The organism is Streptomyces sp. NPDC057099 (assembly GCF_042671245.1).
Taxonomy (GTDB): Bacteria; Actinomycetota; Actinomycetes; order Streptomycetales; family Streptomycetaceae; genus Streptomyces; species Streptomyces purpurascens.
The window spans coordinates 1-41,222 of the sequence record NZ_JBHUTX010000062.1 but is presented as its reverse complement, the minus strand read 5'-3'; the positions used below and the strand labels follow the sequence as shown (position 1 = coordinate 41,222).

Below are 41,222 nucleotides of genomic sequence, written 5' to 3'. Positions count from 1 at the left end.
GTCCGGCAAGACCGCCCCTGACATGCCAGCAGCCAAGTACACTCCCGACGATGCCTCTGACCAGGCCAGATAGCGAAACGCTGCTGGAGTACTAGCCCGCCAGCAGCACTTTCAGCGTCGACTCCAGGTGGTGGTCGATGGCGGCACAGGCGGCCTGGGCGTCGCCGGCCTCCAGGGCGTCGAGGATCGCCTCGTGTTCGCCCAGCACCGCTTCCTGGCGTCCCTGCTGGTTGAAGAGGGCGACGACTCCGGTGCGGACCTGGCGGCTGCGCAGGCCCTCGTAGTGCCGGTCGAGGAGGGCGTTGCCGACGGCGGACACCAGGGCCGCGTGGAAGCAGTGGTCCACGGCGATGAACTCCCGGGCCTGGTCGGCACCGGTGAGCTCGCGCTGCCGCTCCAGCAGGGACCGCAGCTCCGCCACCGGCGCTACCCCGCCGGAGACCAGCTCCTGCGCGGCGTACCGCTCGACGATGCCCCGCAGCTCCATCAGCTCGCGGATCTCCCGTCCCGTGAGCGGGGACACGCGAGCGCCCCGCTTGGGCACCAGCTCGACGAGATCCTCGGCGGCGAGCTGCAGCAGCGCTTCCCTGATGGGCGTGCGGGAGACGCCGATACGGTCCGCCAGCTCCTGCTCCGACAGGAAGGCGCCCTGCATCCCGGGATCCGTCAGCACCGTGTCCTTGAGATACGCGTACGCCTTCTCCCGACCGGACGTCACGGCAGCCCCCAGCTCTCGCATACACCTTGTATACGGACGCTACCATGCGGCTTCCGGAGGGGCACCGTTCCGTTTTCGGGCCGTCAGTGGGGCCGGGCCAGTAAGCCCGGGAGCGAGGGAGAGACGCATGTCCGAGGAGACTGGTGGGGTCGTCATCTACTGGCGTCCCCTGTGTACGTACTGCATGAAGCTGCTGACGCAACTCCGCTTCACTCGGCTCCGATACACCAAGGTCAACATCTGGCGGAACCCGGACGCGGCGGCGTTCGTGCGGTCGGTTGCCGAGGGGAACGAGACGGTGCCCACGGTGACCGTGGCCGGGCGGGCCATGGTGAATCCCTCGAAGCGGGAGCTTCTGGAGGCGGTCGAGGCCTACGCGCCGCATCTGTTGCGCGAGAACGGCTGATCGCTTCGGCGGTGGGCGAGTTGCGGTCAACTCGCCTCCACAATCACCCGTTAGAGGGACCGTTGACCTTGACCGGGGTGCTCAACGGCCCTGCCGGCGGCGGAGAGGGCCACTATGAGTGCAAGCAGCAACGAGCACCAGGAGGTACCGCAATGACTGTGGCTCCAACTCGCTCTGTAGTGTCCATCGCTCGCCCGAGGAACTGGGCGGCCCTGCTCATCGTCATCGTGATCGTCTATGCGCCGGCGGCGCAGATCCAGGACATCCTGACCGGCCTGACCGCACTGTCAGCGGTACTCGTCTCGGGCACGGCGGTGCGGGCCGTGTCGGCGCCCCGGCGGCAGATGACCGTCTGAGAGCGGGCCGGGCTGGAATCCCCGCCAGAGGACAGGGCCGGACCACACAGTGGTCCGGCCCTTTCGCCTGGTTGTCCCCGGTGCTCAGCCCGAGAAGGGGACCGCGTCGGTGGGGGACGTGTGCCAGCTGGTGACGATCGGCTTGTCCACGACGTAGGAATCGACCTTCAGGGACTCCGGGTTCGGGTCGTCGTTGGCGACGGAGACGATGAGGCTGTCGAGTTCCTTGCCGGTGTCGCCGTTGGTGGTCTTCGGGTTGACGCCGGCGTAGGCGGTGACGCCTTCGCGCAGGGTGATCGGCTGGCCCGCCGACTGCTCCGCCGGCTCGGCCTCCGTGCCGTCCGAGCCGAAGGCCACGACCGGCAGTTCGGCGGGAAGGACGCAGGTGATGCCGGACTTGGCCGTGGCCTTGATCAGGAAGTAGCCGCCGGCCTGGTCCTCGGAGCTCACGCTCCAGGAGATGTCGTTGGTGCCGCAGCTCTGGCCGTAGCCCTTCTTGTCGCCGGACGAGTCGCCGTCTGCCGTAGCGGACTTGTCCGACGACGAGCCGCCGCCGGTGGACTTCGACGTGCCCGAATCGCCGCTGCCGCTGTCGCTGCCGCCGGACGCCGTCGGGCTTGCCTGGCTGGAGGATGCCGCCGGGGAATCCGACGCCGACGACTCGTCACCGCCCCCACACGCAGTCATCAGCAGGCCCGAGCCGATCACGGCGGTGACGGCGAGGGCGGTGCGCAGACGACGGTTCATCGCGGAAATCCTCCAAGGAACGACAAGTGCGGGACACCAGGCGATCGGTAGCGATTGGTATCGCGCGTTTACGATCTTCAAGACGAGCGCTTCCGGGATCCGGTTCACGCCGTCTCACGTCCCGGACGTCGCCGTCACGTGCCTGTGACAGAGCCTCGGACGGGGCGGCGTTCGGACTCCGGCTCGCTCAGTTCGGCGGTGAACTGGGCGCCGGCCAGCAGGGCCAGGTTGGACAGCCACAGCCAGACGAGGAAGACCACGACGCCGGCGAGGGAGCCGTAGAGCCTGCTGTAGGTGCTCAGCGCGGAGGCGTAGAGGGCGAAGCCCGCGGAGACGGTGAGCCACAGGGCGGCGGCCAGGGCTCCGCCGGGGAGGCTGTGGCCGCGGGTGCGGGCCGCCCTGGGGCCGGTGTGGAAGACGATGACGACCAGCAGGGCCACCACGCACAGCAGGAGGGGCCAGCGCAGCAGGCTCCAGGTCCACGCGGCCATCGTGCCGAGCCCGAGGTAACGGCCGACGTTCTCGGCCGCGGGGCCGCTCAGCAGCAGGACGAGGGAACCGACGACGAGCAGACCGAGCAGGGCGAGCGCGGTGAGCAGGATGCGGTGGGCCTTGCGCCAGGGCGAGCGGCTGTCGGCCTCCCGGTGCATACGGTGCAGGGCCCGGCGGAAGACGGCGAGGTAGCTGGAGGCGGACCACAGCGCGCTCACGATGCCGCCGCACAGCAGGGTCCAGACGGCCGAACCGTCGTGCAGCGTCCGGGACAGCACGTCGTGCAGGGGGGCACCCGACTGGCCGGGCGCGTAGGCGGTGACGTGCGCGATGAAGGCCTCGGCCGTGCCCGGGCTGATCCGGCCGAACGCGATGGCCGTGACGAGCAGGGCGGGCAGCACGGCCAGGATGGCGTAGTAGGTGAGGGCGGCGGCGAAGTCCGACACGTCGTCGCGCCACATCGACACCGGGGTGCGGCGCAGGGCGGCGGCCCAGGGCCGTACGGGCGATACGCCCGGCCGGGAGGCGGTGTCGGCGGCGGGGCCGTGGGCTGCCGGGGAGTGCGGTTCAGCGGACATGGGGGGCCTGACGTGCGGACGTGCTGAGGCGGACGTGGGTACCGACACTGTAGGCGGCCGGTGCGACCGGGTGATGTCGTGCCTCGGGGTCGGCTGCTCTCACGCGGTCGGCGGGGCACCGCCGCTACGGTGCCCCGCCGTGCCCGCGTGGGCCGTCAGCTGCCCGGCATCAGGACGGTGTCGATGATGTAGACGTTGGCGTTGGCGGTCTTCACGTTGCCGCAGACGACCTTCGCGGAGTCGTTCACGGTGTACGACTCCCCCGAGCCCGACGTCGTCAGCTTCGACTTCTCCAGCGTGTCGAAGGAGCCGTTCTCCAGGTCCTTCGGGGTCAGCTTCTCGCCGACCACGTGGTAGGTGAGGATCTTCGTCAGCTGGGCCTTGTCGTTGAGGACCTTGTCCAGAGTCGCCTTGGGGATCTTCGCGAAGGCGTCGTTCGTGGGCGCGAACACCGTGATGTTCTCGGCGTTGTTGAGGGTGTCGACCAGTCCGGCCTTCTTGACGGCCGTCACGAGGGTGGACAGCGCCGGGTTGTTGGACGCGGCGGTGGCCACCGGGTCCTTGGCCATGCCGTCGAAGGAGCCGGCGCCGTCCTCGGGCACCGTCGAGCAGGCCGGGCCGAAAGGCTCGTCCATGGAGGTGCCGCCGGAGCCGTCCATGCCGGCGGCGGACGCCGAGGGCGACGCCTTGCCCGCGGAGTCCGATGCGGCGGAGGAACCGCTGCCGCTGGAGCAGGCGCTCAGGGCCAGGGGGAGCACGGCTGCGGCTGCCACGGTCACGGCGATGCGGCGGAATCGGGTGTTCATGGTGTTTCTCCTGGTGGTGAGGTGGGGCGGGGCGGGGCGGAGGCAGGGCCGGGGCTGGTCAGTGGGTGTGGGCGCCCTCGGTGGCCTGACAGGGAATGCGGGATGCCTCGCCGGGCGGCCGGACGTGTCACGTGGGGAATCCGGCCCTGGAAGCGGGGCGGATTGGTCGGGCCGCTCGTTCGGATGAAGTCGTCTCTCCGACCCATCCGCAGGCGGTTCCGCTACGGATTCCACGGCCACCCCGGCATCCGGACGGCGTCCGCGCACGGAAGTACTTGGTAGCGGCCCGGTCCAATCCGCTCGCGCGGCGGCTCCGGATTACGCGCGAGACCCATGTCCGTGTCCAGGTCCGACCAGGAGGAGAGGCGATGTCACAGGTGCCGGGAAACGCCGCACGGGAGCGGCGCCGCACGGCCGTGATCGGCAGTGGGGTGGCGGGCCTGACCGCCGCGTACGTACTGGCCCGCGCGCATCACGTCACGCTGTTCGAGGCCGACGACCGGCTCGGCGGGCACGCCCACACCCACGAGCTGACCTCGTCCGGCGGCGCGACGTACCGCGTCGACTCCGGCTTCATCGTGCACAACCGCCGCACCTACCCGAACCTCCTGCGCCTCTTCGACGAACTCGGCGTCGCCACGCAGGAGTCGGAGATGAGCATGTCGGTGCGGTGCGAGGGCTGCGGTCTGGAGTACGCCGGTGCCCGTGGCCCCGCCGGGCTGTTCGCCCGGCCCCGCAACGCCCTGCGCGGGGCCTATCTGCGGATGCTCACCGAGGTGCCCGCCTTCCACCGGGCCGCACGGCGGCACCTCGCGCGAGGGGCGGAGCAGGACCTCACCCTCGGGGAGTTCCTGGACCACGAGGGCTTCTCGCCGTACTTCCGCACGCACTTCACGACCCCTCTCGTGTCGGCGGTGTGGTCCTGCGACGCCGGCGTCGCCCAGCGCTATCCGGCCGCCTATCTGTTCCGTTTCCTGGAGCACCACGGGCTGCTCTCGGTGAGCGGGTCGCCGACGTGGCGCACGGTCACCGGCGGCTCCCGCTCGTACGTCGAGCGGGTGGCGGCCCGGCTGGACGAGGTGTGCCTCGCGGCTCCGGTCCGGGCCCTGCGGCGGCATCCCGACGGCGTGAGCCTCACCGCGGCCGACGGCACCACACGGTCGTACGACTCGGTGGTCCTCGCGACCCACCCCGACCAGGCGCTGCGGCTGCTGGCCGATGCCACGCCGGAGGAGAAGGAGGTGCTCGGGGCCTTCCGGTACTCCCGCAACAGCACGCTGCTGCACACCGACACCCGGCTGCTGCCGCGTGCGCGCGGGGCGCGGGCGTCGTGGAACTACCTGATGCCGTCGTGCGCGGCGGGCGCCGACCGGGTGCGGGTCAGCTACGACATGAACCGGCTGCAGCGGCTCGACGCCCCCGAGACGTTCGTCGTCACCCTCGGCGGCGAGGACCGTGTCGATCCCGACCGGGTGCGCGCCCGCATGGTCTACGAACACCCGGTCTACACCCCGGAGTCGGTGGCCGCACAGCAGCGGCTGCCCGAACTGGCCGGCCCCGTCACGGCGTTCGCGGGCGCCTACCACGGCTGGGGCTTCCACGAGGACGGCTGCCGGTCCGGGGCGGCGGCCGCGGCGGCACTGGGGGTGCGATGGTGACGACGCCCATAGCCACGCCCGCGCCCGCCCTCTATCCCTGCGCGATCGCCCACGTGCGCACCGCGCCCCTGCGGTACGCGCTGCGCCACCGCACCTACATGTGGCTCGTCGACCCCGACCGGCTCCCCCGGCTGCCGCGCGCACTGCGCCCGTTGGCGCGTTTCGAGCCGCGCGACCACTTCTCCGGCGAGCACCCCTCCATCCGGGCGGGGCTGGACGCCTTCCTGGCCGGCCACGGGGTGGAGCTGGACGGCGGCGCGGTCGTGATGCTCACGCACGCGCGGGTGTTCGGATATGTCTTCAACCCGCTCACCGTCTACTGGTGCCACGGCCCCGACGGGGCCGTGCGCTGTGTGGTCGCCGAGGTCCACAACACCTACGGCGAACGCCACTGCTATCTGCTGCGCCCGGACGCCTCGGGGACGGCGGAGGTGGGCAAGGAGTTCTACGTCTCGCCGTTCTTCCCCGTCGACGGCCGCTACCGCATGCGCCTGCCCGCCCCCGGGGAGCGGCTCGACCTCACCGTGCACCTGGAGCGGGAGGGCGGCAGGCCGTTCACCGCGACCGTGCGCGGGGCGCGTCACGACGTCCGCGCGGGCACGCTGCTGCGGCTGGCCCTGCGCCGGCCCTGGTCCACGCTCGCCGTGTCCGCGGCCATCCGACTGCACGGCATCCGTCTGTATCTGCGCGGGCTGCCCGTCCGCCCCCGACCAGAACATCGGACCCCGAACAACAAGGAGAACTCCGCATGACGACAGCCGAGCTCCGCCCCGGCGGCACGGGGCGGACCGCGACCGCCGCGCCCCGCGTGGCCGTGGACGCGGCCCGCTGGCCCGACGTGGCCCGGCCGCCGAAGGCCTCCCGGGCCCGGACCGCGATCACGGCAGCCGTCGTACGCCATGCCCTGCGGGACCTGCCGCTGCACGTCCGGTTCCCCGACGGCACCTCGCTCGGGAAGGGCGGCCCCGTCCTGGACCTCCACGACCCGCGGGCCTTCCACGCCCGGGTGGGCAGCCAGGGCCTGGTCGGCTTCGGCGAGTCGTACATGGCCGGGGAGTGGGACGCGCCCGACCTGGTCGCCGCCCTCACCGTGCTCGCGGCGGACCTGGGCGAGCTGATCCCCGCACCGCTGCAGCGGCTGCGCGGACTGTGGGCGCCGCGTCGGCCGGACGCCCAGCGCAACACCGCCAGCGGCTCGCGCACCAACATCAGCCGCCACTACGACCTGTCCAACGACCTGTTCGCGCTGTTCCTCGACGACACCCTCAGCTACTCCTCGGCCCTCTTCCGCGGCTTCCCCGCCGACTGGGACCTGCTCGCCGCCGCCCAGCACCGCAAGATCGACCGGCTGCTGGATCTCGCCGAGGTACGGGAGGGCACCCGGGTGCTGGAGATCGGCACCGGGTGGGGAGAGCTGGCCATCCGCGCCGCCGCGCGCGGCGCGCACGTCACCTCGCTCACCCTCTCCCGGGAACAGGCCGCCCTGGCCCGCGAGCGCGTCGCGGCGGCCGGTCTCGCCGAGCGGGTCTCGGTGGAACTGTGCGACTACCGCGAGGCCCGCGGCACCTACGACGCCGTCCTGAGCGTGGAGATGGTCGAGGCGGTGGGCGCGGAGTTCTGGCCCGTCTACTTCCGCGTCCTGGACGAACGGCTGGCCCCGGGCGGACGCGCCGCCCTCCAGGCCATCACCATGCCCCACGACCGGATGCTCGCCAGCCGGGACACCTTCACCTGGATCTCCAAGTACGTCTTCCCCGGCGGCGTGATCCCCTCCGTCGAGGCCGTCGCCGGGACCGTCCGCGACCACACCCGGCTGCGCGTCACCCGCCGCGACGCCTACGGCGCCCACTACGCCGAGACCCTGCGCCTGTGGCGCGAGCGCTTCGCCGGGCGCGCGGACGAGGTCGCCGCGCTCGGCTTCGACGAGACGTTCCGACGCCTGTGGACGTTCTACCTCGCCTACTCCGAGGCCGGATTCCGCTCCGGCTACCTGGACGTGCAGCAGTACCTGCTCACCAAGGAGGCCACGGCCCGATGACTCCGACTCCCCCTTCCGCCCTCACCCGGCCCGGCGCCGCGCACCGGCTCGTCTCCGCCGTGGAGACCGCGCTCGGCGGTCCCCTCCCGGTGCGGGTCCGCGCCTGGGACGGCAGCGAGACCGGACCGGACGGCGGCCCGGTGGTCGTCGTACGGTCCCGGCACGCCCTGCGCCGCCTGCTCTGGCAGCCCGGCGAACTGGGCCTGGCCCAGGCCTACGTCACCGGAGAGCTCGACATCGAGGGCGACCTCGGCGACGGGCTGCGCGGCCTGTGGGCCGCCGCGCGGGAGCGCGGACGGCACACGCCCCGGCTGAGCGCCGCCGACCGCGCGCGGGCGGTCGGCACGGCCCTGAGCCTCGGTGCCGTCGGCCCGCCGCCCGTCCCACCGGCCTCCCAGGCGCGGCTGCGCGGCGGCCTGCACAGCAGGGCCCGCGACCGGGCCGCCATCAGCCACCACTACGACCTGTCCAACGCCTTCTACCGGCTGCTCCTCGACGAGACGATGGCCTACTCGTGCGGCTACTGGGCGAGCGAGGCCCCCGGCTTCACCCCGGCCGACGCCCAGCGCGCCAAGCTGGAGCTGATCTGCCGCAAGCTCGGCCTGCTGCCCGGCGCCCGGCTGCTCGACGTCGGCTGCGGCTGGGGCTCGCTCACCCTGTACGCCGCCGAGCGGCACAAGGCGCGTGTCACCGCGGTGACCCTGGCCCGGGAGCAGGCGGCGTACGTCCGTGCGCGGGTGTGCGAGCGGGGTCTCGAGGACCGGGTGGAGGTGGTGTGCCAGGACTACCGGGACATCACGGGCGGCGGCTACGACGCGGTCGCCACCGTGGAGATGGGCGAGCACGTCGGGGACGCCGAGTACCCGGCCTTCGCCGCCGCCCTGCACCGGCTGGTGCGGCCGCTGGGCCGGGTGCTGGTGCAGCAGATGTCGCGCGGGCGGAACGCGCCCGGGGGCGGTGCCTTCATCGAGGCGTACATCGCGCCCGACATGCACATGCGGCCGGTGGGCGAGACGGTCGGGCTGCTGGAAGGGGCCGGGCTCGAGGTGCGGTCCGTGGAGTCGCTGCGCGAGCACTACGTGCGGACGATCGGCGCCTGGCACCGGACCCTGGAGGAACGCTGGGGCGATGTCGTGGGACTCGTCGGCGAGGAGACCGCCCGGGTGTGGCGGCTGTACCTGGTCGGCGGGGCGCTGGCCTTCGAGGAGCGGCGTATGGGTGTGGACCAGATTCTGAGTGTGCGGCCGACGGACGAGGGGTGTGCCGGGCTGCCCTCGACGCCCGAGGACTGGTACACCGGGCTGGACCGGCCGTGAACGGGTTCGCCTGGGGCGCCTTCGCGGTCGGACTCGCCTGGTCCGCCGGGGCCGCTCTCGCCGTGATGCTGGTGACCTTCGCCGTCGCCGTGCGCAAGGGCCTGCACCGGATCGTCGACGTGGCCTGGGGCCTGGGATTCACCGCCGTCGCCGTCGTGACCTTCGCGGCGTCGGCGGGCACCGGCGACCCCGGGCGGCGGATCCTGGTCACCGTGCTGACGGCGGTGTGGGGGCTGCGCCTGGCCCGGCACATCGCCCGGCGCGGGCGCGGACACGGCGAGGACCCGCGCTACGAGGAGATGCTGGCCAAGGCGCCCGGCAACCGGAACCTGTACGCGCTGCGGATCGTGTATCTGCTCCAGGGCGCCCTGGTGTGGCTGGTGTCGCTGCCGGTGCAGGCCGCGCAGTACATCACCGGGCCGATGACGGCGTGGGCCGCCGCGGGCGCCTGTCTGTGGGCGGTCGGCATGTTCTTCGAGGCGGTCGGGGACGCCCAGCTCGCCCGGTTCAAGGCCGATCCGGGGAACAAGGGCCGGATCATGGACCGGGGGCTGTGGAGCTGGACCCGCCATCCCAACTACTTCGGGGACTTCTGCGTGTGGTGGGGCCTGTTCCTCATCGCCTGCGACGCGCCCGCAGCGGCGGCGGCCGTGCTCGTGTCGCCGGTGGTGATGAGCCTGCTGCTGACCAAGGGCAGCGGGAAGCGGCTGCTGGAGCGGCACATGGCCGAGCGTCCGGGGTATGCCGCGTACGCGGCCCGGACCAGCGGCTTCTTCCCGCTGCCTCCCAAGTGAGCCTCAGGCGGGGAAGGCCATCGCGGCCACCGGGGCCGAGGTCGGCCGCTCGGACCCGCCCGCCGGCTCGACGGTGATGCCCATGCCCGACGCCCCGTCCACGGCACCCCGCATCAGGACGGCCTGGTCGGTGCGCCCGGGGTCCATGAGTCCGGCGGACCGCATGGTGCCGTCGTCGTCGAACCACAGCTGGTAGACCTTGCCCCGCGGCGGATCCGTCATCCCGGAGACGACGAACACGGCCCGGTCCTGGCCCTCGGAGACGACGACGGTGCCGGTGGCCCCGTCGGCCAGTTTCGCGGTGCGGGTCCTGGCGTCCGGTGCCGCGAGCACGGTGGCGATCCGGTCCGTGGCCTGTTCGGCCTGCCGGGCCTGGTCGAGGGCGTCCTCGGCGCGCTGGTGCTGCCACACCGCCGTACCGCCGAGCGCGGTGGCCGCCGCGAGGCATGCCGCCAGGGCCCAGCGCGAGAGCGGGCGCCCCCAGGAGGCCGTACGGCCCGCGCGGGGCTTGGGCGGCTCCCCGGGCGGGTCCTGGCGGACGGTGGTGATCCGGCGCAGCACCTGCTCGCGCAGCACCGGGCGGGGCGTGAGCGAGACGGCGAGTCCCAGGCGGGCGGCGGCGGCCGTCAGTTCGGCGGTCTCCTCGGCGCACGGCTCGCAGGCCGCGAGGTGCCGTCCGAAGGCCTCCCGCTCCTCGTCGGACAGGGCGTGCAGGGCGTAGGCGCCGGTCAGGGTGTGCAGGTCGGCGGCGGTCACGCGGTCACCCCCAGGCAGTCGCGGAGCCGGATGAGTCCGTCGCGCAGACGGGTCTTGACGGTGCCCAGGGGAAGCGTCAGGGCTTCCGCCACCTGCCGGTAGGTCAGCCCCCGGTAGTACGCGAGGGTGACGGCCTGGCGCTGGATCTCGGTCAGCGTGCGCAGACAGCGCCGCACCTGCTCCCGCTCCAGCCGTGCCTCGACCTGCTCGGTCACCTCGTCGTACTCGGGCGTGTGCTCCAGCAGGGCGGCCTTGTGGTCCCGGGCCGCGGCGGCCTCCACCGAGCGCACCCGGTCGACCGCCCGGCGGTGCGCCAGGGTGAGGATCCAGTTGATCGCCGTACCGCGGTCGGAGCGGTAGCGGGGGGCGGTGCGCCACACCTCCACCAGGACCTCCTGGGCCACCTCCTCCGACTGCGCCTGGTCGCGCAGCACGGCGCGCACGACACCGAGGACCGGGCTCGCCACGAGGTCGTACACCGAGGCGAACGCGTCCTCGTCGCCCAGGGCGACGAGGCCCACCAGTTCTTGCAGGTCCGGCTCGGCGGACGGGTTTCGGCCGATGTGCACGGCTTCTTTCACGGGGGTCCTCCGTGGTCGGGACGTCTCCGGTGGTAATCCGGTCCCCGGAGGGCGGCGGATTGGTCCCGCTCCCCGGAAAAAACGCAGGTGGGACCGGACGGCCTGGGCAGGGGCCCGGGTTTCGGGGACCATGGCGTGGCCGGCGGCCGGCCAATCCGTTCGCCGACCGGCTACGGATGACCAGTGAACGGTTCTCCCCGGCGGGGGACACACGAGGGGTGAGGAGCACGGATGACGGTTCACGAACGGGAGACCGTCCCCGGGGCGGCCCGCATGCCGGCCGCGCTGGTGCCGCGGCTCGCCCCCGGCACGCCGCGGGCCGCGGTGCTGTTCCTGCACGGCGGCAGGTCCGAGGGCCGGTCCCCGTCGCGGCCCTGGCATCTGGCGGCCCTGCGGATGAGGCCCTTCGTGCGGGCCGTCGCCGCCGCGCTGCCTGACGACGACGGGGTCTTCCTGGGAGAGGTGCGCTACCGCGTGCGCGGCTGGAACGGCGACGAGGGCGATGCCCTGCGGGACGTCCGGCGGGCGCTCGACGAGCTCGTCCGCCGGGCCGGTGACGTCCCGGTGGTTCTCGTGGGTCACTCGATGGGGGGTCGCGCGGCCCTGCGTGCCGCGGGCGCCCCGCAGGTCCGGGCGGTGCTGGCGCTGGCGCCCTGGTGCCCGGACGGCGAGCCGGTGAGCCAGCTGCGGGACAAGGACGTCGTCGTGATCCACGGGGACCGGGACCGTGTGACCGACCCGGGCGCGTCGGTGTCGTACGTGCGGCGGGCCCGCGCGGCCGGGGCGCGGGCGGACGTCCGTCTCGTCCCGGGCGGTGACCACGCGATGCTCCGGGGCGACACGAACTGGCACCGCCTCGCGGCCTCGACCGCCGTGGGCCTGCTCCCGTCCTGACCGATCGCTTCACCCCGAAGGGTGAACGGGCCCCGGGCCGGGCCCGCGCGGCGGCGACACTGCCAGGGTGCTGAGCGATCTTCCCGACATCCCCGACGAGTTCATCGGCCGCCGGGCCGAACTGGACCATCTCGCCGACACGTTGGAACGCCGTCGCCTGGTCACCCTCACCGGGGTGGGCGGGGTGGGGAAGAGCAGGCTGGCCCTGCACGCCGCGCACGCGGTCCGCGCCGACCGGGGCCGCGAGGTGATCTGGGCGGAGCTGTGGCCGCTGCGGGACGACCGTCTGCTCACCGCGACGGTCGCGGGCGCCGCGGGCTTCGCCGACCACACGGCGGCCCTGCCGCTGGACGTGCTGTGCGTCTGGCTCGCGGGCCAGGACGCCGTCCTGGTGCTCGACTCCTGCGAACACCTGCTGAGTTCCTGCCGGCACCTGGCCGCGCGGCTGCTGACGGCCTGCCCTTCGCTGACCGTGCCGGCGACCAGCCGGGCAGCGCTGGAGGTGCCCGGCGAACTCCTCGTCACCGTGGGGCCGTTGCCGGCCGCGACCGACGGACCCGGCCGACCTCGTGACGGCCGGCCGGCTGTGCGCGTGGCTGGAGGGCATTCCGCTGGCGCTGGAACTGGTCGCGGGCCATCTGGGACAGCGCACGATCACCCTCGCCGAGGTCGAGCGGTGCTGCGGGACCCCGAGTCCGTCCTGCGGGACCTCCTGGACGGCTCGGGCCGGAGCCGGTGAGGCACCCGGAGGCCGGCGGGCCCCGTCACTCCCCCCGCTGCTCGTGCCGTCCGAAGCCGTGGATCAGGGCCACCGCCAGCGCGCTGATCAGCAGCAGCACGCTCATGTACAGGACCACCGGCCAGGGTTCTCCCCCGGCCGCCTCCAGCAGCGCGGCCGCGACGAGGGGCGCGGTGCCGCCCGCCAGCGCCGCCGCCACCTCGCGGCTGAGGGCGACCCCGCTGAACCGGGTCCTGGTCGTGAACAGGTCCGCCAGGAAGCCCGCCTGGGCGCCGAGCTGAGCCCCCAGCAGCAGCCCGCTCAGGCCGAACGCGAACCACACGTACCCGGCCTCCCCGGTGTCCAGCAGCCAGAAGAAGGGGAACGCGAACGCCGCCGCGGCCACCATGGCCCAGCCGAGCACGACCCGGCGGCCGACCACGTCGCCCAGCGCCCCGGCCACCGGCGTCATCGCCGCACTGCACGCGAAGTAGATCAGCGCCCCGACGAGGGTGACCGTGCGGGAGACGTCGAGCCGCTCGGTGAGATAGGCGAGCGCGAACACCACCGGGATGTACGCGGCGACGTTCGGCCCGATACTGCTGATCACCCCGAGGAAGAGGGTCCGCGGAGCGCCGCGGGCCAGCTCCACCGCAGGCGCACGCGCGACTCCCCGCTCCCGCTTGACCTGCTCGAACATCGGGCTCTCGGCCACGCTGACGCGGATGTAGAAGCCGGTCGCCGTGACCAGGATGGTGACCAGGAAGGGGATGCGCCATCCCCAGTCGAGGAAGTCGTCCGGGGGCAGGGCCGCCACGGCGGCGACGGCCCCGGCCGAGAGCAGCGCGCCGACCGCCGCACCCGCCGGGGGGATGGCGGCGTACCGTCCGCGGCGCTCCGGCGTGGCGAACTCGGCCAGGGTGAGGGAGGCGCCCGCGTACTCGGCGCCCGCGCCGAACCCCTGGATCATCCGCAGCACCACGAGCAGCGCGGGAGCCCACGCCCCGGCGGTCTCGTACGTCGGCAGCGCGCCCATCAGGGCGCTGGCCAGGCCGACCGTGACCAGCGTGATCACCAGCATCCGTCTGCGGCCCAGCCGGTCCCCGTAGTGCCCGATGACCAGCGCGCCGAGCGGCCGGACGGCGAACCCGACCGCGAACGTGGCGAAGGACGCCAGGGTCGCCGCGACCGGGTCGCCGGGCGGGAAGAACAGCCGGTTCAGGACGAGCGCGCTCATGGTGCTGAACAGGATGAAGCCGTACCACTCCAGCGCGGTGCCGATGGTCGTCGCCAGCACCACGCGCGTCAGCATGGACGGTCCTCCACCGGCCATACGCCGCATATACCGCATCCGGCCACTCTGGTCGAGAGTCTGCGCCCGCCCGCCGAACCTCGCCGGTACCGGGGGCGCACACCCGTCGGACGGACGCAGCGCCCGCTCCGGCCGTCAGGACACGCTCGCCGACGGGAGCGGGTCGAGGGTGACGTGCGGGGACAGCGCCCGGAGGAAGTCGGGGGCGTCGAAGATCCGGCCGGCGGAGGCGACGCCGAGCGTGCGGGTCCGGCCCGTGAGGACGCGGTGCACCGCCTCCACCACGAGCGGTGCGGTGACGGCGTAGATGTCCCGGCCGCGTGCCACGGCACGCCGTTCGGTGTCACCGCGCCGTACGACCACGTCGACCAGGAAGGTCTGCTCGGAACGGCCGTTCCGGTCGGCCGCGGTGGGCGCCGGGGTGTCCGGGGCCGCGAGGTCGCCCGCCGCCTCGGTCGTCATATGGGTGCGCACCTCGGGCACGGAGAGGTGACTGGGGACGGTGACGACGTCGGCCATCGTGAACTCCCCGACGACCTCCCGGGTGCCCATCGGCTCCGGGAAGGGCCACGTGAGGAGGGTCGTCTCGTCGTCGTGGTACTCCAGCCGTCCCTCCGTGTAGCGGACGCGCCTGCCCGCCCGGCGCTCCCGGGAGACCGTGCCCGCGACACGCGTCCCGGGGGTGGGGTGCCAACCGCTCAGCCCGTAGGCGATGTTCACCTCGTCCGCGCTCGTCCAGTCCCCCATCGCCGCGGTGGCCAGCAGGTCGCCGAGGCCGCCGTAGAACGCCATCGCGGGCACGATCACCGCTCCCGCCGCGCGGGCACGGTCCGCGAAGTGCGTGAAGGTGTCGAGGTTGGCCTCGATCTCGGCCGCCACGTCGACGTACGGGATCCCGGCGCGCAGCGCCGCCTCGATCACGGGAGCGGCGGTCACGGCGAAGGGACCGGCGCAGTTGATGACGGCGTCCGCGCCGTCCAGGGCGCGGTCGAGCGAGCCGGGGTCGTCGACCGAGGCCGGACGGACCTCGAGGACACCCGGGGCGCCGGGAAGGGACGCCGCCAGTGCCCGGAGCTTCCCGGCGTCGCGGCCGGAGAGGACCGGGACGAATCCGCGTGCCCGCAGCTCGGCCACCACGAAGCGCCCGGTGTGCCCGTACGCGCCGAACACCGTCACCGTCTGCCCCGGTCGCATTGCCGACCCCATGACATCTCCCCCTGCTCGAAACGGTCCGCCGGGTCCGCTTGACCCGTCGCGACCATCCTGGCGAGGGCGGACGCACCGCCGTGAGTGTCCGGAACGACGTGGCCCGTACAGTTTCGGACATGACCACCGTCGCGCTCGCCGTCACCGATGGCATGCTGCACTTCGAACTGTCCCTGGCGTACGAGGTGTTCGGCCCGCCCCCGGCGGGTGTGACCGTCCCCTGGTACGACGTCGAGGTCTGCGGGTCGGAGGCCGTGCGCGTCGGCCGGTTCCGGCTGGAGCCCGACCAGGGGCTCGACCGGCTCCGGCATGCCGACACCGTGATCGTGCCCGGCTGGGCGGACGTCGACGTGGACCCGCCCGCCGAGCTCGTCGACGCGGTACGCGCGGCCCACGAGGCGGGTGCGCGGGTGGCCTCCCTGTGCACGGGCGCGTTCGTGCTGGCGGCGGCCGGGCTGCTGGACGGCAGGCGCGCGACCACGCACTGGGCCCACACCGAGGCCCTGGCCGGACTCCATCCGCTCGTCGAGGTCGATCCGGACGTGCTCTACGTGGACAACGGCAGCGTGCTCACCTCAGCGGGCAAGGCCGCCGCGATGGATCTGTGTCTGCACCTCGTCCGGCTCGACCACGGCTCGGCCGTCGCCAACGCGGTGGCCCGCCGCCTGGTCGTGCCGCCGCACCGGGCCGGCGGCCAGGCCCAGTTCGTCGCCGCCCCGGTACCCACCCGGGACGACCACCCGCTGGCCGCGCTGCTCCCCTGGGCGATCGAGCGCCTCGACCAGCCGCTCACGGTGGAGGACCTGGCCCGCCGGGCGGGGATGAGCTCACGCCACCTGGGCCGCCACTTCCGGACGGTCACCGGCACCACGCCCCTGCGATGGCTCCTGACCCAACGGATCCGCCGCGCCCAGGAGTTGCTGGAGACCACCGACGACACGGTCGACACCATCGCGACGGCCACCGGCATGGGCACCGCCACGACGCTGCGCCGGCACTTCAACCGGACGGTCGGCGTGCCGCCGGACTCCTACCGCCGCACGTTCCGCACGCGCCACGCGGCACCCGAGCGCTAACCACCCCGTCACAGGCAACGCACAGGCCCTCTTCCGCCTCTAGCACAGCGTCACCCCCCAATCGAGAGGACCGCGCTGTGCGTTCACGTACTCACATACGTCCACGTCTGATTCCGGCCGGGTCGCTGGTCCTGGCCCTCGCCGCGGCCGGCTCCGTGCTGGCCGGGCCGGCCGGCTCCGCCTCCGCCGTCGAGACGGCCGGGCGGGCCGATCTGCGCGCCGATGTGAACCGCGACGGGCGGGTCGATGTCACCGGTGGCAGCGACAAGACCGGCGAGGACACCTGGTCGGTCGGGCGCGGGGCCGTCTACCTGCCCAACATCGACGACGACACCAAGCGGTGTCCCGTCTCCGGGCCGGGCGGCAGACCCCTGTCCGACGCCAAGCTGGCCGCGTGCAACGACGGCACCGACACGAAGGTCAACGGCACCGCGGACGCCGCCGACCTCGCCCGGGTCCGTTCCGTGCCGATGCCCGGCCTGGCCTCGAACGCCAAGGGCAGTCTGAAGGTCACCACGGGCGGCAAGCACGCCCACCTCTTCCTCAAGCGGGACGGCAAGTGGGTCCTGGTGACGTCCACGACCCGGCTGACCGCCGCCGAGCTGCGTTCCGGCGTGGAGTTCGGCATCGAGGCCACCGACATCGTCCGGGACACGGCGAAGTGGGACGGCCGCGCGGTGGTCCGGCTGACGGTCAAGTCCGGGCAGAAGTCCACCTCCGACGCCGTGACCCTGCGCGTCGCACCGCTGCTGACCCACCATCACCTGCAGAACACCCAGCAGGTGATGGTGACCGAGGTCCAGGGCGAGGGCGAGTACAGCCGTCTCCAGCAGAAGTTCGTCGCCGAACTCGGCAAGGAGGTCAAGAAGGCCGGGGTCACCACGCCGCTGGTCAAGTTCACGAAGTACGCCGACCCCTGGGCCCAGGACTTCGTCGAACCGGCCTACGTCAACATGAGCGGTCCTGGCGGGCAGCCGCAGGTGATGCGCGTGATGCTGCGCTCCGCCCAGCCGGACCGGGACGCGGGCCGCGAGCTGTTCGAGAAGGTCCGCGGCCGGGACATCGGCGTCGTGCAGGTGAAGGACCCGGCGGAGCCCGACGACTGGTCGCTCAACTCCTTCGGCAACCTGGAGACCATCCCGCCCTACGCGCAGGGCGGGCGCTCCTTCCCGGCCGGGCGCATCATCATGGGCGAGCGCAAGGACAGCGGGGCACGTCCGTCGAAGGTGATGCGGACGATGCTCAAGTCGCAGGGCATGCAGGACCCGCTGCTGCTGGACACCTCCTGGCTGGGCGTCGGGCACGTCGACGAGTTCGTGCAGTTCCTGCCCGCCGACACCCCGCGCGGCTGGCGCATCGGCGTCGCCGACCCGCAGGCGGGGCTGCGGCTGCTGCGTGACGCCAAGCGCGACGGCCACGGCGCGACGAAGATGTTCTCCGTCCCGGGCCGCAGCGACAGCCCCGCGCCCAAGGAGACCATCGACCAGGCGCTCGCCTCCCGGCACCTGGTGTCCGACAACGAGATGGCGGCCCGGCGCATCGCGGCCAACCTGGAGATCCTCAAGCGGGAGACGGGTGTCACCGACGAGGAGATCGTGCGGGTGCCCGCGCTGTACACCCGTGAGTCGGAGGCCTTCGCCGCCGACGGCCAGGACGTTCCCGTGCCGCGTCTGACGCGCATGGGCGCCGCGCCCGACCTGGTGGACAGCCTCCGGGACCGCGGCCAGCAGAAGTGGCTCGCCGAGAACCCGGCGGCCCCGCGTGCGGCGGCCGCCCCGGCGACGGTGCAGACCAGCGCGTACGTGCCCGGCGCGGTCAACGGCGTGCTCCTGGGCCGCGACCGCTACCTCGCCCCGCGCCAGTGGGGGCCCGTCATCGCGGGCAAGGACATCTTCACGGAGGCCGTCAACGCCGTCTACACGAAGGTCGGCATGAAGGTGTCGTACATCGACGACTGGTACACGTACCACCTCGGCATGGGCGAGGTGCACTGCGGCACCAACACGCTGCGCGACGCGTCGGGCGCGTGGTGGCGGCAGCCGGTGCGGTAGCGGGCCGGTCCTCGACGCGGACGCGTCGGTTGTCGGGGGGGGCAGTGACAGGGCCCCCCACTTCTCCGCCGGGCAGGTCAGGGCGGTGTGACACTGGCCGTATGGCATCCGAGCAGAGCAGCGGCGGGGTCGGGGTGGGGACGGAGCTGGGGCAGTTCCTGCGGGCCCGGCGTACCCAGACCCTCCCCGAGCAGGTCGGTCTCACCGTCGGCCCCGGTCTGCGTCGCACGCCCGGCCTGCGCCGTGAGGAGCTGGCGACGCTCGCCGGGGTGAGCATCGACTACTACGTCCGCCTGGAACGCGGCAAGGAGACCCGCCCCAGCCCCGCCGTGCTCGACGCCCTCGCCCGCGCGCTGCGACTCGACGACGCCGAGCACCGGCATCTGCGCGACCTCGCCGCCCGGGCCGCACGGTACGCCCCCGAGCCTCCGCCGCCGCCGAGCCGGACCGTGCGCCCGCATCTGAGGCTGATCCTGGAGACGCTCCGCCCGAGCCCCGCGTACGTGATCAGCCGGAGCATGGACCTGCTCGCCTGGAACCCCGGCGGACTCGCCCTGTACGCGGGCATCGCCGACTGGCCCGCGGGGCAGCGCAATCTCGCCCGCTATCTCTTCCTCCACCCCGCCGCGCGCGGCCTCTTCCCCGACTGGGACGAGCAGGTACGCGGCTGCGTGGCCCGGCTCCGCAGCCTGGCCGGCACCGCCCCGGACGCGCCCGACCTCACCCAGCTGGTGGGCGAACTCGTCCTCAAGAGCCCGGACTTCGCGAAGCTGTGGGAGCGCTACGACGTCATCGGGCGCAAGAAGCTCCAGAAGACCTTCCACCACCCCGAGGTCGGCGTCCTCACCCTCGCCGGCCAGAGCATGCAACTCGAAGGCACCCCCGGCCAGCGCCTCGGCATCTACACCGCCGACCCCGACACGCCCGACCACGACGCCATGCTGCTCCTGGACCTGACCGCTCCCGGAACGGCCGGGGCTACGGAGACGAAGGCCGGGCGGCAACGGCGTACGCGACCCTGACGGGCGGCTCGCCGACCGTACGGGACAGCGCGGCTCGGCCGTCAGCCGTACCGTGCCCGCTCGCGGTCGCGGCGCCCGGGACGGAATCGCCCGTGTGCCTTGCGGCGGACGGACGGAGCCGGGCCCTGGACCGGCATCCCGGAGCGGCCGTAGTGGACGCCGGCCATGCGGTCGCCGTGCTGGGAGTTCAGCAGGCGGATGAGGAGGACCCCGATCACGATCATCCCCAGGATCGCGGCCACGGTCACGAACGTCTGCACCGTCCTCACCTTCCCGTCGGGATGCGTCGACGTGCGGCCAGGCCGCGGGCCGCGTGCCCGCCTTCGGAGTCCCAGACCGCCTCCACGGCCCGGTCGGCGTCGCGCAGGACCCGCAGCCGCGCCGCCTCCTCCAGCAGCCGGCTGGCGGTCAGCACGCCGCGTGGGTCGCTCGCGGCGGCCATCAGCCAGGCGGCCGACTCGGGCGTGGTCCGCGGCGGGACGACCAGGAGGTTCCAGCGGCCCACGTGGTAGGAGAGCAACAGCAGTTCGTGCGGGTCCTGCTCGGCCAGGAACCAGCCCACGTTCACCACGTGCCCGGCGACGGGCACCTTGCGTGGAACGACCGGCCACTGGGTGGGGTTCACGGTGACCCGGGTGATCCGCCCCCACAGCGGATCGAGTACGGCGGTCAGGGCCGGGAGTTCCGCCCCGAGATCGCGGGAACGGGGCCACCAGGCGCCGTCCAGCAGAGCCGGGGCGGAGCCGACGGGTGCCAGCGACAGACGCGGAGGGGCCGGGGAGAACCGGTCTTCGGCTTCGGTCGTCGGCGGGTGGGAAATGGTCGCAGTCATGACGCGAACCTGCCCCGGGCCGGTCGCGACCGGCCCGCGTATTGAATCGCCGAAAACGACACGGGCCTGGAAGCCGGTGTTCGAAATATCCTCGGTATTTCCAGCGTACTCCGCGCACAGGCCCGGCGGACCGTACGGAGGGCCCGGTCTACGCGCTGCCGGTGTCGAGGAGGATCCGTTCGGCCCGCGTCACGCTGCCGACGCGGACGGCTTCGGCCATGGCCGCGCGCGCGGCGTCGGGCGGCGTGTGCGAGGGGACCACGAGGAGGGAGAAGAGATCCTGCTCGCCCCGGGTGATCAGGACGGTGTCGTCACCTGCCGCGAAGGAGTCGATGTGGACGACCCGGTCGTCGATGGTCATCCGCGTCGGCAGCCCTTCCCAGGCTCCGGCGTCCAGGCCGACACGGGTGACGGGCCCGAGGTAATCGGTCAGCGCGGTGATCAGACCGGGCAGCTCGGCGGCGATGTCGCGGGAGCGCGGCCACCACGCCCCGTCGAGCACGCCCTGCCGGTCGTGCGTCGTCTCCAGCCGTACGACGGCCGTCCCGGGGCGCACGGCCCGGTGGACGGCGTCCGGCAGCAGCCTGGTCACACGCGGGGCGGAAGAAGAGTCGGCCATCGCACTCGCCTGCTTCCCTGTCGTCACTCCTGATCGCTCGCGGCTGCCGCCATCAGCGGTTCCGCCGCCGCCTCGGTCGTATCCGGCGGCACCACGAGCAGGTCCCAGCGACCCCGGCCCGGGGCGAGCAGGACGGCGGTGTGCGGTGCGGACGCGGCGAGGGCCCTGTGCAGTCGTACGACCTGGTTGAAGACGAGCGTGCGGCCGGGCACCGCGGACCACACCGCCCCGTTGACGGTGACGCTGGTGATCTGGCCCCACGCGCGCGGCAACCCCGCGAGCAGCGAGGGGAGTTCCGCGAGCAGATCGTACGAACGAGGCCACCATGCTCCGTCGATGGGCCGGGGCATGCCGCTGCGGGGTGCCAGGCGCATCCGGAGGACGGGCTGGGAGGGAATCTGGGGCTGCAGTGCGGTGGTCATGATGAACTCCTGCCAACTGCCGTAAGAGAGCGAAGGGTCGAGGTCAGGCGCGCCGGGCCGCGACCCGCTCGGCCGTGCCGGGCGCTGGTGGGGTCGGCGTGGTGGAGGTCGGCGAGGAGGTCGGCGGCGTCCGGTCGTCGCGGAACAGCCGGCCGACGTGTGCGTGCGGCAGCCCGCGCAACCGGCCGCGCACACGGGTGCCGTAGCGGTGCGGGGACGTCGCCCTGGAAGCTCATCGTGGGCGTGGCCGGAATGGACGGCATGCGTGGCTCCTCGGCCTGGATGCGGATGGCGCGGCCGGAGTCACGGGCTGCCCCAGTGAGAACGGGCGACGTGCTCTGGGAGGAAAGGTGCTCGGGTGGACTCGCCGGAGACGAGGCGACGGTCCTGGGCCGGTGGATTCCGGCATACGGAAGTGCTCGTGGTCTCCACCGTACTCCGGCCGTGTAACAACACGGGACGGTTCAGGTCCCGAGGACCAGGACGCGGAACGGGCCCGGCCGCATGGTGCCCGGGGTGTCGCCGTCGAGGCAGCGCCACCCCCAGGAGCGCAGGGCCTCGACGATCCTGTCGTCGGAGCGGTTCACCAGGGTGACGCCGACGGTGGCGCCGTGGTCGGTGAGCAGTCGTCTCTGGAGGCGCCGGGCGAGGTTCCAGGCGCGGTCCTGGTTCTGCCGGCGCACCCAGGGCTGGACGAGGATGACGGAGACCATGAAGAGGCGCCCGGAGCCCGCGAGGCGGAGCAGGCTTCCCGGGAGGTATCCGTCGAAGCCCTCCCACCAGGGCCCGTCGCCGCGTACGGGGAAGCCGTAGGCGCAGCCGGTCAGGGCGGTGGTCTCGGCGATCAGCAGCGAGAACCCCGGACGTTTCGCGTCGGCCGCCAGCCGGCGCAGGAAGGCGCCGCGGGCCTCGTTCCACGCCCACGGGCCGCCGCCGGAGGTGTCCGCGTACAGATCGCCCAGCTCCCCCAGCCGGTCCTCGACCTGACGCCGGGTCAGCTCGCGGACGCGGGCGCCCTCACGGGGCGAGGAGCCGCGCTCCGGCCTCGGCGGACGGGGCCTCCGCGGGCCGCGCCGGTCCGGGACGGCCCGCCGCCCGGGAATCTCTGCGGTCGTCGGCGCGACCGGAACGTGCACCGTCATGAGGCAAGCCCTGCTCCGGGCACGGGAGGACCCGACCCGGGGTCGTCGGTCGCCGAGGGCGGCACCGGTGTCGGGGCCGGTGCGCGAAGCGCTCTCGGTACCTCCACGGTACTCCCGGCCGGGCACCCGTCCGCCGGGTCCGCGGCCGGGAGGCCCGGGGTGCGCGGCTACCTGGAGGCGGCGGTGACGAGGCCGTCCAGCCAGGCCTGGTGCCCGTTGAGCATCGGGTCGGGCCGCTCGGCCGCCAGGGCCGCGGCGGGCCGGCCGATCTGCGTCTCCTGGGTCAGGATCCGCACCCGGCCGCCGGGCAGGTCCTCGACCAGCCAGGCGTGCAGCACGTCGAGCCGCTCCTCCGGCGTGCCGTCCTGCTTCGCCGTCCAGGACAGGCGGCCGGGGACGCCGCGAACGTGCCGAAGCTGAGGTCGAGGCCGTCCTCCTTCAGCCCGGGGCCGCCCCCGTTCAGGAAGGAGATGTCCGCGACGTTGGCGTAGTAGCCCTCCCAGAGACGAAGTGTCGGCTCACCAGAAGGAGACCCCGCACCATGACCACGCAGAACGCGTCCGACTGGACGCAGAAGCACCCGTCAGGGGAGCTTCTTGAGCAGTTCGGCGGCGAGCGGGGCGGAGGAGGCCGGGTTCTGGCCGGTGACGACGTTGCGGTCGACCCGGACGTGCGGCGCCCACGGCTCCCCGGTCTCGACCGTCAGGCCCGCCTCGGTCAGCCGGTCCTCGAGCAGCCACTTCGCCTTGTCGGCGCTGCCGGCGAGCCGCTCCTCGGTGTTGGTGAAGGCGGTGATCCGGTAGCCGGCGTAGGCGTTGCCGCCGTCCTCCTTCACCGCGGCCAGCAGCGCGGCCGGGCCGTGGCAGACCACGCCGACCGGCAGCCCGGACTCCACCGCCCGGGCGAGGAGGGCGCCGGAGTCGGTGTCGACGGCCAGGTCCTCCATCGGGCCGTGGCCGCCGGGGACGTACACCGCGTCGAAGTCGTCGAGGCGTACGTCGGTCAGCGTCAGCGGGGCGCGGAACTCCGGGGCGCCCTCCACCACGGCCTTGATCTTCGCGGCGTTGTCCGCGCCGCCGGCGGCCTCGGGGGCCAGGCTGCCCGGGTCGACCGGCGGGACGACGCCGCCCGGGGTGGCCACGGTGATCTCGTGACCGGCGGCCTTGAACGCCTCGTAGGGGGCGACCGCCTCTTCGGCCCAGAAGCCGGTGGGGTGCTTGCTGCCGTCGGCCAGCGTCCAGTGGTCGGCGCCGGTCATCAGGAAAAGGATCTTCGCCATGGGGTGCTCCTACGGTTCTGAGGGGTGGTGGGTCCGCATGGTCCGGCTGCGTCGTCACCACGACGCTAGGCCCGGCTCCCATCGGAGTACCAATAGGGGAGTCGATATCGCCCATCGACACTCCGATGGACCTCGGCGGCTACGCTGACGTCATGGACAACCGGACGTCCGAGGCCGCCGGTACCGGCAGGCGGCTACCCGCCCACACCGACCTGAACCTGCTGCGCACCTTCCTCGCCGTCTACCGCGCCGGTACGTTCACCGCCGCCGCGCCCGCGCTCGGGCTGTCCCAGCCGACCGTGACGGCGCAGATCCGCGCCCTGGAGCAGCAGACCGGTCGCGAGCTGTTCACCCGGCTGCCGCGCGGTGTCGAACCCACGCCCGTCGCCCACGAACTGGCCGCGCGGATCGAGGGCCCGCTCGACACCCTCGCCACCCTGGAGGGCGGCCGGGAGGGCGGCCCGACCCTGCCCGTGCATCTCGCCGGGCCGTCGGAACTGCTGTGCGTACGCGTCCTGCCCGCCCTGGTCCCCCTCGTCGCCGACGGCGTCCGGCTGCGCGTCACCCAGGGGCTGCCCGAACCCCTGCTGGAGGAGATGCGGTCGGGCCGCCACGACCTCGTCATCACGACCCGGCGTCCTCGCGGCCGGGCCCTGGAGTCCGTCCCGCTCGCCGACGAGGAGTATCTGCTCGTGGCCTCCCCCGACTGGGCCCGGCGCATCGCCGCGGATCCTCGGGCGGACGGCGACCTGTGCGCCGCCCTGCGCGAGGTGCCGATGGTCACCTACGCCGAGGACCTGCCCATCGTGCGGCGCTACTGGCGGACCGTCTTCGGCAGGCAGCTCACCACCCGGGCCGCGGTGACCGTGCCCAACCTGTACGCCGTGCTGTCCGCGGTCAACGCCGGGGCGGGCGTCAGCGTGCTGCCGCGTTCGCTGTGCCAGGAGTACCTCGACTCCGGGCGCCTCGCCCTCCTCCACGACCCGGAGGAGGCGCCGCTGAACACCCTGTTCCTCGTCCAGCGGCCCGGCTCCGAGGCCAACCCCGACGTGCTCCGGGTCCGCGACCGGCTCCGGGCGGCCGCCCGCGCCTGGTAGACGCGTCCGCGCCCCCGCGACGCGTCAGGACCTGTCAGCCGAGGCGGCTGCGCGGGACTCGGCGGCGGCCTTCAGATCGCGCAGCCACGCGTCGAGACCGTAGCCGAGGGCCTTGGTGGCGGTGGGGACGTCCGCCTCGACCTGGGCGCCGGTCCAGGTCTCCTCGGTGTGGACGCGCACGCCGCCCTTCACCTTCCTGAACGTCCACAGATGGACGCCCTCGTCGATGCGCAGCCCCTCGCCGATCGCGGGGCCGCTCCACAGGAGGCAGTCGCGGTCGCGGAGTTGCCGGACGGTGGAGGTGATCTCCAGTGTGGTGGCGGGGGTGGTGGGGGTGGCGGGTGCCGGGGTCGTCCACCGGAACTGCGAACCCTTGCGCAGGCGGCCGGAGTCGAGCCGCTCCACGGTGGTGACCGGGGGCTGCCAGGACGGCCAGCTCTCGACGTCGGTCTGCACCTTCCAGATCGTGCTGAGCGGGGCCTTGATCACGGTGTCGGCCTCGTAGCGGATGAGGGCGTCGCCGTCGACGCCGCGCCCGCGGCACTGGGACGTGCCGCCCTGCGGGGCGGCCTGGACGGCGGGGACGGTGCTCGCGAGAACGCCGGCGACGGCGAGCGCGACCAGGCCCGTGACGGCGCCGCCTCGTACGTTGCTGATGCTGACCATGGTGTCCCTCTCGATCTTTGGTTATCCATCTTCTCGTTCGTTAGAAGTTGTAACTCACCAGCAGAGAGAGTGTCAATAACTTTGGTGATAACCTCTAACGGTGACTGAAGCAGGAGCGAAGACCCCGCGCGAGCGCTACCGCGCCCAGGTGCGTACGGAGGTCAAGGAACACGCGTGGGAGCAGATCGCCACGGCGGGAGCGTCCGCGCTGTCCCTCAACGCGATCGCCAAGCGGATGGGGATGAGCGGGCCCGCGCTGTACCGGTACTTCGCCGGCCGCGACGAGCTGATCACCGAGCTGGTCACCGACGCCTACCGGAGCCTCGCCGACACCTTCCGCGCGGCCTCCGAGGCCGGGCCCGATGTCGTCGCGCTGGGGCATGCCCTGCGCGGCTGGGCCCTGGCGGACCCCCAGCGGTACCTCCTCATCTACGGCACCCCCGTCCCCGGCTACCACGCACCCGACGACGTCACCGCGATCTCCTCGGAGATCCTGGCGACCCTGCTCGACGCCTGCGCCACGCTGTCACCGGACACCCCGCCGACACCGCCGACACCGCTCGACGCGCACCTCGAAGCCCACCGCGACTGGGCGGCCGGACACCCCGCCCCGCCCGCGGCCCTCCGCCGCGCCCTGACCTTCTGGACCCGGCTGCACGGCGTCCTGTCCCTGGAACTCGCGGGCCACTTCAGGGGGATGGGGATCGACCCCGCACAGCTCTTCGCCGCCGAGCTGGACGAACTCTCGCGCCCTGACTAGACCGTGCCGCCGGGGCCGCCGTCGTTGCGGGTGTTCCTCGGGGTGAGGCGGCGGTAGGCGGCGCGGGCGTGGGTCAGGCGGGCCAGGGCCGTGCCCAGGAGGGTGGCGGCGAACAGGCAGGCCAGCCAGGTGGTGTCGCGGTGTCCGGCCCAGGTGAGGGTGCCGGCGGGCGGGATGGCGAAGCCGTTGAGGAACAGCCAGCAGAGCAGGGCCGTTCCGGGGGCGGCCGTGAAGCGGGCGCACAGGCCGAGCACGGCGGCCAGCACGGACAGTGCGGGCAGGGCCAGTTCCGGACGGTCCGGCCCCACCACGGTGTTGAGACACGCCACCAGCGCCAGCGCCCCCGCGAAGGCCCCGGCCCAGACCAGCGGCGTCGCCACCGGCTGAGGGACGGGCCTGGCTCCGGTGCCCAGGGGCATCCACTTGATCATGCTGCCGCTTCCGCTCTGCCGGCCTGTTCCGAAGTGCTCGCCAGGGTGCCATCAACTCCGCCCCGGAGAAACACCGGATCCGGACAGTCGACCAGGGGGAGTCGAGGGTGCGACCCCGGATATTGGCTCGCCCGGCGTCCCCGGGGTGCGTACGGTCGCGTCGCAGACGTCGCGAGAGCGGGGGGACCGTGGCCAGGAGACGTTACGTCGCCAGGGGTGTGCCCGGGGGCTATCGCATCTGGGACAACCGGGGCCGGCGCTGGTGGGGCGACCTCTACGAGCTGTGCCCCGACGATCTTCTGACCGAACTCAACGGGCAGGCGGACCAGGCCCGGATCACGGCGCTGATGAAGCGCTACCGGGCACAGAAGCGCTAGGCGCGCCGCCTGAGGGGGCGGCCTTGGCGGGGAGGAATCGCATCCGGGTCCTCGCGCGGAGCGTCGCCGCGTCCTCGACCACGATGCCACCGCGGTCGAGGACTTCAAGCCCGGGTTCCAGAACTCCGCACGCGTGATGCTCGTCCAGAAGCCAGCGTGAGCCAGGAAACCCCTCCCCTCGGGGAGGGGAGGATTCAATGCGGCGCCGCTGAGCGGCCGGGGACGCGTCAGGCGTCCTCGATGGTGATGAAGGGGTCCCACTGGAAGTACCCCTTCAACTGGCGGTGGCGGTCCAGGATCTGGAAGTAGAAGTGGTAGGTGACCTTGCCGGACCGCTTGACGGTCGTCCGCCAGTAGTGGTCCTGGTAGCGCTGGGTGTCGAACTCCGGGCGGCCCTCGCTGCCCTCCTTCGGCAGGGGGTAGATGCCGTCGATCACCTCGATCTCCGGTGTGCGGATGAGCTGGTGCTGGCTGTCGCTGCTGACGTAGCGGTACAGCAGGGCCTTGTAGTCGCTGCCCAGGGAGACGGTCGTCTCGCGCCACTTGACGGTGTCGCCGGGTTCGGCGCGGAGGTTCAGCTCGGCGCCCGACGTGCCGACGATGTGGTCGTGGCGGGTCGTCATGTAGATCAGGCTCTGGTCGACCTGGGTCGGTGCGTCGGGGTTGCGGGAGGCGTTGGGGTTCCGTTCGACGATGGTGGCCGCGTCGAACGCGATGAGGACGTTGAGATCAGCCATTTCTTCTCTCCCTGTGTCGATTTCTACGCGTGCGGAACCTTGTAGGCCATCGCCCGCGGGTAGTCGTGCCGGTGCAGCCGGACGCGGACCAGGAGCGGTCCGGCGTTGAGCGGGTCGGCCGGGTCGGTGAGGCGGGCCAGGAGGTCGTCCAGGTCCGCGGTGTGGCTGACGCTGACGCCGTTCGCCGGGGTCTTCCCTCCGGCGAAGACGGCCGGGAGTCGGTCGTAGTGCCAGGGGTGCAGGACGTTGTAGAAGTCGGGGTCCGCGGCGTCCTGGTCCGCGTAGAACTCCGGGTGCACCAGCATCTGTTCGATGCCGTAGAAGTGGCCGTTGTCCATGACGAAGACCACCGAGCGGAGTCCGAGCCGGGTGTGGGTGGAGAGTTCCTGGCAGGTCTCCTGGAAGGCGCCGTCGCCGACGAACACCATCGGGCGGGCGTCCTCCCGCTCGGGGGCGAGCGCGGCTCCGGTGGCCGCGCCGACCGACCAGCCGATGGACAGCCAGCTGACCTGCGAGAGGAATCCGCCCGTCGGCAGGGACAGGTTCATCGAGCCGATGAGGGAGAACGCGGCGTCGGAGACGACCGTCCAGTCCTCGCCGGTGTCGTGGTTCAGGAAGTGGTTGATCCGGTCGAAGACGCCGTCGTAGGTGAGGTGTTGCCCGTCCGGCCGGCGGGATCGCGCGGCGCCGGCCCGGAGGGAGGCGCGGTGCTGTGCGAGGGCCGCGGGGCGGTCGCCCGGTGAACCGTGGTGGTCGTAGGACTCGGCGTAGTAGTCGGCGGCCAGGCCCTCGGTGCCGTAGGCCTTCACCAAGGCGTCCTGGAGGGCGGGCAGCAGGTGGCGGAGCTGGACGTCGGGGAAGTAGGAGGTGCCGACGCTGACGCCGCCGAGCGCGGCCATCACCCAGTCGCCGCCGACGGACTGCTCGCCGCCGAGGTTCTTCGACGTGGACCAGGCGCCGAGCCCGATCCGGCAGGTCGCCCAGTCCTTGAAGACGGCGTGCACGTCGGGGTGGCTGGCCGGGCCGTTGTAGACGCCGTGGAACTGCGGCAGGTCCTCGTCGACGACGGCCTTGGCGCCGACGGTGGTGCAGAACGGCACACCGGTGGCCTCCACCAGGCCGGTGAGCTGCTCGCCGAGGCGGAACCGGTCGATCTCCTCGCCGGCCCACATGATCGGGCGGGGCCTGCCGTCCGGGCCGGGATGCTCCTCGACCAGGGTCAGGATCGCCTGCACGGCGTGGTCCAGCATCGTCTGGTTGCGCGCGCTGAACGGCCGCTCGCGCGGCACGATCGGTGTCTCGGGCGCGGGGCAGGGCTCGTCCCAGAGGTCCTCCATGATCTCCAGGTAGACCGGGCGGCGCTCCGAGAGGCACGCGGTGAGCGCGGCGTCGATCTGGCCGGGGGCGAGGCCCGGGTGGGAGACGACCTGCGCGTCCACGGTGACCTGCCGGTAGACGTCCAGGTTGCTCTCCGCGCGGGGGCTCATGTGCGAGGTGAGCAGGCCGACGGCACGGTAGTTCTGCCACTGCTCGTAGGGCGGCGAGGCGTTGACGGCGACCAGCGGGACCTGTTCGACGTAGGCCCCGCCGCAGGCGTTGAGCAGGTTGAACGCGCCCACGCTGTAGGTGACGGCGACCGCTCCCACGCCGTGGATACGGGCGTAGGCGTCGGCGGCCTGGCCCGCGCCGCCCTCGGTGGGGGTGCCGACCCACTCGATGTCGTCCTCGTCCCGCAGGGTGGTGAGGAACGGGCCGAGGTGGTTGCCGGGGACGCCGAACAGATGGGTGATGCCCAACTCGGCGAGCCGCAGGGCGAGATAGCGGGCGACCATGCACCCGCGGTCGATCGCGGTCATGCCCCCTCCCCCGGGACGGTGACCGGCGGGGCCTGGTGGACGGCGAGCGCGGCCCGCACGGCGCTTTCGAGAGCGCCCTCGATCCAGGCGTGCTTGAGGGAGGTGTGCTCCCCGGCGAAGTGCACCGGGCCCTCGGGCCGGGAGACGTCGAGGTGGAAGCTGGTCATCTGGTGCGCGGTGTAGATGGCGGCCTCGCCGAAGGCGTACGGGTCGCGGGCCCAGCTCTTGGTGGCGCCCCGCCCGGTGAAGAACACCTCGATACGGCGGCCGTGCAGGGCCTGGAGGTTGCGCAGGGCGTAGACGTAGCGCTCGGCGCTGCGCATGGAGTCCCAGCGGGCGGCGTCGTCGGACCAGGTGCGGCCGGTGAAGGAGGAGTACGACACCGGGGGCGCGGGGACGTCGGAACCGCTGCCCGTGCCCGGGTCCGGCACAAGGCCCCCGGCCGGGTCGAAGACGTCCCCGCCCCCTACACGTCTCTGCGGTGCAGTGCCTGCGGATGGATCGACAAGAACTCGCGCAAGAGCCAAACCGAGTTCGTCTGCTCCTCCTGCGGCTTCACCTGTAACGCGGACACCAACGCCAGTATCAACGTCGCGGCAGGACAGGGCGGGATCCCCCGCCCCCGGCGAACAGCCGGTGCCGGAGGGGTGACAACGGCCACCAGCCGTTCGAGCACCCGTGAACCTCAGCCCACATAGGCTGGAATCCCCCTCTTTTAAGAGGCGGAGGATGTCAAGTTGTAGAACTGGCGGCGGGCCGAGCCCGCGTTTGTCGACCAGGGCGAGGACGAGCGGATGGAAGTCGGGCAGCCGCATGGCACCGGCCTCGGCGTACTGGGCCGGGTCGTCGAAGGGCTGGTCGTGCTTGGTGGCCCGGAACGTCTTGACGCGCCCGCCGACCCGGCTGGCGTTGGCCTCCAGAATGGTGACCTCGTGGCCGGCGTCCTTGAGTAATCGCCCGGCGACGAGGCCGGTGATTCCGGCCCCGATGACGAGGATCTTCTTGCGCGGGTGGTGGGTGGGGCCGAGGCGGCCCGTGTCTATCAGGGTGTGCAGATAGTCGAGTTTGAGGTCCTTGCCGTCCGGCCCGACGAGCAGGAGCTCACGGGCGAGCCGGAGACAGGTCTGCCAGCGGGCACGGGTGGCGGAGCTGTCCCGAGAAGTGTCGGTCATAACTGGCGATCGTAGATATGGCGAAACGATTTCGCGGTTTCACCGGCGAATAAAGTCCGGAAAGCATTGGTTGCCCTTATTGACGGAATCTCACCTTGCTCGAATTCTTTTTCGACGGACGGGAGATTCGCCAGAGACGGAAGGGAATTGGGCTCGATATCCCATGAATAATTCACTTGCGGAATACGTACCACCACCAACGGCCGCGCACCGCGTTGTTCAGGGGAGACGGGTCGTGACAGGGAGAGGGGTCGTCGGATGGGCAACAAAGGGAGCGTCGCGGTCGTGGTGGCCGGGCTGGTGCTGGTCGTCGGGGGGTGTGGGGGCGGCGGGGCCGGTGACGCGGACGGCTCGACGAGCTCGACCGGCTCGACCGGGAGGGAATCGGCCTCGTCCACGCCGGTTCGGCCGCCGTCCGGGGAATTGGTGAAGTGGGCGGGCGGTGTCTGCGAGTCGACGATCGCCCTCGACGAGCTGCGGGCGGAGAGCGCCGCGGATCTGCGGGAGATCCGGGGCGAGGACGAGGGTGATCTCGTCGCCGGGGCCACCGCCCTCGGCTATCTCTCCACCACACCCTCCGCGGTGGACAGGGTGCAGGGCAGTCTGGAGGACCTCGGCCCGTCGGGCGTTCCGGCGGCCGACCGGATGCTCGATGCCTTGCGGAAAAAGGTGAGCGGTGTCGCGGCGAAACTCGAAGGGGTGTCACCGGCGGTGGGCCTCGAAGACGCCGGGGACACCGCCGCGGACGTCGACCAGCAGGTCCAGACCCTCACCCCGCCGAAGCCGGACCTGCCCGCGCTGGCCGAGAAGGATCCGCGCCTCGCTGCCGCGTACCGGAAGGCCGACCAGTGCGCCCCGGGCTGGAAGCCCGGCGACACGGACTCCCCCGACCCCACCGGCCCGCTCCCCGGGGCGGCGGACGGCAAGAACTTCGCCGCCTGCTCCGACGGCGAGTGCGAGGTCCTGGTGACCTCCACGGCCGACATCACGGCGAACGGGACGAAGGTCCATGTCACCGTGGCCGACGAGCACGTCACCTTCCGGACGGACGGCGCGGTGATGCAACTCGGCGGCACCGGCGGCGAGGCGGGGTTCGGCGACTCACTCAAGGCGACCATCGTGGCGCACAACAAGGACGGTGCCGTGCTGAAGTTCAGCACCTCCTGAGCCGCCAGGGCTTGTCACACACCGCCCGGCCGGCCGGGCGAGGGCGTGTGACGGTGCCGGGATGACCGGTGAGTTCCTGACCGACGGGCTCGGCACGGGCCGGGGCGGCACCGGCCGGACCTGGTGATCACCGATGTCCGGATGCCACCCGGCCAGAGGGACGAAGGGCTGCGCACGGCGCGTCTGATCCAGGCCGAGCAGCCCGGCCTCGCGGTCCTCGTCCTCAGCCAGTACGTGGAGCAGACCTTCGCCGACGAGCTCTTGGACGACCGCCGCGCCGGCGTCGGGACGGGCTACCTCCTCAAGGAACGCATCGGTGACGTCGAGGAGTTCGCCGACGCCGTCACCCGCGTGGCCGCCGGGGCGACGGTCGTCGACCCCGAGGTCGTACGCCAGCTCCTGGCCCGCCGCGGCGACCCGCTGGACCGGCTCACGCCCCGGGAACGCGAGGTCCTCGCCCTCATGGCCGAGGGCCGCTCCAACGCGGCGATCGCCCGCCGTCTCGTCGTCACGGACGCCGCCGTCGCGAAGCACATCGCGAGCATCCTCCAGAAACTCGACCTTCCCCCGTCGGCCCCCGACGACCACCGCCGTGTGCTGGCGGTACTGGCCTGTCTCCGGGCCTGAACCGTATGGCGCCAACGGGTGAATGCGGGCGTTCCGCGTAGCCGCCGACGCGCCCCCGGGAAGGCATGCCCCATGCCGAAGTTCCTGATCCAGGCCACGTACACAGCCGAAGGCACCAAGGGGCTGCTCAAAGAAGGTGCCAGTGGGCGGCGGGCTGTCGTCGATCAAGTCGTCACCGGTCTCGGGGGGCGGGTCGAGGCCATGTACTACGCCTTCGGGGCGGACGACCTCGTGATGATCGTGGACTTTCCCGACACCGTCTCCATGGCGGCCGTGAGTCTCACCGTCAAGGCCAGCGGTGCCATCCAGTCGCGGGCGACCCCGCTGCTCACCGTCGAGGAGATCGACGAGGCCACCCGTCGGCAGGTCGCGTTTCGCGCACCAGGAGCGTAGGCGGCCCTCGGAACGCACTACCTTGTGGAGGCATGGGGGGCTTGCGCGGGGATCCGCGAGGGTGGTGGGAGCGGGGGCGGGCGCTGACGGCGGCCAATCCGCTCGTCGTCGACATCGGCATCGCGCTGCTCGTGCAGGGCGCGATGACCATGCCGTTCGTGGTGCCGCGCGCTGCCGGGCTGCCGCCCGCGACCTGGGCCGCGTACGGGCTGAGCACGCTCACCGTGCTGCCCCTGGTCTGGCGGCGGCGCGCTCCCCTCGCCGTGTTCTTCGCGGTGCTGGCCGCGGGCGCGCTGTACGGGCTCGCCCTGGACGGGCCCGGGCAGCCGTTGCCGTACACCGGGCTTGTCGTCGTGTACACCATCGCCGCGCTGTCGTCCGCGCGGAAGCGGCTCCTCACCGGGGGTGTGCTGCTGGCCGCCGTGCCGGTGGGGGTGTGGCTCAACACGCGGTCGGCGCGTGAACTGACCTTCTCCCTCATCGTGTTCACGGCCGCCTATGTCTTCGGGCGGCTCACCGACGCCCGGCAGCGGGCGCACCGCGTCGAGGCCGAGCGGGCCGCCGCCCGCGAACGGGCCCGGATCGCACGGGAGATGCACGACATCCTCTCCCACGCCGTGAGCCTGATGATCGTGCAGGCGGAGGCCGGTCCGGTGGCGGTGCGTGCCGCGCCCGAGCGGGCGGAGGCCGCCTTCGACGCGATCTCCGCGACCGGGCGGGACGCCATGACGCAGCTGCGGCGGATGCTGGGCGTGCTGCGGGACGGGGACGACGACGGCGCCGCCCCGCGCGAGCCGCAGCCGGGGCTCGCGGAGCTGCCCGCGCTCCTCGACCGGGTGCGGGCCGGGGGCCTCGACGTCACCTACGGGACGGCGGGAGACGTCCGGCCCGTGCCGGAGGCGGTCGCCGCCACCGTATTCCGGATCGTCCAGGAGTCCCTGACCAATACCGTCCGGCACGCCGGAGCACATACCGTCGCGGTGCGACTCGCCTACAGGAGCGGTGACTTGGACGTCAGGGTGACCGATGACGGGCGAGGGCCCCAGGGGTCCCGCAGCGGCGGTGGGCACGGGCTCATCGGTGTCCGCGAGCGGGCCGCGGCGCACGGTGGTACCGCCGTCGTGGGGGCGGGCCCGGGCGGGCGGGGGTTCGAGGTGCGCGTACGGATACCCGTACCGGCCGCCGAGGAGGTGGCGCGGTGACGGTCCGGGTCGTGGTGGCCGACGACCAGGAACTGGTGCGCAGCGGCTTCGCGATGATCCTGGACGTGCAGCCGGACATCGAGGTCGTCGCGGAGGCGGGTGACGGGGCCGAGGCGGTCGAGGCGGTGCGGCGGCACGCGCCCGATGTGGTGCTGCTCGACATCAGGATGCCGCGCATGGACGGGATCGAGGCCTGCCGCGCGATCAGTTCGGCGGGCGACTGCCGGAGCGTGATGCTCACGACCTTCGACTCCGACGAGTACGTCTACGAGGCGCTGCACGCGGGCGCGAGCGGTTTCCTGCTCAAGGACGTACGCCGCGACGATCTCGTGCACGCCGTACGGGTCGTCGCCCGGGGCGACTCGCTGCTCGCGCCGTCCGTGGCCCGGCGTCTGGTCGAGCAGTACACACGGCCCGCCGCCGCCCGGCCCCGCCGCCCCGATCCCCGGCTGGACGTGCTGACCGGGCGGGAGCGGGAGACGCTGCTGCTGCTCGCGCGGGGGTTGTCGAACGCCGAGATCGCCGCCGAGCTGGTGGTCAGCGACCACACGGTGAAGACGCATGTGGGCAACGTGCTGGCGAAGCTGGGGCTGCGGGACCGGATCCAGGCCGTGATCTGCGCGTACGAGTCGGGGCTGATCGCGGCCGGTGGTCCCCCGCCCGGGGGAGGCGGCCGCGACGGTTCCTCCCCCGCGTCGGCGAGGAACTGACCGGCCGGGACCGCCCGTCGGGGCGATCCGCCGGGCGCCCCGGGCCCGGAGGATGGAGCCGTCCCGAACACCGGTTCCGATCAACGGAGTTGACCATGACCCGTACCCGTTTGCTCACCGCCGTGCTCGTCGCCGGGGTGGTCGTGGCGGGGCCGACGGTCGTCCCGGCCACGGCGTCCGGCCCGGCGGCCCCGACCGCCGTGGTGTCCGCCCCGTCCTCCGACACCGCCCTGGAGACCGCCATCGCCGGCCTGCCCACGGCCGACGCGACCGCCGCCCTCGTACGCGTCGGAGGCTCCGAGGGTGTCTGGCACGGCAGTTCGGGCGTGCACGATCTACGGACGAACCGGCCGGCCGATCCTGACGCCCGGTTCCGGGCCGGTTCCGTGACCAAGGTCTTCACGGCGGCGGTCGTCCTGCAACTGGCCGCCGAGGGCCTGCTGGACCTGGACCGCAGTGCCCGCTCGTATCTGCCGGAGCTGATCCCGGCGTCGTACGCGGGCGTCACCGTCCGGCAGCTCCTGAACCACACGCACGGCATCCCGGCCCCCGACTTCCCCGGCAGCACGGTCGAGGAGGCGTACGCGAACCGCTTCCAGATCCACGACCCCCGGGACGTCGTCCGCTCGGCGACGTCGAAGGAGCGCGAGTTCGCGCCGGGCGAGCGGCAGCACTACCTCAACATCGGCTACACGATCGCCGGTCTGCTCATCGAGCGCGTCACCGGTGACACGTACGAGCGTCAGGTCGCCCGTCGGGTGCTCAAGCCTCTGGGGCTGTGTGACACCTACTTCCCGGGGGCGAACCCGCGCATCGTCGGACCGCACAACCGCGGCTACCAGAGGATGCGGCTGGACGACGGCACGGTCGGGCTCCGCGACGTGTCCGTGTGGGGGGCCACGGACGCGTGGGCGGCCGGGGACATCGTGTCGACCACGGCCGACCTGGAGCACTTCACCCAGGCCCTGTTCCAGGGCCGGGTCGTGCGCGGGCCGCTGCTGGACGAGATGTTCACCCTGCCGAAGGTGACCGACTCCGAGACCGGGGAGCCGGCCGCGTACTCCGTCGGCCTGTCGATGAAGGTGCTGGGCGGCCGTGAGGTGTGGGGCAAGACGGGCGGGCGCTGGGGCTACAACGCGGCCATCGCCTCCACCCGCAACGGCTCCCGCACCCTCGTCTACAGCGTCAACTCCACCGACGCCAAGGGCCAGGACATGAACAAGGTGGCCGAGGCCGTCATGGTGGCGACCTACGGCAGACCGTAGCCCTCCCCTCTCACGTCGCCGGCGGCGTCGCCCGTACCAGGCCCGTCTGGTAGGCGATGACGACCAGTTGCGCCCGGTCGCGGGCGTCCAGCTTCGTCATCGCCCGGTGGATGTGGGTGCGGACGGTCAGCGGGCTGAGGGTCAGGTCCTCGGCGATCTCCGTGTTGGACCGGCCCTCCGCGGCCAGGGCCATCACCTCGCGCTCGCGGACCGTGAGGTCGGCGAGGCGTTCCGGCGGTGCCAGATGGGTGCCGGGGGCGGGGGCCAGCAGGAAGCGGGTGATGAGGGAACGGGTGGCGGCCGGGGAGAGGAGGGACTCGCCGGAGGCCACCGTGCGCAGACCGGTCAACAGGGTGTCGGCGGTGACGTCCTTGCCGAGGAAGCCGCTGGCACCGGCGCGCAGGGCCTCGGCGACGTAGTCCTCGGTCTCGAAGGTGGTCAGGATGAGGACGCGGGTGGCGGACAGCTCCGGGTCGGCGCAGACGGTCGCGGTGGCGGCGAGGCCGTCGGTGCCGGGCATACGGATGTCCATGAGGACGATGTCGGGGCGGTGGGCGCGGGTCAGCTCCACCGCCTCCGCGCCGTCGGAGGCCTCGGCGACGACCTCCATGTCCGCGCAGGAGTCGATGAGGATCCGGAACGTGGCCCGCAGCAGGGCCTGGTCGTCGGCGAGCAGCACCCTGATGGTCATGCCGTGGTTCCTTCCGCGAGGTCGGGCGAGGCGTGCAGCGGCAGCGCGGTGGTGACCTCGAAACCGCCCTGCGGCCGGGGGCCCGCGCACAGCTCGCCGCCGATGGACTGGGCGCGTTCGCGCATGCCCACGAGGCCGAAACCGCGGCCCCGGGCGGGCTCCGGCTTGCCGGGGCCTTCGTTGACGACCGTGATCAGCAGGCGGGAGCCGGTGTAGGCGAGGCGGACGTGCGCGGCCTCGGCGGCGGCGTGCTTGGTGACGTTGGTGAGGGCCTCCTGCACGATCCGGTACGCCGTCAGGTCCACGCCCGGCGAGAGCGGCTGCGGCTCCCCTTCCGTCGTGACGGTGACGCGCAGGCCCGCCGACTCGCACGCCGTGACCAGCTCGGGCAGCCGGCCCAGGCCCGGGGAGGGGTCCAGCGCGGCGGAGCCGGGGTCGGTGTCGTTCTCACGCAGCAGGCCGAGCGTGGCCTTCAGCTCCCGCAGCGCCGAGGACGTGGTGCCCGTCAGGTCGGTGAGGATCTTCTGCGTCTGCTCGGGGTGGGTGAGGGCGAGATGCGCGGCCGTGCCGGCCTGGGCGTTGGCCAGGGCCATGTGATGGGCGACCACGTCGTGCAACTCACGGGCGATGCGCATCCGCTCCTCGGTGACGCGCAGCCGGGCCTCCTCCTCCCGGGTGCGCTCGGCGTGTTCGGCCCGGGCCTGCACCGACTGGAGGTAGGCGCGCCGCAGCTGGGTCGTCTTCCCGGCGGCGAGGGGCAGCAGCAGCCAGAAGATCGGGCCGATCGTCCGCAGCAGCAGCGAGATGTGGTTCATGGAGTCGGAGGACACGGCCGCGAGCGTCACGGCCACCACGACGGTGAGGCCGTAGACACGGGTGGACTTCGGGTCGGTGAGCGCCGCCAGCCAGTAGAGGGCCGCCATCATCGGCGCCAGCAGCAGGGGTGTGACCAGGTAGCCGAGCGCGATCGCGGCCACCGTGCAGCCCCCGGCCACGACGACGCAGGCGCGCGGGTGCGTGCGGTGCTTGAGCAGGACGAGACAGGCCACGCCCGAGAGGGCGGTGGCGGTCATGTCCTGGTCCGGCGGGGCGGCGCCCGGCATGGTGAGCGAACCGCCGAGGGCCGTGCAGCCGAGCAGGGCCAGGACCATCGCCAGGTCGATGAGGAAGGGGTGGCGTGAGGAGAACTCCTCCAGGCGGTCCGCGTAGCGCCGGTCCAGGCTGATACTCATCGGGCTCTCCGGTCGGTGGGGCTGGGGACCATCGTGGTGGACTCCGGGCGGGAACGCCCGAGGGGCCGCCCGTGTCCTTCGCCACGGGCGGCCCTGGTGGGGGGGGCGTCAGGTGCGCGCCGGTTCCAGATCGGGGGTGCCCTCCGGAGCCGGTTCCGTCCCGGGCCGGCGGCTGAGCGCCTCGCCCTCCACGTCCACGCGGGGCAGCGCCCGGTCCAGCCACTTCGGCAGCCACCACGCCTTGTCGCCGAGCAGCGCGAGCACCGCGGGCACGATCGCCATCCGTACGACGAAGGCGTCGAAGAGGACAGCCGCGGCGAGCCCGAAGCCGATCATCTTGATCATGGAGTCGCTCTCGCCGATGAACCCGGCGAAGACCGCGATCATGATCAGGGCCGCCGCCGCGACCACACGGGCGCTGTGCCGGAAGCCGGACGTGACCGCCTGCGCGGGCGTCTCGCCATGGACGCGGGCCTCCCGCATCCGTGAGACGAGGAACACCTCGTAGTCCATCGCGAGACCGAAGACGATGCCCACCAGGAAGATCGGCATCAGGCTCATGATCGGGCCGGTCTGCTCCACCCCGAGGAGTTCCGCGCCGTGGCCCTGCTGGAAGACCACGACGACCGCGCCGAGCGAGGCCAGCACCGACAGCAGGAAGCCGAGGGCCGCCTTGAGCGGGACGAGCAGCGACCGGAAGACCACCAGCAGCAGGACGATCGCCAGACCGACCACGACGATCAGATACGGGACGAGCGCGGCCTGCACCTTCTCGGCGATGTCGATGTTCATCGCGGTGGTGCCGGTGACTTCGTAGCTCGCGCCGGTGCCGGACTCGATGCCGGGCCGTTCGTCCCGGATGGTCGTCACCAGGGTCTTGGTCTTCTCGTCGGTCGGCGCGGTGGACGGCACGACGGAGAAGACGGCGGTGTCACCGGCGGCGTTGAAGCGCGCCGGGGAGACGGACACGACGCCCTCGGTGGCGCCGATCTCCTTGGCGATCGAGCCCGCGGCCGCCTTGGGGTCGGAGGTGCCCTTGCCGTCCACGACGACGGTCAGCGGCCCGTTGAAGCCCGGCCCGAAGCCCTCGGCGAGCGCGTCGTAGGCCCGGCGCTCGGTGGTGGAGGTGGGCTTGGCCTCGTCCCCTGGCATGCCCAGCTGGAGGTCGGCGGCGGGCAGCGCGAGGGCGCCGAGGCCGACGACGCCGAGGAGCAGGACGGGTAGGGGGCGGCGCAGCACGAACCCGGCCCAGCGGGCGCCGCCGTTGGTCTCGGTGCTCTGCTCGATCCGGCCGCTCTTGCGGGCCCTGCGCGGGAGCACCGCGTTCGGCCAGAAGCCGAGGAACGCCGGGACGAGGGTCAGCGCGATCAGTACGGCGACGACGACCGCGCCCGCCGCGGCCAGGCCCATCTTGGTGAGCATCGGGATGCCGACCACGGTGAGCCCGGCCAGCGCGATGACGACGGTGAGCCCGGCGAAGACCACCGCGGACCCGGCCGTGCCGACGGCCATGCCGACCGCCTCCTGCGGCGCACTGCCCTTGGCGCGCTCCTCCCGGTAGCGGGACACCACGAACAGGGCGTAGTCGATGCCGACGGCCAGGCCCAGCATCATCGCCAGGGTGCCGGTGGTGGTGGACAGGCCGAGGGCGCTCGCCAGGGCGAGGATCGTGGCCATGCTGACGCCGACGCCGATCACGGCGGTCAGCAGGGGCAGCCCGGCGGCGGCGAGCGAGCCGAAGGTGACGAGCAGGACGACGGCGGCGATCGCGACGCCGATCACCTCGGCCGTGCCGCCCGGCCCGCCCTCGGCGGCCAGCGCGGTGCCGCCCGCCTCGACCGTCAGCCCGGCGTCCCGGGCTCCCTCGATGGTGTGCTCCAGATGGGTCCGGCTGGCGTCGGTGAGGTCGGTGGACTTGACCTTGTAGGTGACGGTCGCGAAAGCGGTCGTGCCGTCCTTGCTGATCGTCTTCGCCTGGAACGGGTCGACGGCGCTCGCGACCTGCGTGCCGTCGCCGAGGCCGGTCACGGCCTTCTCGATGGCCTCCTTGTTCTCGGCGGCGGTCACCTTCTCGCCGCCCGGCGCGATGAAGACGACCCGGGCGGTCGCCCCGTCGGCCGTGGCGCCGGGGAAGCGCTGTTCCATGAGGTCGAACGCCTTCTGGGACTCGATGCCGGGCATCGAGAACTCCTCGTCGACGGACCCCGGCGCCTTGAGGGCGCCGAGTCCCACGGCGGCCAGGACGGCCGCCCAGACCAGGGCGACGTACCAGCGTCGCCGGAAGGCCAGACGGCCCACTCGATACAGGAAAGTTGCCACGGCAGCAGGTCTCCACATCCGGTGTCGATCGTCCGCCCAGCGTGTCCGTGACAAGGCCCCCGCGTCGTCGTGCGGCTGCCGACAATCCGGACTACTGAGAACGCAGTAGGCCGGGCCCCCGGGTCCGCCTCGGGTACGACATTCCCGGGCCCTTCGAGAGGACCTGTGCTACCTTGGCTGGTGTTGCAGTTTTGGTTCCCAGAGACTTCGAGTGCTCTATCGACCTCCGTCGACGAGCACTCTTTTTAGTTTCCGAGGATTTTCGGATCTTTCCGAGGGTGATCATTGCGGCGACTCCGAGTCCGTAAAGTGCGGATCTCGGGTATTTGCCCCTCAAGGGAGATTCACTATGGCAACTGGCACCGTGAAGTGGTTCAACGCGGAAAAGGGCTTCGGCTTCATCGAGCAGGAGGGTGGCGGCCCCGACGTCTTCGCCCACTACTCGAACATCGCCACCTCCGGCTTCCGCGAGCTTCAGGAAGGCCAGAAGGTCACCTTCGACGTCACGCAGGGCCAGAAGGGCCCGCAGGCCGAGAACATCGTTCCCGCCTGACGCTGACGTCGACGCGTTCGACGTGATCGGGGCCCGCACCTCTGTGGTGCGGGCCTCAGGGCCTGTCTGACGAATCCCCGTCTGCTCCGCGACGCCTGGCACGCACGCTCGCCGCGTTGCCGGAGCGCCCACGTGGCTCCGCCACGAG

The 41,222-nt window shown here is 72.5% G+C and carries 45 protein-coding genes and 3 pseudogenes; 23 read left to right on the top strand and 25 right to left on the bottom strand.

Annotation, left to right across the window (positions count from 1 at the left end):
• Positions 1-91: 91 nt before the first annotated feature.
• Complete coding sequence (locus ACFT4A_RS38795) at positions 92-739, bottom strand: GntR family transcriptional regulator (protein ID WP_382840347.1); 648 nt, start codon at positions 737-739, stop codon at positions 92-94.
• Positions 740-845: 106 nt separating this feature from the next.
• Here ACFT4A_RS38795 and ACFT4A_RS38790 point away from each other — a divergent pair, with 106 nt between their 5' ends.
• Both ACFT4A_RS38790 and ACFT4A_RS38785 read left to right on the top strand, forming a co-directional pair.
• On the top strand, positions 846-1,124 hold the full coding sequence (locus ACFT4A_RS38790) for a glutaredoxin domain-containing protein (protein ID WP_382840345.1): 279 nt from the start codon (positions 846-848) through the stop codon (positions 1,122-1,124).
• Positions 1,125-1,303: 179 nt separating this feature from the next.
• A complete protein-coding gene (locus ACFT4A_RS38785; protein WP_382840342.1) occupies positions 1,304-1,480 on the top strand; it encodes a hypothetical protein in 177 nt (58 codons plus the stop codon).
• Between the two features lie 84 nt (positions 1,481-1,564).
• On the opposite strand, the gene ACFT4A_RS38780 is transcribed toward ACFT4A_RS38785, so the two are convergent.
• The 3 genes from ACFT4A_RS38780 to ACFT4A_RS38770 form a co-directional block, all read right to left on the bottom strand.
• On the bottom strand, positions 1,565-2,227 hold the full coding sequence (locus ACFT4A_RS38780) for a DUF4232 domain-containing protein (protein WP_382840339.1): 663 nt from the start codon (positions 2,225-2,227) through the stop codon (positions 1,565-1,567).
• Positions 2,228-2,361: 134 nt separating this feature from the next.
• On the bottom strand, positions 2,362-3,297 hold the full coding sequence (locus ACFT4A_RS38775; RefSeq protein ID WP_382840337.1) for a YihY/virulence factor BrkB family protein: 936 nt from the start codon (positions 3,295-3,297) through the stop codon (positions 2,362-2,364).
• Between the two features lie 155 nt (positions 3,298-3,452).
• Positions 3,453-4,103 (bottom strand): fasciclin domain-containing protein, encoded by a 651-nt coding sequence (locus ACFT4A_RS38770; protein WP_382840334.1) that lies wholly within the window; start codon positions 4,101-4,103, stop codon positions 3,453-3,455.
• Positions 4,104-4,471: 368 nt separating this feature from the next.
• On the opposite strand from ACFT4A_RS38770, the gene ACFT4A_RS38765 reads away from it, so the two are divergent.
• Genes ACFT4A_RS38765 through ACFT4A_RS38745 form a run of 5 tightly spaced genes read left to right on the top strand, consistent with a single transcriptional unit; the run spans position 4,472 to position 9,909 of the window.
• Entirely contained in the window at positions 4,472-5,761 is a 1,290-nt protein-coding gene (locus tag ACFT4A_RS38765) for an NAD(P)/FAD-dependent oxidoreductase (protein ID WP_382840331.1), read from the top strand.
• Complete coding sequence (locus tag ACFT4A_RS38760) at positions 5,755-6,513, top strand: DUF1365 domain-containing protein (RefSeq protein WP_382840329.1); 759 nt, start codon at positions 5,755-5,757, stop codon at positions 6,511-6,513. Before ACFT4A_RS38765 ends, ACFT4A_RS38760 begins: the two co-directional genes overlap by 7 nt.
• On the top strand, positions 6,510-7,799 hold the full coding sequence (locus tag ACFT4A_RS38755; RefSeq protein ID WP_382840326.1) for a class I SAM-dependent methyltransferase: 1,290 nt from the start codon (positions 6,510-6,512) through the stop codon (positions 7,797-7,799). The genes ACFT4A_RS38760 and ACFT4A_RS38755 overlap by 4 nt, the downstream gene beginning before the upstream one ends.
• Positions 7,796-9,115, top strand: a complete 1,320-nt coding sequence (locus tag ACFT4A_RS38750) for a class I SAM-dependent methyltransferase (RefSeq protein ID WP_382840323.1) — start codon at positions 7,796-7,798, stop codon at positions 9,113-9,115. Before ACFT4A_RS38755 ends, ACFT4A_RS38750 begins: the two co-directional genes overlap by 4 nt.
• Positions 9,112-9,909, top strand: coding sequence for a DUF1295 domain-containing protein (locus ACFT4A_RS38745; protein ID WP_382840321.1), 798 nt, complete (start codon positions 9,112-9,114; stop codon positions 9,907-9,909). Before ACFT4A_RS38750 ends, ACFT4A_RS38745 begins: the two co-directional genes overlap by 4 nt.
• A gap of 3 nt (positions 9,910-9,912) precedes the next feature.
• Here the strand turns inward: ACFT4A_RS38745 and ACFT4A_RS38740 are convergent, their stop codons facing one another.
• Complete coding sequence (locus ACFT4A_RS38740; protein WP_382840318.1) at positions 9,913-10,665, bottom strand: anti-sigma factor domain-containing protein; 753 nt, start codon at positions 10,663-10,665, stop codon at positions 9,913-9,915.
• Positions 10,662-11,246: a sigma-70 family RNA polymerase sigma factor gene (locus ACFT4A_RS38735; protein WP_382840316.1), complete on the bottom strand. Its 585-nt coding sequence runs from the start codon at positions 11,244-11,246 to the stop codon at positions 10,662-10,664. Before ACFT4A_RS38735 ends, ACFT4A_RS38740 begins: the two co-directional genes overlap by 4 nt.
• 231 nt (positions 11,247-11,477) lie before the next feature.
• On the opposite strand from ACFT4A_RS38735, the gene ACFT4A_RS38730 reads away from it, so the two are divergent.
• Positions 11,478-12,140 carry an alpha/beta fold hydrolase gene (locus ACFT4A_RS38730; protein ID WP_382840313.1) on the top strand — a complete coding sequence of 221 codons (663 nt, stop codon included), beginning with the start codon at positions 11,478-11,480 and terminating at the stop codon, positions 12,138-12,140.
• A 67-nt stretch (positions 12,141-12,207) separates the two neighbouring features.
• The gene (locus ACFT4A_RS38725; protein ID WP_382840311.1) at positions 12,208-12,879 is read left to right on the top strand and encodes a hypothetical protein; all 672 of its coding nucleotides are present in this window, start codon (positions 12,208-12,210) and stop codon (positions 12,877-12,879) included.
• 25 nt (positions 12,880-12,904) lie between these two features.
• Here ACFT4A_RS38725 and ACFT4A_RS38720 read toward each other — a convergent pair whose 3' ends face one another.
• Positions 12,905-14,170, bottom strand: a complete 1,266-nt coding sequence (locus ACFT4A_RS38720; RefSeq protein WP_382840309.1) for an MFS transporter — start codon at positions 14,168-14,170, stop codon at positions 12,905-12,907.
• Between the two features lie 135 nt (positions 14,171-14,305).
• Positions 14,306-15,364: a saccharopine dehydrogenase family protein gene (locus ACFT4A_RS38715; RefSeq protein ID WP_382840307.1), complete on the bottom strand. Its 1,059-nt coding sequence runs from the start codon at positions 15,362-15,364 to the stop codon at positions 14,306-14,308.
• A 131-nt stretch (positions 15,365-15,495) separates the two neighbouring features.
• Here ACFT4A_RS38715 and ACFT4A_RS38710 point away from each other — a divergent pair, with 131 nt between their 5' ends.
• The 3 genes from ACFT4A_RS38710 to ACFT4A_RS38700 all read left to right on the top strand — a co-directional run bounded on the left by ACFT4A_RS38710 (position 15,496) and on the right by ACFT4A_RS38700 (position 19,525).
• The gene (locus ACFT4A_RS38710; RefSeq protein ID WP_382840305.1) at positions 15,496-16,452 is read left to right on the top strand and encodes a helix-turn-helix domain-containing protein; all 957 of its coding nucleotides are present in this window, start codon (positions 15,496-15,498) and stop codon (positions 16,450-16,452) included.
• 77 nt (positions 16,453-16,529) lie between these two features.
• Positions 16,530-18,503: a protein-arginine deiminase domain-containing protein gene (locus tag ACFT4A_RS38705; RefSeq protein WP_382840302.1), complete on the top strand. Its 1,974-nt coding sequence runs from the start codon at positions 16,530-16,532 to the stop codon at positions 18,501-18,503.
• 101 nt (positions 18,504-18,604) lie between these two features.
• Positions 18,605-19,525, top strand: a complete 921-nt coding sequence (locus ACFT4A_RS38700; protein WP_382840299.1) for a helix-turn-helix transcriptional regulator — start codon at positions 18,605-18,607, stop codon at positions 19,523-19,525.
• Positions 19,526-19,566: 41 nt separating this feature from the next.
• Here ACFT4A_RS38700 and ACFT4A_RS38695 read toward each other — a convergent pair whose 3' ends face one another.
• The 8 genes from ACFT4A_RS38695 to ACFT4A_RS38660 all read right to left on the bottom strand — a co-directional run bounded on the left by ACFT4A_RS38695 (position 19,567) and on the right by ACFT4A_RS38660 (position 23,819).
• Positions 19,567-19,785 carry a hypothetical protein gene (locus tag ACFT4A_RS38695; RefSeq protein ID WP_382840297.1) on the bottom strand — a complete coding sequence of 73 codons (219 nt, stop codon included), beginning with the start codon at positions 19,783-19,785 and terminating at the stop codon, positions 19,567-19,569.
• A 5-nt stretch (positions 19,786-19,790) separates the two neighbouring features.
• Positions 19,791-20,357 (bottom strand): DUF5994 family protein, encoded by a 567-nt coding sequence (locus ACFT4A_RS38690; protein ID WP_382840294.1) that lies wholly within the window; start codon positions 20,355-20,357, stop codon positions 19,791-19,793.
• A gap of 148 nt (positions 20,358-20,505) precedes the next feature.
• A complete protein-coding gene (locus tag ACFT4A_RS38685) occupies positions 20,506-20,976 on the bottom strand; it encodes a DUF5994 family protein (protein ID WP_382840291.1) in 471 nt (156 codons plus the stop codon).
• Positions 20,977-20,999: 23 nt separating this feature from the next.
• Positions 21,000-21,398 carry a DUF5994 family protein gene (locus ACFT4A_RS38680; protein WP_382840289.1) on the bottom strand — a complete coding sequence of 133 codons (399 nt, stop codon included), beginning with the start codon at positions 21,396-21,398 and terminating at the stop codon, positions 21,000-21,002.
• A gap of 43 nt (positions 21,399-21,441) precedes the next feature.
• A complete protein-coding gene (locus ACFT4A_RS38675) occupies positions 21,442-21,591 on the bottom strand; it encodes a hypothetical protein (protein ID WP_382840286.1) in 150 nt (49 codons plus the stop codon).
• 271 nt (positions 21,592-21,862) lie between these two features.
• Complete coding sequence (locus ACFT4A_RS38670) at positions 21,863-22,540, bottom strand: hypothetical protein (protein WP_382840283.1); 678 nt, start codon at positions 22,538-22,540, stop codon at positions 21,863-21,865.
• Between the two features lie 167 nt (positions 22,541-22,707).
• Positions 22,708-22,878, bottom strand: a complete 171-nt coding sequence (locus ACFT4A_RS38665) for a hypothetical protein (protein WP_382840281.1) — start codon at positions 22,876-22,878, stop codon at positions 22,708-22,710.
• Between the two features lie 245 nt (positions 22,879-23,123).
• Positions 23,124-23,819 carry a type 1 glutamine amidotransferase domain-containing protein gene (locus ACFT4A_RS38660; protein ID WP_382840278.1) on the bottom strand — a complete coding sequence of 232 codons (696 nt, stop codon included), beginning with the start codon at positions 23,817-23,819 and terminating at the stop codon, positions 23,124-23,126.
• 152 nt (positions 23,820-23,971) lie between these two features.
• On the opposite strand from ACFT4A_RS38660, the gene ACFT4A_RS38655 reads away from it, so the two are divergent.
• On the top strand, positions 23,972-24,916 hold the full coding sequence (locus tag ACFT4A_RS38655; protein WP_382840276.1) for a LysR family transcriptional regulator: 945 nt from the start codon (positions 23,972-23,974) through the stop codon (positions 24,914-24,916).
• 24 nt (positions 24,917-24,940) lie between these two features.
• Here the strand turns inward: ACFT4A_RS38655 and ACFT4A_RS38650 are convergent, their stop codons facing one another.
• Positions 24,941-25,582 (bottom strand): SRPBCC family protein, encoded by a 642-nt coding sequence (locus ACFT4A_RS38650; protein ID WP_382840273.1) that lies wholly within the window; start codon positions 25,580-25,582, stop codon positions 24,941-24,943.
• Positions 25,583-25,682: 100 nt separating this feature from the next.
• Here ACFT4A_RS38650 and ACFT4A_RS38645 point away from each other — a divergent pair, with 100 nt between their 5' ends.
• On the top strand, positions 25,683-26,342 hold the full coding sequence (locus ACFT4A_RS38645) for a TetR/AcrR family transcriptional regulator (RefSeq protein ID WP_382840271.1): 660 nt from the start codon (positions 25,683-25,685) through the stop codon (positions 26,340-26,342).
• On the opposite strand, the gene ACFT4A_RS38640 is transcribed toward ACFT4A_RS38645, so the two are convergent.
• Positions 26,339-26,773 (bottom strand): hypothetical protein, encoded by a 435-nt coding sequence (locus ACFT4A_RS38640; protein WP_382840268.1) that lies wholly within the window; start codon positions 26,771-26,773, stop codon positions 26,339-26,341. The two genes, ACFT4A_RS38645 and ACFT4A_RS38640, sit on opposite strands and share 4 nt — an antisense overlap.
• Positions 26,774-26,961: 188 nt before the next feature.
• Between ACFT4A_RS38640 and ACFT4A_RS38635 the strand changes: the two genes are divergently transcribed.
• Entirely contained in the window at positions 26,962-27,150 is a 189-nt protein-coding gene (locus tag ACFT4A_RS38635) for a hypothetical protein (RefSeq protein ID WP_382840266.1), read from the top strand.
• A gap of 227 nt (positions 27,151-27,377) precedes the next feature.
• On the opposite strand, the gene ACFT4A_RS38630 is transcribed toward ACFT4A_RS38635, so the two are convergent.
• The 3 genes and pseudogenes from ACFT4A_RS38630 to ACFT4A_RS38620 form a co-directional block, all read right to left on the bottom strand.
• Positions 27,378-27,887 (bottom strand): inclusion body family protein, encoded by a 510-nt coding sequence (locus tag ACFT4A_RS38630; protein ID WP_189725590.1) that lies wholly within the window; start codon positions 27,885-27,887, stop codon positions 27,378-27,380.
• 23 nt (positions 27,888-27,910) lie between these two features.
• Positions 27,911-29,743 carry a thiamine pyrophosphate-binding protein gene (locus ACFT4A_RS38625; RefSeq protein ID WP_382840264.1) on the bottom strand — a complete coding sequence of 611 codons (1,833 nt, stop codon included), beginning with the start codon at positions 29,741-29,743 and terminating at the stop codon, positions 27,911-27,913.
• A pseudogene (locus ACFT4A_RS38620) lies at positions 29,740-30,096 on the bottom strand (FAD-dependent oxidoreductase); the annotation flags it as partial. The pseudogene ACFT4A_RS38620 and the gene ACFT4A_RS38625, both read right to left, overlap by 4 nt.
• Between ACFT4A_RS38620 and ACFT4A_RS38615 the strand changes: the two are divergent.
• On the top strand, positions 30,013-30,441 hold the full coding sequence (locus tag ACFT4A_RS38615; RefSeq protein ID WP_382840350.1) for a zinc ribbon domain-containing protein: 429 nt from the start codon (positions 30,013-30,015) through the stop codon (positions 30,439-30,441). The pseudogene ACFT4A_RS38620 and the gene ACFT4A_RS38615 overlap by 84 nt on opposite strands.
• A gap of 120 nt (positions 30,442-30,561) precedes the next feature.
• Here the strand turns inward: ACFT4A_RS38615 and ACFT4A_RS38610 are convergent.
• A pseudogene (locus ACFT4A_RS38610) lies at positions 30,562-30,915 on the bottom strand (NAD(P)-binding protein); the annotation flags it as partial.
• Between the two features lie 258 nt (positions 30,916-31,173).
• Between ACFT4A_RS38610 and ACFT4A_RS38605 the strand changes: the two are divergent.
• The 6 genes and pseudogenes from ACFT4A_RS38605 to ACFT4A_RS38580 all read left to right on the top strand — a co-directional run bounded on the left by ACFT4A_RS38605 (position 31,174) and on the right by ACFT4A_RS38580 (position 36,279).
• A complete protein-coding gene (locus ACFT4A_RS38605; RefSeq protein WP_382840262.1) occupies positions 31,174-32,082 on the top strand; it encodes a hypothetical protein in 909 nt (302 codons plus the stop codon).
• A gap of 108 nt (positions 32,083-32,190) precedes the next feature.
• Positions 32,191-32,709, top strand: a pseudogene (locus ACFT4A_RS38600) (LuxR C-terminal-related transcriptional regulator); the annotation flags it as partial.
• Positions 32,710-32,781: 72 nt separating this feature from the next.
• A complete protein-coding gene (locus tag ACFT4A_RS38595; protein WP_382840260.1) occupies positions 32,782-33,102 on the top strand; it encodes a GYD domain-containing protein in 321 nt (106 codons plus the stop codon).
• 32 nt (positions 33,103-33,134) lie between these two features.
• Positions 33,135-34,304 (top strand): sensor histidine kinase, encoded by a 1,170-nt coding sequence (locus ACFT4A_RS38590; RefSeq protein WP_382840258.1) that lies wholly within the window; start codon positions 33,135-33,137, stop codon positions 34,302-34,304.
• Positions 34,301-35,014 carry a response regulator gene (locus ACFT4A_RS38585; protein ID WP_382840256.1) on the top strand — a complete coding sequence of 238 codons (714 nt, stop codon included), beginning with the start codon at positions 34,301-34,303 and terminating at the stop codon, positions 35,012-35,014. The genes ACFT4A_RS38590 and ACFT4A_RS38585 overlap by 4 nt, the downstream gene beginning before the upstream one ends.
• 95 nt (positions 35,015-35,109) lie before the next feature.
• A complete protein-coding gene (locus ACFT4A_RS38580; RefSeq protein ID WP_382840253.1) occupies positions 35,110-36,279 on the top strand; it encodes a serine hydrolase domain-containing protein in 1,170 nt (389 codons plus the stop codon).
• Between the two features lie 10 nt (positions 36,280-36,289).
• Here the strand turns inward: ACFT4A_RS38580 and ACFT4A_RS38575 are convergent, their stop codons facing one another.
• The 3 genes from ACFT4A_RS38575 to ACFT4A_RS38565 form a co-directional block, all read right to left on the bottom strand.
• Positions 36,290-36,970: a response regulator gene (locus ACFT4A_RS38575; RefSeq protein WP_382840251.1), complete on the bottom strand. Its 681-nt coding sequence runs from the start codon at positions 36,968-36,970 to the stop codon at positions 36,290-36,292.
• Entirely contained in the window at positions 36,967-38,202 is a 1,236-nt protein-coding gene (locus tag ACFT4A_RS38570; protein ID WP_382840249.1) for a sensor histidine kinase, read from the bottom strand. The genes ACFT4A_RS38575 and ACFT4A_RS38570 overlap by 4 nt, the downstream gene beginning before the upstream one ends.
• 108 nt (positions 38,203-38,310) lie before the next feature.
• A complete protein-coding gene (locus ACFT4A_RS38565) occupies positions 38,311-40,521 on the bottom strand; it encodes an MMPL family transporter (protein WP_382840247.1) in 2,211 nt (736 codons plus the stop codon).
• Positions 40,522-40,870: 349 nt separating this feature from the next.
• Here ACFT4A_RS38565 and ACFT4A_RS38560 point away from each other — a divergent pair, with 349 nt between their 5' ends.
• Positions 40,871-41,074 (top strand): cold-shock protein, encoded by a 204-nt coding sequence (locus ACFT4A_RS38560; protein WP_030846597.1) that lies wholly within the window; start codon positions 40,871-40,873, stop codon positions 41,072-41,074.
• Positions 41,075-41,222 lie beyond the last annotated feature (148 nt).

Bases quoted from the DNA above. Each gene is read 5' to 3' on its own strand.
- ACFT4A_RS38795 (WP_382840347.1), bottom strand. From the start codon at position 739: ATGCGAGAGCTGGGGGCTGCCGTGACGTCCGGTCGGGAGAAGGCGTAC.
- ACFT4A_RS38790 (WP_382840345.1), top strand. From the start codon at position 846: ATGTCCGAGGAGACTGGTGGGGTCGTCATCTACTGGCGTCCCCTGTGT.
- ACFT4A_RS38780 (WP_382840339.1), bottom strand. From the start codon at position 2,227: ATGAACCGTCGTCTGCGCACCGCCCTCGCCGTCACCGCCGTGATCGGC.
- ACFT4A_RS38775 (WP_382840337.1), bottom strand. From the start codon at position 3,297: ATGTCCGCTGAACCGCACTCCCCGGCAGCCCACGGCCCCGCCGCCGAC.
- ACFT4A_RS38770 (WP_382840334.1), bottom strand. From the start codon at position 4,103: ATGAACACCCGATTCCGCCGCATCGCCGTGACCGTGGCAGCCGCAGCC.
- ACFT4A_RS38765 (WP_382840331.1), top strand. From the start codon at position 4,472: ATGTCACAGGTGCCGGGAAACGCCGCACGGGAGCGGCGCCGCACGGCC.
- ACFT4A_RS38760 (WP_382840329.1), top strand. From the start codon at position 5,755: ATGGTGACGACGCCCATAGCCACGCCCGCGCCCGCCCTCTATCCCTGC.
- ACFT4A_RS38755 (WP_382840326.1), top strand. From the start codon at position 6,510: ATGACGACAGCCGAGCTCCGCCCCGGCGGCACGGGGCGGACCGCGACC.
- ACFT4A_RS38750 (WP_382840323.1), top strand. From the start codon at position 7,796: ATGACTCCGACTCCCCCTTCCGCCCTCACCCGGCCCGGCGCCGCGCAC.
- ACFT4A_RS38730 (WP_382840313.1), top strand. From the start codon at position 11,478: ATGACGGTTCACGAACGGGAGACCGTCCCCGGGGCGGCCCGCATGCCG.
- ACFT4A_RS38720 (WP_382840309.1), bottom strand. From the start codon at position 14,170: ATGCTGACGCGCGTGGTGCTGGCGACGACCATCGGCACCGCGCTGGAG.
- ACFT4A_RS38715 (WP_382840307.1), bottom strand. From the start codon at position 15,364: ATGCGACCGGGGCAGACGGTGACGGTGTTCGGCGCGTACGGGCACACC.
- ACFT4A_RS38710 (WP_382840305.1), top strand. From the start codon at position 15,496: ATGACCACCGTCGCGCTCGCCGTCACCGATGGCATGCTGCACTTCGAA.
- ACFT4A_RS38700 (WP_382840299.1), top strand. From the start codon at position 18,605: ATGGCATCCGAGCAGAGCAGCGGCGGGGTCGGGGTGGGGACGGAGCTG.
- ACFT4A_RS38690 (WP_382840294.1), bottom strand. From the start codon at position 20,357: ATGACTGCGACCATTTCCCACCCGCCGACGACCGAAGCCGAAGACCGG.
- ACFT4A_RS38685 (WP_382840291.1), bottom strand. From the start codon at position 20,976: ATGGCCGACTCTTCTTCCGCCCCGCGTGTGACCAGGCTGCTGCCGGAC.
- ACFT4A_RS38680 (WP_382840289.1), bottom strand. From the start codon at position 21,398: ATGACCACCGCACTGCAGCCCCAGATTCCCTCCCAGCCCGTCCTCCGG.
- ACFT4A_RS38670 (WP_382840283.1), bottom strand. From the start codon at position 22,540: ATGACGGTGCACGTTCCGGTCGCGCCGACGACCGCAGAGATTCCCGGG.
- ACFT4A_RS38660 (WP_382840278.1), bottom strand. From the start codon at position 23,819: ATGGCGAAGATCCTTTTCCTGATGACCGGCGCCGACCACTGGACGCTG.
- ACFT4A_RS38655 (WP_382840276.1), top strand. From the start codon at position 23,972: ATGGACAACCGGACGTCCGAGGCCGCCGGTACCGGCAGGCGGCTACCC.
- ACFT4A_RS38650 (WP_382840273.1), bottom strand. From the start codon at position 25,582: ATGGTCAGCATCAGCAACGTACGAGGCGGCGCCGTCACGGGCCTGGTC.
- ACFT4A_RS38640 (WP_382840268.1), bottom strand. From the start codon at position 26,773: ATGATCAAGTGGATGCCCCTGGGCACCGGAGCCAGGCCCGTCCCTCAG.
- ACFT4A_RS38630 (WP_189725590.1), bottom strand. From the start codon at position 27,887: ATGGCTGATCTCAACGTCCTCATCGCGTTCGACGCGGCCACCATCGTC.
- ACFT4A_RS38625 (WP_382840264.1), bottom strand. From the start codon at position 29,743: ATGACCGCGATCGACCGCGGGTGCATGGTCGCCCGCTATCTCGCCCTG.
- ACFT4A_RS38605 (WP_382840262.1), top strand. From the start codon at position 31,174: ATGGGCAACAAAGGGAGCGTCGCGGTCGTGGTGGCCGGGCTGGTGCTG.
- ACFT4A_RS38595 (WP_382840260.1), top strand. From the start codon at position 32,782: ATGCCGAAGTTCCTGATCCAGGCCACGTACACAGCCGAAGGCACCAAG.
- ACFT4A_RS38590 (WP_382840258.1), top strand. From the start codon at position 33,135: ATGGGGGGCTTGCGCGGGGATCCGCGAGGGTGGTGGGAGCGGGGGCGG.
- ACFT4A_RS38580 (WP_382840253.1), top strand. From the start codon at position 35,110: ATGACCCGTACCCGTTTGCTCACCGCCGTGCTCGTCGCCGGGGTGGTC.
- ACFT4A_RS38575 (WP_382840251.1), bottom strand. From the start codon at position 36,970: ATGACCATCAGGGTGCTGCTCGCCGACGACCAGGCCCTGCTGCGGGCC.
- ACFT4A_RS38570 (WP_382840249.1), bottom strand. From the start codon at position 38,202: ATGAGTATCAGCCTGGACCGGCGCTACGCGGACCGCCTGGAGGAGTTC.
- ACFT4A_RS38560 (WP_030846597.1), top strand. From the start codon at position 40,871: ATGGCAACTGGCACCGTGAAGTGGTTCAACGCGGAAAAGGGCTTCGGC.